This is a genomic window from Mesorhizobium sp. ANAO-SY3R2 (assembly GCF_042466635.1).
Lineage (GTDB): Bacteria > Pseudomonadota > Alphaproteobacteria > Rhizobiales > Rhizobiaceae > Aminobacter.
In genome coordinates this window covers 1,410,099-1,465,859 of record NZ_CP159955.1, presented here as the reverse complement: position 1 = coordinate 1,465,859, position 55,761 = coordinate 1,410,099, and the positions used below count along the sequence as shown (strand labels likewise).

The following is a 55,761-nucleotide window of genomic DNA, read 5'->3' as shown; positions in this document are numbered from 1 at the left end:
GGCGACCCGGCGCCTGATGACGCCCTCTTCCTCGAGCTTCTGGATACGGCGCCAGCACGGCGTGGTGGACAGCCCGACTTTCTTGGCGACATCGGCGACTGCCAGTGTCGCATCCTCCTGGAGGAGGCGAAGAATCTTCCGGTCAAGGCGGTCCATATGCGGGCTCCGTTAGAAAAGGTTCGCCATAATCCTGTTATTGGACCCATCATACAAGAAAGGAATTCTCCGAACACCCCGCATCGTCGGTATTGTTTTCCATTTCGCCTAGCGGAGACGACGCTGGATTTCTACCTTCAGAAAAGGCAGCAATTCCGTTTCAAACCAGGGATTCCGCTTGATCCAGCCCGTATTGCGCCACGATGGGTGCGGCAAGGGCAGGACATGCGGCGACGAGCAGCGGTCCCAAACGGCTCGCCAGTCGGCAACAGTTTCGGTCAGCGTGCCTGCTCGTGAAGGGCCCATATGCCATTGCTGGGCATATTGACCGACCGCCAGCACCAGATCGACCTGCGGCATCAGCGCCAACAGTCGCGCCCGCCAGGCCGGCGCGCATTCGCGCCGCGGCGGCAGGTCGCCGCCCTTGGCATCCTGCCCGGGAAAGCAAAACCCCATCGGCACGATGGCGAATTTCGCCGGGTCGTAGAAGGTCGCCGAAGATACCCCCAGCCAGTCACGCAGACGGTCACCTGAGGCATCGGTAAAGGGTGCGCCGCTCAGATGCACCTTGGTGCCGGGCGCCTGTCCGGCGATGAGTATCCGCGCCGTCGAAGAGGCCGTCACCACCGGGCGCGGCTCATGCGGGAGGGGCCTGCCTGCCGGATGTTCCACGCAGATGCGACAGGCCCTGATCTCCGCGACGAGCCGGTCCAGTTCCTCGGACATTCTCAGGCCCCGGCGCTCGGCCTGGCAGCAAGGGCGCGATACCAACGCAACACGTTGGAAAGCTCGTCGGCCACCGCAATCCGCGCCGGCTTCATGAAGTCGATGGCGATCAGGCCGGTAATGTCGGCGATGGAGAACTCGTCGCCCGCCGCGAATTCCCGCGATGCGAGTTCCTTGTCGAGCAATGCCAGGAACTCGACAGCCTTGGGCTTGTTGACCTCGCCCCACTCCGGCACCTGCGGCACCTCCCACTCCCTCATGGCGGGATGGATATGGCGGAAGGCGAAGGCCACCGGCTGGAACAGGTTGAACTCGATACGCCGCTGCCACATTTCGACGAGCGCCCTGCCCAGCGCCCCGCGGCCGAACAACGCCGGCTCAGGATGCAACTCCTCGAAATAGCGGCAGATGGCGACGGATTCGGTAATGATCGTACCGTCGTCGAGTTCGAGCACGGGCAGGCGCCGTAGCGGGTTGCGCGAAGCGACCTCGCCCGCCTTGTGTTCGAGCGCGCCCATATCGACCGGCACCATCGGCACCTCGATGCCCTTCTCGGCAAGGAATACCCGCACGCGTCGCGGATTGGGCGCACGGCCTCCGTCAAACAGCTTCAATTTCTGCTCCCCAGCTTGGTCTGATCATTCAAGTATAGGCCTCCAGCTACGACAACCGAAAGATTTCCCGCAGCCAATTGACTATGCTCCCGTAGACGCCGTGCTCGACCTCCAGCACATTGCCATGCGTCCGTCGCCATTCGCGCGGCCTGTCGAACTCGCCGGCCCAGATACCGAGCCGGTCGCGGCGCGCAACCGCCTCTTCCGCACCGTAGTCGCCATAAGCCACTGCCCAGCCGGTCTCGACCTGCGTCCGGTTGAGATCGATGCCGCCGGCGCTGCATTCACCAAGCAGGCGACCGTACCGGTCCCGCTCCCAGCCCGTGCATGTCACCTGTCGCCCGGCGACGAGCTTGGTCAGCGCCTCACGGGAGCGCCGGCCACAGGGATAGGCCTCGCCATCGTTGCGGCAGGTCTGCGAATATTCGGGCGCATCTATGCCACGCAGGCGGATGCGCTCGGTGCCAAGCGTGATGGAATCGCCATCGTTTATGACCGGCACACCTTCGGCCTGGCGTGTCTCGACCCGATCCAGCCGAGCCGAGACGACGAAGAGAAGCCCGAATATCGCCGCCGTCAGCCCATAGTCGGCAATCTTGCGCCAGCGGCTGCGCGGACGCCTGAAATACCGCTGCCGCGGCCTGCCTGGCCACGAACGGCTCATATGGCAAACAATCCCTTAATCATTCCAGCCTAGCGTGCAGTCACAAGACAAGTGCGCGCGAATCTCGAAACATAGAAATGCCGTTGCAACGCTCGAACACGGCGGACAAGATAATTGTGGACCGCAGGAAACGCCATCGCAACAGCGATGTGGCGCGTGCTGTGCGCAAGACCCGTGATCGCCTGGCGCAACAGCCGGGCGGAATTTCGTTCGATCGCGAACTGCTGAAGCTCCACGCCGGCTCCATTGTAACGAACTCGGCCACCATCCCGCTACTGGTCGTGATCTTCGCCGGCATTGGCATTTTGCTCGGCGCCGACGAGGCCATCCTGGCCTGGGCGCTCTTTACCGTGCTGGGCTATGTCGGCCTCGCCGTCCTCGCGCGCCGGGTCGCCGGGGCGGAGCCTCCCGACATGACGCCAGCGGCCATGCGCCGCAATTTCCTGGTCGGCCACTTCGTCACGGGCCTAGCCTGGGCATATCTTGCCGCAATGTCCTGCACCGGCTGTGAAGCGGGCCAACTCGCGATCACCAAAGCGGTTCTACTGCTCGTGGCAATGGCCGCTACAGCCATCGTCGCTTCGTCGCTGCGGGGCTTGCTGGTCACAACCTTCGCCGTGCCAGTCGCGACCTATACGGCATACGGTGCCGATCTCGGCCAGCCGGTCGGCATCATGTTGGTGGTGCTGCTGGCCGCCGCCCTGCCCTTCTTCGAGTATGTGGCGCGGTTCAAGAACCGCTCATCGCTGATGCTGATGTCATTTCGTTCGGAAATGGATGCGCTCATCGTCGAGCTGGAGACGGCCAAATCCATGTCCGACGAGGCGCGTCGTCGCGCCGAAGACGCCAATCTGGCCAAATCGCGCTTTCTGGCGACCATGAGCCATGAGTTGCGCACGCCGCTGAATGCCATTCTCGGCTTCTCCGAAGTGATGGCCGGTGAGGTGCTGGGCCCTCTCAATAGCCCGACCTATCGCGAATATGCCCGCGACATCCACGATTCCGGTCAGCACCTGCTCGATCTCATCAACGAGATCCTCGACCTGTCGCGCATCGAAGCCGGCCGCTACCAGCTCAACGAGGAACCGCAGGCTCTGCTGTCGATCGTCGAGGACTGCTGCCACATGATGGAGCTGAAGGCGCGCAACAAGGATCTGCGTATCGTCCAGGATTTCGAGCCGTCGCTTCCGCACCTGCTCGGCGACGAGCGCGCCATCCGCCAGGTCACGCTCAATCTCCTGTCCAACGCCATCAAGTTCTCGCCCACCGGAGGCGAAATCCGCGTGCGCGTGGGCTGGACCGCCGGTGGCGGGCAATACATCTCCGTCAAGGACAATGGGCCAGGCATTCCGCCCGAAGAGATACCCGTCGTCCTGTCGGCCTTCGGCCAGGGTGCGATCGCCATCAAGAGCGCCGAACAGGGCACCGGTCTCGGCCTGCCCATCGTGCAGGGCCTGCTTGCGCTGCACGGCGGCGAATTCGAACTGCGTTCGAAGCTGCGCGAAGGCACCGAGGCCCTCGCCATTTTCCCGTCAGTGCGCGTCCTCGACGGCCTGCCGACGCCGAAGGTGGCGGTCGGCAGCCGTTAGCGGCGCAAGGTTAGCGGACAGCTTCGGCCATGCCCGAACTGATCTGCGCTGCCGTCTTGACCAGGCCTGCGGCAAGCCCGGCCCCCACTGCTTCGCCATGACCGACGCCGAGGTCGAATAGCGGCCGCGCGCCAAGCCTTTCGAGAAGGCGAGCGTGGCCCGGCTCGTTCGAGATATGCGAGAACATGCAATGCTCGAGCGAGGTCTTGTCCATCGCATAGAGCACCGCGGCTGCCGCGCTGGTGGCGAAGCCGTCGAGCAGCACCGGGATCTTTTCCATTCGCGCAGCGAGGATCGCGCCGGCAATCGCGGCGAACTCGCGCCCACCGACGCGACGGAGCGCCTCGAGCGGATCCTTGATATGCGGCCCATGCAGCGCCAGCGCGCGGTCGACGACATCTGCCTTGCGCGCCTGCATCGCCGCATCCGCGCCGGAGCCCGGCCCGACCCAATCAGCCCCATTGCCGCCGAACAGCGCTGCACACAGGGCCGCCGCGACCGTGGTGTTGGCGACACCGAGATCTCCGATGCAGAACAGGTCGCTGCCGCCGGCAATGGCCTCCATGCCGAAGGCCATGGTTGCAGCACAGCCGCGCTCGTCGAGTGCCGGTTCGACGGTGATGTCGGCAGTCGGCAGATGCAGAGCGAGATCGAAGACCTTGAGCCCGAGGTCGCTGGCTACGCAGATCTGGTTGATCGCCGCCCCACCGGCAGCACAAAGCTCGACACGCTGTGCCGTCGCCTCCATGGAGCGCGGCGATACGCCACGGGCGGCGACACCATGGTTGCCGGCAAAGATCGCCACCAGCGGCTTGAGCACCTGCGGCGGCGCGCGCCCGGTCCAGCGCGCCAGCCAGGCGGCAATGTCCTCGATCCGCCCGAGCGAGCCCTGCGGCTTGTCGGCCTTGGCAAAGAGCGACCATACCTTGCCGGCCTGCGCCACATTCCCTTCGGGCAGGTGGGCGAAGAGGTTGCGGAAATCATCAAAGGGTTGAGCGCTGGTCATGGAAGTGGAGCCTGCCGTTCGAATTCGATGGCTGGGGCATAGCCCCCTCGCCGCACGAAGACAATCGCATGATGACGGTCAAGGTGACGCTGCCGAGGCCATGGCGTCGCGGGAAAGCGCTTGCAATGACGCGCGGGCTACATCATCTGTGATCCGCACAGGGTATACATCGACGGAATGCATGCCCGCCATGGACCACTTGATGACCAAGATAGAAACGCCCTGCATCCTGGTGTGCTCTCTAGATGACCGCACCGGTTATTGTTTCGGCTGTGGACGCACGCGCGACGAAGTCTGGGCCTGGTCCAAGATGACGCCCGAAACGCGCCGCGCCGTCATGGCCGAGCTACCCGCGCGCCTTGAAACCGTCGAGCGCAAGCCCCGCCGCGAGACCCGTCGGACGCGCATGGCGCGTGAACGCAGCGCTGTCTGAGGGCCGTACCGGACATGAATCGCCTCTACTGGATTGTCATCGCGCTACTCGGCGGCGGACTGCTCCTGCTCCTGTTCAACCATTCTTCGGGCGAAACCTTCGGAATGGGCAACGACCAATTCGGCAGCCTGATCTATCTAGGCGCACTGGCCCTGGTCATCGGCGCAAGCGTCCTTGGCCGCCGCGTGCCATGGAGCGACAGCCTGCGTAGCATCGCAATGTGGCTGCTGATCGCCCTGGTGCTCGTCGCCGGCTATCAGTTTCGCTACGAATTGCAGGATGTCGCGAGCCGCGTCACCGCCGGATTGGTACCCGGCAGCCCGCTGTCGGCGATGGATAGCGACGGCCGCGCCACGGTCACGCTCGACAAATTGTCCAATGGCCATTTCGGAGCGCGCTTGTCGATCAACGGCGCAACGATCGACGCGATGGTCGACACCGGTGCCACGACAACGGTTCTTACCCTGGCAGACGCGCGCAAGGCTGGTTTCGACCTCGACCAGTTGAGCTTTACGATCCCGGTATCGACTGCCAACGGCATCGCTCACGCCGCCCGCGTCACCGCCGGCACTGTCGAACTCGGCGCCATCGAGCGCAAGAACCTGCCCATGCTCGTGGCCGACCAGGGGTTGCGGCAGAGCCTGCTGGGGATGAACTTCATCGGCTCACTGTCGGGCTTCGACGTCCGCGGCGACCGGATGATTCTCCGCGATTAGGCCGCTTCGCTGTCGCGGATGAGTTCGACCGCGGCAAAGGCGCTGCGCAGCACCTCCGACCCGGCGCCCGGCTTGTTGGCGTCGGTCGAGAGGATTTGTCGATAACGGCGCGCGCCGGCCAGACCGTGGAACAGCCCGACCATATGGCGCGTGACATGGCCGAGGCGACCGCCTGAAGCGATGTGACGATCGGCATAGTCGGCCATCGTATCGATGAGCGCAGCGAAATCGAACGCCTCGGCCACCTCGTCGCGCAGCAGCGCATCTGCACCAGCAAGGATCGCCGGGGTATGATAGGCGGCGCGGCCAAGCATGACACCATCGACATGGGCGAGATGGGCGCGTGCTTCAGCAAGCGTCTGGATACCGCCATTTATGCCAATGAATCGATTTGGATATCTCGCCTTGAGCCGATAGACGCGATCATAATCGAGCGGCGGGATTTCGCGGTTTTCCTTGGGGCTCAAGCCTTCCAGCCATGCCTTGCGGGCATGGACCCACAGCGCGTCAGTGCCGGCGACGAAAACCTGGTCGGCGAGCGCGTCGAGCGCCGGCTCCGGATCCTGGTGGTCGACGCCGATCCGGCACTTCACCGTCACCGGTATCGTGACTGCCCCTTTCATTGCCGCGACGCATTCGGCGACCAATTCGGGCGTCTTCATCAGGCAGGCACCAAAGGTTCCCGACTGCACCCGGTCGGAAGGGCAACCGACATTGAGATTGATCTCGTCGTAGCCGAAACCCTCACCAATCCGCGCGGCTTCGGCGAGCTTGGCAGGGTCGGAACCGCCAAGTTGCAACGCCACCGGATGTTCGCTAGCGTCGAAGCCAAGCAGCCGCTCGCGCACGCCATGAATCGCCGCATCCGCCACCACCATCTCGGTGTAGAGGAGGGAATCGCCACTCAGCTGCCGGTGAAAATAGCGGCAGTGACGGTCGGTCCAGTCCATCATGGGGGCTACGGCGAGAATTTTCACGCCGTCGTCGTAGAGCTTCGTCATGGTCATTTCGGTGTGCGTGGGTCTGCGGTGGCCTTCAGATAAGCCCGCTCCCTAGCACAACAAGCCCAGCGAGGCCAAATCGGGCCTGCAGCGAACTGCTATTGTCGTTATTCGCCAGAACGGCCTCCGTGATCGCCCGAGCGACGCTACTCACGTTCCGGCTTCGGCCTCGGATCCGGCCGCGTCGCCACGTAGACAGCGCCGGCACCGACGAAAATCGCCGCCGCGATCGCAAACAATGCCCCTGGCCTTCCGAGCAGGAACAGCCCGTAGCCGATCGACATGCCAGCATAGGCCGCCAGCTTGGCCTTGCGCGGAATGGCGCCTTCTTCACGCCAGTCGCGCAGCGTCGGGCCGAACCGACGATGATTGAGCAACCACGCCTCCACCCGCGGCGACGAACGGCTGAAGCACCACGCGGCTGCAATCAGAAAGATCGTGGTCGGCATCAGCGGCAGGAAGGCGCCGATTATGCCGAGAACGAGCATGACCATCCCCAGCAGCAGGTAGCCGGCCCTTTTGGTGCCAAGAGTTGCCATGCCGGCTACGCGGCGAACTTGCCGTTTCATTTAATTCAAACCGATGGCGGCCGGCCGGCGGGCGCAGGCATCGCCACCGGCACCTCCCCTGGATGGCACGTCCCCCCTCACCGCCGCGCGATGATGCGGCCATCGACGTCCTTGATGTCGCGCAGGCCGCAGAAGGCCATGGTGATGTCGAGCTCATTGCGGATGATGTCGAGGCACTTGGTTACCCCGGCCTCGCCACCGGCGCCGAGCCCGTAAAGGAACGCACGGCCGATGAACACGCCCTTGGCGCCCAGTGCAAGCGCCTTGATGACGTCTTGGCCGGAGCGGATACCGCCATCCATCAGCACCTCGATGCGGTCGCCGACGGCATCGACGATTTCAGGCAGCGCCGAGATCGAGGAGACGGCGCCGTCGAGCTGGCGACCGCCATGGTTGGAGACGATCAACGCATCCGCACCGCTCGCCGCCGCCTTTTCCGCATCCTCAGGATCGAGAATGCCCTTGAGGATCAGCTTGCCGCCCCATTGGTCCTTGATCCACTTGACGTCGTCCCAGCTCAAGGCCGGGTCGAACTGTTCCGACGTCCAGGACGACAGCGAGCGCAGGTCGGTGACGCCCTTGGCATGGCCGGCGATGTTGCGGAAGGTACGACGGCTGGTGCCCAGCATGTTGAAGCACCAGCGCGGCTTGGTCGCCAGGTTGATGATGTTGGGGATCGTCATCCGCGGCGGCGTCGACAGGCCGTTGATGATGTCCTTGTGGCGCTGGCCGAGGATCTGCAGGTCGAGCGTCAGCACCAGTGCCGAACAATTGGCTGCCTTGGCGCGGCGGATCAGGTTCAAGACAAACTCGCGGTCGCGCATCACATAGAGCTGGAACCAGAACGGCTTGCTGGTGTGCTCGGCCACGTCCTCGATCGAGCAGATGCTCATGGTCGAAAGCGTGAACGGTACACCCGCCTTCTCGGCGGCGCGCGCAGCAAGGATTTCGCCGTCCGAGTGCTGCATGCCCGTCAGGCCGGTCGGTGCCAGTGCTACCGGCATCGACACCTTCTGGCCGATGATAGTGGTTTCGAGCGTGCGGTTGCGCATGTCGACGGCGACGCGCTGGCGCAGCTTGATCGGAACGAAGTCGCTCTCGTTCTCGCGATAGGTGCTCTCGGTCCAGGCGCCGGAATCGCAATAGTCGTAGAACATGCGCGGCACGCGCCGCTTGGCGATTGCGCGAAGATCGGCGATCGAGGTTATCGGACGCGCCATTCCAATATGCTCCAGTTGCTCGGCTGCGCCCCCTCGACGCTCGCCGCATGTAAGCCGCCTGGGCCGCGGCTGCCAAGAGGCCGGGGCGACGCAGCTTCGTCAGAACGAGCAAGGGGCCCGAAGGCCCCTCACGATTCTTCGAGAGCAAGCGCTCAGGCGTTAGCCGCAGCCACTGCGCGCTTGGCCATGACCACCACGAGATTGGCGCGATATTCGGCGGAAGCGTGGATGTCGCTCATCAGATTGTTCGACGGCACCGAAATGCCCTCGAGCGCCGAGGCTTCGAACTTCTTGGCGAGTGCCGCCTCGATCTCCTTGGAGCGGAACACGCCGTCGTCGCCCGCGCCTGTGACAGCCGCGCGCACGCCGTCCTTGCCCTTGGTCACGAACACGCCGGTCATGGCGTAACGCGACGCGGGATTCGGGAACTTTGCGTAGCCGGCCTTGGCGGGTGCAGTGAAGGTGACGGCGGTGACGACTTCGTCATCCTTGAGCGTGGTTTCGAACAGGCCCTTGAAGAACTTGTCTGCCGCAATCTCCCGCTTGTTGGTGACGATGGTCGCCCCCAACGCCAGCATCGCCGAAGGGTAGTCGGCGGCCGGATCGTTGTTGGCGATGGAGCCGCCGATCGTGCCCTTGTGGCGCACGGCCGGGTCGCCGATATGGCTGGCCAAGGCGCACAGAGCCGGGCAAACCTTCTTGAGCTTTTCGTCGTTTGCGACTTCGAAATGCGTCGTCGTCGCCCCGATGGTGACGGTCTTGCCACTGACCTTGATGCCCCTGAGTTCGGCGATATGCGTCAGGTCGACCACGTCGGAAGGCGCGGCAAGCCGCGTCTTCATGGCCGGGATCAGCGTCATGCCGCCGGACATGAACTTGCCATCGCCCGACTTGACCTTCTTGACAGCGTCCGCGACCGAGGTGGCGCGATGATAGTTGACGGAATACATGTGTCTTTCTCCCTTCGGGGAAAGAAGCGAGTAGGGAATAGCGAATAGCGAGTAGTTCTGCTTCCGCTGTCAATTTCTTCCCTATTCGCTACTCCCTATTCCCTATTCGCTTCTCTCAGTGTTTCGTGCCGGCGCGCAGTGCCGCCCAGACCTTCTGCGGCGTCGCTGGCATGGTCAGGTCCTCGTGGCCGAGCGCATCGGTGATGGCGTTCATGACAGCCGGCGGCGAACCGATGGCACCCGCCTCCCCGCACCCCTTGATGCCGAGCGGATTGCCCGGGCACGGCGTGTTCGAGGTCGAGACCTGGAACGACGGCAGATCGTCGGCGCGCGGCATGGTGTAGTCCATGTAGCTCGCCGTCAGTAGCTGTCCCCCGGCGTCATAGACGGCCCCTTCGAGCAAGGCCTGGCCCACGCCCTGCGCGATACCACCGTGGACCTGCCCCTCGACGATCATCGGATTGATGATGTTGCCGAAGTCGTCGGCTGCCACGAACTGCACGATGTCGGTAGTGCCCGTCTCGGGATCGATCTCGACCTCGCAGATGTAGCAACCGGCCGGGAAGGTGAAGTTCGACGGGTCGTAGAACGCCGTCTCCTTGAGACCCGGCTCCATGCCCGCCGGCAGGTTGTGCGCGGTGTAGGCTGCGAGCGCGACCTGGAACCACGGCACGTTCTTGTCGGTACCGGCGACCTTGAGCGCGCCGTTCTCGATGACGATGTCGCCCTCGTCGGCCTCGAGCAGATGGGCAGCGATCTTCTTGGCCTTGGCCTCGACCTTGTCGAGAGCCTTGACGACGGCCGACATGCCGACCGCACCGGAGCGCGAGCCATAGGTGCCCATGCCCATCTGCACCTTGTCAGTGTCGCCATGAACGATCGACACGCTGTCGAGCGGCACGCCGAAGCGCTGGTTGACGAGCTGGGCGAAGGTCGTCTCGTGGCCCTGACCATGGCTATGCGAGCCGGTCAGCACCTCGATGGTGCCGACCGCGTTGACGCGGACTTCGGCCGACTCCCACAGGCCGACACCCGCTCCAAGACTGCCGACCGCAGCCGACGGCGCGATGCCGCAGGCCTCGATGTAGCAGCTCATGCCGATGCCGCGCAGCTTGCCATTCTTGGCCGCCGCCGCCTTGCGCTTGGCAAAGCCGGCATAGTCGGCCTGCTTCATCGCCGCATCGAGCGACGCGCCATAGTCGCCCGCGTCGTAGCACATGATGACGGGGGTCTGGTGCGGGAAGGAGGTGACGAAGTTGGTTCGCCTCAGTTCCGCAGGCGCCACGCCGAGCTCGCGCGCGGCGATCTCCATCGTGCGCTCCAAGACATAGGTCGCCTCAGGCCGCCCTGCCCCGCGATAGGCGTCGACCGGCGCGGTGTTGGTGTAGACGGCCCGAACATTGCCGTAGATCGCCGGGATATTGTACTGGCCCGACAGCAGCGTCGCGTAGAGATAGGTCGGCGTCGCCGATGAAAACAGCGACATGTAGGCGCCGAGATTGGCGATGGTGTCGACCTTCAATCCAACGATCTTGTTGTCCTTGTCGAAGCCCATCTCGACTGTCGTGTGATGGTCGCGGCCGTGAGCGTCGGTCAGGAAGCTCTCGGTACGGTCGGCCACCCACTTGACCGGCACGCCGGTCTTCTTGGAGGCCCACAGGCAGACGATCTCTTCGGGGTAGATGTAGATCTTGGAGCCGAAGCCGCCGCCGACGTCGGGGGCGATCACGCGCAGCTTGTTCTCTGGCGCGACATTGTAGAACGCGCTCATCACCAGCCGCGCCACATGCGGGTTCTGGGAGGTCGTCCAGCAAGTGTAGTGATCCTCGGCCTTATCGTAGTGGCCAAGGGCGGCGCGCGGTTCCATCGCATTTGGAACCAGCCGGTTGTTGACGATGTTGACGCGCGTGACGTGAGCGGCGGACTTCAGCGCCGCGTCGGTTGCGGCGGCGTCGCCGATACCCCAGTCGAAGATCAGGTTGCCGTCCGCCTCGGGATGGATCTGCGGCGCGCCTTTGCCGAGCGCCTCCACAGCGTCCGAAACCGACTTGCGCTCCTTGTAGGTGATCTCGACCGCCTCGGCAGCGTCGCGCGCCTGTCCCTTGGTCTCGGCGACCACGATGACGACGGCGTCGCCGACATAGCGCACACGGTCGACCGCCAGCGGCGACCAGGCGCCCATCTTCATCGGCGAACCGTCCTTGGAGTGGATCATCCAGCCGCAAATGAGGTTGCCGATGCCGTCGGCCTTGAGCTGCTTGCCGGTCAGCACGCCGATAACGCCGGGCATCGCCTCGGCCGCCTTGGTGTCGATCTTCTTGATGTCGGCGTGAGCGTGTGGGCTACGCACGAACGCCGCATGTTTCATGCCGGGCACGACCATGTCGTCGACATAGCGCCCCGCGCCGGTGATGAACCTCTTGTCTTCCTTGCGCGCAACGCGCGCGCCAATGCCTTCCATTCCCATTGCAGTTCCTCCCGAACCTCAAAAAGCGAATAGCGAGTAGCGAACAGGGGAGACAGCGTTTGCTTTCGGGAGAATTCCCTACTCGCTATTCGCTACTCCCTATTCGCTCTATGCAGCCCTCTTCGCCTTCCCCTTGGATGCCTTGGCCATCGTCTTGGATGCGGCGAGGATCGCCTTGACGATATTGTGGTAGCCGGTGCAGCGGCAGATGTTGCCTTCCAGTTCCGCGCGGACCGTCGCCTCATCAAGGCCTTCGGGATGGCGGCGGATCATGTCGGTGGCGGTCATGATCATACCCGGCGTGCAGAAGCCGCACTGCAGGCCATGGTGCTCCTTGAATGCGGCCTGGACGGGATGCAGGTCCGCGCCATCAGCGAGGCCCTCGATCGTGGTCACGGTGGAGCCGGAGGCCTGTGCCGCAAGCATCGTGCAGGATTTCACCGCCTTGCCGTCGACATGGACGACGCAGGCGCCGCATTGCGATGTGTCGCATCCGACATGCGTTCCGGTCAGGCCCAAATGCTCTCGCAGGAAATGAACAAGAAGCGTGCGGTCCTCCACCACGCCGCTGACCTTTCGGCCGTTCACGACCAAAGTAACTTCCGACATGAAACCTCCCACTGTTGCCGCGACCGGCCAGGCAGACCCCGCACCCGTCAGGTAAGCAAATCCTATCCCTGCAAATTGCGGCTGCAAGCACCTTTTTGGACCCAGACACGCATTGCGTGCAGGCCAGCGCAGAAATATCGCCTCAAGGAGGGCTTGCCTGACAAGCAACGACTTGGCCAAAGCTGACACGCCTGGTCTGGCCCCTGATGAATGCAAGTGGAATGGCTACGCAGATCATGCGCGAGTCCTACCTCACATTCATGGGAAGCCAGGGTCCAGGCCCGAACCTTGGCCAGTCTCACAATTGCCCCACCGGCGGCATATGCCCCTGTCGCCGGCGCACCGCGCTTTCCATTCACCTGATCCGCAGCGGAACTCAGGTCGGCGGTGGCGCTGTGAAAATCGACGACAGGATCACCGGCAGCGTCTACGGCACCGGCGAGCCGCAATAGCGGCTCGATGGCTCAAGCCATCGCCTTCTTGCGCCGCTCGTAGAGCATGACCAAGGTCTCGGCGACGAGTGCTGCCTTGGCCTCGCCTTCGATCTCGATGGTGTTTTCGGCCTTGAGCAGGTACTGGCCTGGGCCTTTGTCCTCCATCGACATCAGCACGGTGCGCATGCGGACCCGCGCCCCCACCTTGACCGGCGAGATGAAGCGGACCTTGTCGAGCCCATAGTTGAAGGCGGCCTGGGTGTTCAGCGGGATCACACCCATTTCCTGGATCAGCGCACCGACCAGCGACAGTGTCAGGAAGCCGTGGGCGATGGTGGTGCGGAAAGGGCTCTGCCGGCGCGCCCGCTCGGGATCGACGTGGATCCACTGGCGATCGCCGGTGCAATCGGCAAAGCCGTCGATGCGGCTCTGATCGACGAGCACCCAGTCGGAAACGCCGATCTCCTGGCCAACGCTCCCGCGCAATTCCTCATAGGTCTCAATCGGCTTTTCCAGGCTCATGTTCCCCACCCCCTGCCATGCCTATTGCTTGGGGATCATGAACTCCGGCAGCTTGTCAACCTTTGCGGGTAGCCACGCGTTCTATTCAGCCGCCTGACGGTCGGAAAGATCGTCGGTCCTGTCGGGATCGCCCAGCGCGGTTTCGCACCCCAGGTCCGGGAACGCCACCGAGCGCTTGCCATGGAAATCGGTTCGCACGACGACCAGCCCCTGCTCCTCGAAATAGGTCAGCAGACGCCGTGCCCGGCGCGCGGAATGGCTGCCGTAAGCCTGAGCGATCGCCGCGTCGGAGGGGCACGGGGCGCCCTTCACCGCCGCCTGCGCGACGATCAGGAACACCGCCTGAAGGTCTTCCGGCAGGCTTGCCGACAGGCCGAGCGCCTGCTGCCAGGTATCGCTCGACGCGGTCTCGTCGTCGACGCCCGCGCGGGCCACGGCATAGCGGCGCCGAAACGTCGACAGCGGCGGCGGTTCGCCCTGCATGCGCTTGATCCGGCAGCGCACCAGAAAGTCCTGGTAGAGCACCGCATCGGTGCGGAAGGCCGCATCGGGATCATCGACCATCTCGCGCACGATCGTATCGATCAGTGCCTCGCGTTCGGCCTCGTCGAACAGCGGGAAGATCGGTTCGGCGACCGGGGCCGATGCCTCGGCGCGCACCTGCGAAAGCTGGGCGATGATGTCGGCGGTCGGGGTCGGCGGCGGCGGAGCCGGGCGGCGTACCGTCTGGCGCGCCTCGATAGGTTCCGGCGCGAAGATCAGGTCGCGCGTATCGTCACTGGCATCGGGCAGTGGCATCAGCTTGGGGCTGACCGAGCGAGCCGACGTCTCGACCGGCCCGATGGCGACGGGAAGCGGGCGACGCGACATCGCCGGTCCAAGTGCCACGAAGTTACCGCGCGCCAGATCGCGGAACATCTCGGCCTGGCGCCGCTCCATGCCGAGCAGGTCGGCGGCGCGCGCCATGTCGATGTCGAGGAAGGTACGACCCATCAGGAAGTTGGAGGCTTCCGCCGCCACGTTCTTGGCGAGCTTGGCCAGACGCTGGGTGGCGATGACGCCGGCCAGCCCGCGCTTGCGGCCTCGGCACATCAGGTTGGTCATGGCGCTGAGCGAAATCTTGCGCGCCTCGTCCGAAACCTCGCCGGCAACGGCGGGTGCAAACAGCTGCGCTTCGTCGACAACGACCAGCACCGGGTACCAGAAGTCGCGTTCGGCATCGAACATGCCGTTGAGAAAGGCCGCTGCGCCGCGCATCTGCTGCTCGACGTCGAGGCCCTCGAGATTGAGGACGACGGAGACGCGGTGCTGGCGGATACGCCCGGCAATGCGGGTAAGCTCCGCCTCGGTGCGCTGGGCATCGACCACCACATGGCCAAAGCGGTCGGCCAGCGTGACGAAGTCGCCCTCCGGGTCGATCACGCATTGCTGCACCCACGGTGCGCTCTGCTCGAGGAGGCGGCGCAGCAGGTGCGACTTTCCCGAGCCCGAATTGCCTTGAACCAGCAAACGGGTCGCAAGAAGTTCCTCGAGATCAAGCTGGGCTTTCGTCCCGCCGGACGCAGCCCCCATCTCGATACCTACCTTCATCCTCTTCCTCGATTGATATCTTAGGGGTGATCGGCGTCCCTTAGCACCCAATGGCCGGCAATGCGCGGCCAGTATCGCGAAACCCACAGGAGAGCTGAAATCCGCCGCCCCGCCAGTGGCTTGGCATTACCTTGGGTGCCGTCAGTTCGTCAGAAACAGCAACTCGGCGGAATAGAGCGCCAGCCCCGCAAGGCCGCCGATCAGCATGCCGTTGAATCGGATGTATTGCAGGTCGCGACCAATGTTGAGCTCGATCAGCCGGGTCAGTTGGCCGAGGTCCCAGCCTTTCACCTGATCGGCGATGAAGCCCGACACACCGCTCTTCTGGCTCTCCACAAAGGACGCGAGCGCAAGGACAAAACCCTCGTTCATCTCGGCCCTGACCTCCGGCTCGCTCGCCAGATTCTGGCCGATCTCGATGAAAAGGCTGGTGAGGTGCTTGCGGGTCAGCGAGTCCTGCGAAGCGACATCCTGCTCGATGAAACCACGCATGCTCGCCCAGACATCACGCGCCAGCCCGCGCAACTCAGGCCGGGCAAGGAAATTGCGCTTCAGTTGTTCGGCGCGTTGCGCGTAGTCGGGCGAATGCCGCAGCCTGTCGACAAAGCCATGGACGAAAGTGTCGAATTCGCCACGCAACGGATGGTCGGGATCGGCCCTGACCTCATCGAGCAGCGTCGCCGCCGAGGCGACAATGCGCTTGAGCAGATAAGCGTCGGCGCGGAACAGGTTGAAAACCGAGGGCAGCTCGTCCCTGATCTTTTCGCGCAGCATGGCCTGCGCCTGCTCGTCCTTCAGGAAATTGCCGACGATCTTGATGAACTCGTCGAGCAGGCGCTGATGCCGGCGATCGTCGGTAAAGGCGGACAGCAGCTCCGCCGCCAGCGGCGCGGCATCGACCCTGCCCAAGCGTTCGATCATCCGGCGGGTGGCGAAATCGCGCAGGCCCGAGCCTTCGAGTGCCTGAAGCATCTGCGGCACGAGCCTGCCGACGAAGCGTGACAACCCCTCCGCTCGGCTTCGATCCGACAGCCAGTCGGCGACGAGGGCCGCGAAATCCACTTCCCTAAGCTTCTGCCGTACCGGCTCGGGCGCGAGGAAATTGGCCTCGATAAACAGGCCGAGATTATCGGCGATTCGGTTCTGGTTCGATGGGATGATCGCAGTATGCGGAATGGGCAGGCCGAGCGGCCGCTTGAACAGCGCAACAACCGCATACCAGTCGGCGAGGCCGCCGATGGTGGCAGCCTCGGCAAAGGCGGCAACGAAACCGAGCCAAGGCCAGCGTCCCTGCAGGGACTTAGCTGTCGCAAAGATAGTGACGCACAGGACAAGCGCTGCCGTGGCGATGAACTTGGTCCGCCGCAGCGCCGCCAGTTTTTGGGCGTCGGCAGCGCTTGGAACCCCAAGCATGGCAGCCGGCAACGCCTGTATGTGCGGTGAGGTCATAGAACGCCGTCCCTGTTGGTCACAGGGACTATATCGGCGTGCAGGCGCAGCGCTTCAATTCGAATTGTCCGCTCAAGCGGCGATGGACGCGGCGTTGCTCACTTGTCCAAATTCCCCCGCCCAGGGAAACCCGAAGTCGGGATCGGCCGCTCCATCCGCATCGAGCTCAATGATGCCGTTTGCCTCGCCATGCTCGAAGCTGAGCCTGGCGTTGAAACGCCGGGCGAGTGCTCTCATGGCGGCATTGTTGGCGTGGGTGGTCACCTGCAGGCGGGCGTAAGCGAGCCCCCTCGCCTGCGCGATGACGCGCCGGAATAGGCGGCCGCCGATTCCGCGATGCTGGAGTTCGCGTTCAACGCTGAAGGCGATCTCTGCGGTGGGCTCATCCTCCTCCGGACGTTCATGGAGTTCGGCCGCCCCCAGAACCTTGTCGCCCTCGACATAACCGATCACCGTTACCCCCTCATGGAAGCAACGCTCGGCATAGGCCCTGAGAAAATCATCGTCAGCCAGGCCATTGAAACGGTCGCGCCTGCTCTGCTCGTCCAGCCTTGTCAGATGTTCGGCGAAACGAGGCAAATCCGAAGGCCGCAACTGGCGTATCGTGCCTACCAAAGGCCGTCTGGCCGGAGTGATCTTTTGCATGTCGCAGTCCTCATGGGTTCCTCCCCAGAGTCTTCGACTCCCGACATCAGCAATATTGTGCAATGCAGCAAAATTTTCAACCGTCCAGCCCGATCACGAATGCAAGGCTGGGCTGCGTCTAGGGGACGACGGCCCCCCAGATTGTTGACAGTGCTTGTCTGGAATTGTTCTAAGGTATAGGCCATATAACAAGCCTGCCCGCGCCACAGCGAGGAATCACATCCATGCGCCTCACACGCCAGACCAACTACGCCATGCGTATCCTGATGTATTGCGCGGCCAATGAAGGGCGGCTGAGCCGAGTGCCCGAAATCGCCGCCGCCTACACGGTGTCGGAGTTGTTCCTGTTCAAGATCCTGCAGCCGCTGGTCGAGGCCAAGCTGGTCGAGACGGTGCGCGGTCGCAACGGCGGTGTTCGGCTGGCGAAGCCCGCCGACCAGATCTCGCTGTTCGACGTGGTGCGCGTGACCGAAGAGTCTTTTGCCATGGCCGAGTGCTTCGAGACCGATGCTGCCGAGTGCCCGCTGGTCGACAGCTGCGGGCTCAACTCGGCGCTGCGCGAGGCGCTGAACGCGTTTTTCGAGGTTCTTGCCCGCTATTCGATCGCTGACCTGGTTGCCGCGCGCCCCAACATGCGCGACCTGCTCGGGATTGAGCTGCCGGAGACCCGGGCGCTGGTCGGCTAGTGCATGACCCCGAAAATCGGAATCGATTTTCGGAAAGGATCATGCACAAACTCAAGGTGCTACAGCGTCCTTTGCGCGTCCTAGAGGACGCGCGGCGCTGTAGTCATACGGCCGCCGTCTGCGGCAGCACGAACGGCACATTGGCCGCCGGCAAAGCGCCGACTCGAAGCCGGCAGCCGAACACTTTTTCGATCAGATCATCGTTCAGGACTTCATCGGGCGCGCCGGTCGCGGCCAGCCTGCCCTGGTGCATGACGCAGATCTGGTCGGCATACATGGCGGCGAGGTTGAGGTCGTGCAGGATGGCGACCACCCCGCCGCCGCGCCGGGCGAAATCGCAAGCGATGTTCATGATGATCAGCTGATGCTTGATATCGAGGCTGGACACCGGCTCGTCGAGGAACAGGTAGCGCGGCTGCCCGTCCAGCACTGGCGTCCAGACTTGGCAGAGAACACGAGCTAGCTGCACCCGCTGCTGCTCACCGCCCGAAAGTTCCTGGTAGTAGCGCCCGGCAAAGCCTTCGAGATCGACGCGCGCCAGCGCCCGTTCGGGCAGCCGTTCGCCTTCTCGGGTGGGCGCGCCCGATCTGCCGCCGGTCACGCCGAGCTTGACGATTTCGCGGACCGTGAACGGAAAGGACAGCGCGGTCGCCTGCGGCAGCACGGCGCGCATGCCGGCGGCCTCCCATGGCTTGAGCGTTGCGATATCCCGACCATTCAGGGAGACGCTGCCGGTGTAAGGCAACTCGCCTGTCAGCGCCCTGAGGAAGGTGGTCTTGCCCGAGCCGTTGGGCCCGACGATCGCCGCCAACTCGCCGGGGCGCACCGTAAAATCAACGTCGCCAACGATACGCTTGCGGCCGATCGACACCGAAACCTGGCGCGCTTCGATCATTTTTTGCTCTCTCAATTCACATTGGCCATCGTCAAAGATCGACGACGCCACGTTTGCGCAGCAGGATCCAGAGGAAGAACGGGCCGCCTACGGCCGCCGTGACGATGCCGATCGGCAGTTCGGCGGGAGCGACGATGGTGCGGCTGACGGCATCAGCCAGCAGCAGCAGGCAGCCACCCAGCAGCGCCGAGGCGGGCAGCAGGTAGCGGTTGTCGGGACCGATCGCCAGCCGCAGCAGATGCGGCACGACGATACCGACGAAGCCGATGCCGCCGCTGACCGCCACCGATGCCCCAATCGCCGCCGAGACGGCAACGATCGCCACATATTTCAGCTTCTGCACCGGCACGCCGAGATGGTTGGCGGTCGCCTCTCCCAGGGCTAGTGCGTTGAGCCCCTTCGCCAGGAATGGCGTTGCCGCAAGCGCGAGCACGATGATCGGCCCGGCCGCAGCGATCTTCACCCAGGTTGCGCCAGCTAGCGATCCGAGCTGCCAGAAGGTCAGGTCGCGCAATTGCCGATCGTCGGCCATGTAGACCAGGATTCCGGTCAAGGCGACCGCCATGGCGCCAAGTGCTATGCCTGCCAGCAGCATGGTGGCAATCGACGTCCGGCCCTGTCGCGTCGCGACGTTGTAGAGAATGAGGGTCGTGACCAGGCCGCCGCCAAAGGCTGACAGCGGCAGCGCATAGCTGCCGAGCAGGCTGGTGAACGGAGCGAGGAAAGTCGCCCCAAGCACGATCACCGATACCGCTCCGAGCCCAGCACCTGCCGAGACACCGACCAGCCCCGGATCGGCCAAGGGATTGCGAAACAGCCCCTGCATCACCGCGCCAGAGACAGCAAGCGCCGCCCCGACGAGGATACCGAGAATGACCCGCGGCAGGCGGATATCGAAGACGATGATCGCGTCCCGTGCCGACAGCGCCTCGCTGCCCGGCATTGCCCCGAATAGCCACGCCCCAAGAAGCCCCAGCGCCGATGCGTCGGAGGCCCCCCAGGTCAGGCTGACGAGGGCGGCTGCAGCAAGCGCTACGGCCAGCACGCCAATCACCAGTATTGCGCGCGCGGAACGGTCGCCGGTAACTTCTCGACCGCGCTCTCGCGCACCGGCCAGGCCGGTCATCGCCTCTTCAACCACCTGTCAGGCCTCACTTCTTGACCGCGTCGCCGTAGAAGGCGCTGGCCAGTTCCTTGACGGCAGCGGCGGTACGGGGGCCGAAGCCGAGCAGATAGGCGCCATCCATGCGGATGACCCGCTTGGCTTGCGCCGCCGGAGTGGGGGCGATGGCTGGATGGGCGTAGAGGTCGGCGTCATCAATCGCCAACCCGCCTTCGCGATCCATCATCAATATGACGTCGGGGCGGGCGGTGATCGCCGCTTCATCGGTCAGTTGCTTGTAGCCGGAGTAGCCTTCGACGGCGTTGATGCCGCCGGCGAGCGCAATGATGCCATTGGCGGCGGTATCGCTTCCCGCGGCGAGGATCTTGCCGCCCTGCAGGCTCAGAATGAACAGTACCCGCTTGCGTTCGGCCGGCGGAATGGCGCTCGTCAGTGCTTCGGCGTCGGTCAACTGCTTGTCGACCTCAGTTGCAAGTGCGTCCGCCTTGGCGTCGGCACCGAGTGCCTTGCCGACGATATGGATCTTGTCGAGGATGCCCTTGTGGCTGAAGCCGTCGGGCACGGTGACGAAGGGAACGCTTGCCTTCTTGAGTACGTCGATTGCTTCCTTGGGCCCGCTGCCTTCAAGCGCGAGGATGCCGGATGGATTGACCGACAGAACGCCCTCCGGCGACAGCGCACGCATGTAACCGACGTCAGGGAGACTGAGCGCGGCCTCCGGGAAGACGCTGGTGGAATCGCGCGCGACCAGCTTGCCTTCTTCACCGAGCGCATAGACAATCTCGGTGATCGAACCGCCAACCGAAGCGATGCGCGACTGGTCCTGGAACTGGGTTTCGCCGCCCTCCGCGAAACCTGCGGGAGCGCTCGACAGGACGACCGCCAGGCTCAGTGCGGTGGCCCGCACCAGCTTGTGGGTAAAATGCATAGTCCCTCTCCTCGTGCCGGTTACGCTGCGCTCTGCTGCGGAGCCACCGCGAGATTTTCGACCAGACTGCGCCAATCCTCGCGCTCGCCTTGGCCTTCCTTGCGCTTGCCGAAGAACTGGATGATCATTTCCCCGTTGGCGTCATAGGCCTCGACCGAGGTCACATGGCCGTCCTTGGTCGGCTTGCGCACGGCCCACAGTTCCACAACATGGTCGGCGCGCAGATGGAGATGAAAGGTCTCGTCCATCACATTGATCCACGGCCCCATCGGCTTGATGTCCTTCACCGGGCCGGAATGGATCTGGATGCAGCCGTGGTTGCCGACGAAGCACATGATCGGCTGGCCGCTTTGGGCGGCCTGGTGGAATAGCGCCGATAGCGCGTCCTTCTCCAGCGTCCAGGCATAGTCGTTTCCAACCATGCGCATCGCCTGCTGGCGGCCGAGCTTGAGCGAACGCAGCATGCCGAAGAACTCGTGCGTATCCGTCAGGTTGCTCCAGCGCTGGCGCAACTCGTCGACGCTCGCCCCTGCGTGTTCCTCGGCTTTCTCCGCGCTAGCCGCCACCGTAGGCACCGAAGGCGACTGATCCGCGCTGACCAACCGATCGACCAGTGCCTGGTAGGCAGCAACGTCGGACGTGGGCCGCAGATGGATCTTGTGGACGGCATTTCCGGCAGCATCGAAGAACTGAAGGCTGCGGCGAATGTCGTCGCCGTCGCGCTTTTCGACCGCAAAGCCGTGAGCCCAGTTGGACGGAAAGATGCGAAGGTCGATGTCCTCGCCCAGCACCATCGCGGCATGCTTGCCCGGCACGACCTTGTCGTAGACACCGATCTTCTCGTGCACCGCACTTTCGTTGCGGGTCAGTGCCATGACCTCGCCCAGAGCTTCCAGGCCGGCCAGCAGGTCGTTGACGCGCGGTTCGATGCGTACCACGCCTTCGCCGGCATGGGCCGCAACCAATTCTGCCTCGGAAATGCCGAGCTGGGCCGCCAGATCACGCTCGCGCATCTTGGGGTTTTCTGCTCGGGCCTGCCGGATTTCGTGCGGGGCGGGTTTTACGCGCTGGTCCATGTCCAAACTACCTACTTGTTGAGAATGAGCTTGCCCTGACGGGTAATCTTGAGGCGGTAGAGCGCACCGCCATGGTCGATGCCGATCTCGAAATCGCCGAGGAAAAGCGACTCGCTGGTCAGCGTCCTGACGGCCAGCGAGCCGGCCATCGGACGCACCCCAACCTGGCCTTCGGTCCTGCGGTATCCGTGCCGGAATTGGCCCGAACGGAAATGGCTCGGATTGTGCGAATTCATCTCATTCCACTCCTTCATCCGTTCGCCGCGCCGACCCAATCCGGCGTGGCCATCAGGTCAAATCAAATTGTTGACTCGATCAATCATGTTTACTAGTCAGTGCAATACCGGAGTGATCGAGTCAACATTTAAGACACGCCGCGCAGACGAAAAAATGCAAGCGAGCACCAGGCGAGCCAGCAAGGGACATTTGGAGTTGGGACATGGGGCTTGTGGCTCGAAACAAGACTGCTCTGCTGGGCGGTGCAGCGATAATGGTGCTGGTCGGATTGCAGGCCGCGAACGCGCAAGAAGCGCAGACGAATGAACAGGACAAGAATGGCCGCGTAACGCTGCTGCAGCGTCTGGTGATCGGGACCGGCCTGGACAAGGTCGCCATCGACACGCCGCAATCCGTCACTGTGATCGATCAGGAAGACATCGACCGTCGGCAGCCCGAGACCATCGGCGAGATCTTCCGCGACATACCGGGCATCAACATCACCGGTTCGGAAAGACTGCTCGGCCAGAGCTTCAACATCCGCGGCATCGGTGCGCCGGAAAACACCGGCGACGGCGGCCGCATCATCGTCAATGTCGACGGCGCGCAGAAATTCTACGAGCAGTACCGGCTCGGCTCCTTCTTTTCCGAACCGGAGCTGTACCAGCGCGCTGAAGTGCTGCGCGGCCCCGCCTCGTCCACGCTCTACGGTTCGGGTGCGCTCGGCGGCGTCATCAATTTCGAGACCAAGGACGCCTCCGACTTCATCGCCGAAGGCCAGAACGGCGCATTGCGGCTGAAAAGCTCGTGGAACAGCAACGGCAATGGCTATCTGCTGTCATCGGTGCTGGCCCAGCGCTGGGGCGAGAATGCCGAATTCCTGCTGACCGGCAACTCTCGCGCCTCCGACGTCTACACCTCCGGCAACGGCAACGAGATACTCGGCACGAACTTCAAGGCCTGGTCGGGCCTTGCCAAGGGCACTTTCAACGTCGGTGACGAGGGCACGCTGCGGCTGTCTTACCAACAGTGGGATTCCGACCTCGACGACCAGCAGCTGTCGCAGACCAGCGCCACTGCCTTCTTCGGCCTGATCGATCGCCATATCGTCGACCAGACGGCCATCGCTTCTTACGAAAACCCGTTCGCCGACAACGACATGCTCGACGTAAAACTGTCGGCATCCTACTCCAACACCCACAACGAGCAGCGCAACGCCGATATGCGGGCGGCCTGCGGCACGGGCAGCATGGCGGTTGTCTGCGATTCGAACTACGCCTACGAAACCTGGCAGTTCAACGCCCAGAACACGATGGAATGGGTCGGCGACAGCTGGACGAACCACTTCACATTTGGGTCGCAGACTGGCTACCAGACCCGCGTTGCCGAAGCCTTCTTCAACGATGGCACGCAGTTCCCCGTTGCGTTCCACCCCGAGGGCACCGACCTCAAGACCGGTGTTTTCGCGCAAAATGAGTTCGTCTGGGACGACCGCCTGACGATCATCCCCGGAATGCGGCTCGACTGGCACAAGCTGACGCCGGATTCGGCGCTCGATGCACCATCGAGCGATGACACCGCCTTCTCGCCCAAGATCGCCGCTCTCTACAAATTCAACGATACGTTCTCGGTGTTCGGCTCTGTCGCACATACCGAGCGTTTCCCGACCATCGACGAGGTGTTCTCGACGGCGAGCTCATCCTCGACCTTCCTGCCGAGCCTCGGCCTGAAGAAAGAGCAATCCAACAATTTCGAGGCCGGCTTCGCCCTGTCCGGATCCGACCTGCTGCAGGCTGGCGACGCCGGCCAGCTCAAGGTCACCAGCTTCTTCAACGCCGTAACGGACCTGATCGCTCTCAACCGGCCGTTCACCGCGGGCTTCAACAACAAGCCGGGCTTCATCAACATCGAAGAGGCCGAGATCTACGGCTTCGAGGTCGAGGCCGCCTACGACGCCGACTACGTTTTCGCCAACGCAGGCTATTCCTACGTCGTCGGCAAGAACAAGCAGACTGGTGCCTATCTGACGACGGTCGCGCCGCACGAACTGGCGCTGACGCTCGGTGGTAAAATGCCCGACCACGACGTCACTTTCGGTTGGAAGGCGCGTTTTGTTGCCGGACCGCAAGATCCCGCACGCGACCGGAACACTCCCCCTGTCGGCGATCCGAATTCGACGCGCTTCGCCACGGCCTTCGACGTTCACGACATCTTCCTGACCTGGAAGCCGCAGGATGGCCAACTCGCCGGCTGGGAGACCAACCTCGGCGTCGATAACTTGTTCGACCGCCAATACAAGGAGTTCCTGATGAATGACGATGCCAAGGGCCGGACGTTCAAGATCTCCCTCTCCAAAGAGCTTGGGTGGTAACCATGCGATTTGGCACGCTCGCCATGCACGTGCTGACCGCAGCGATGCTCTGCGCGACGATGGCTAACGCCGTCGCGCAGGATGCGGCGCCGTCGCCTGCCCTGGTGCTGGAACTCAACGCAGCGCAGCCCTCCGACAAGGGCTGCCGCTTCACCTTCGTGGTGACCAACAATCTCGGCGCCGAACTTTCCAAGGCGGCGATCGAGGTTGCCCTGTTCAACGAAGCAGGGGTTGTCGACCGCCTGACCGTGCTCGACTTCAAGGAGCTTCCAGCAGGCAAGACCAAGGTCACACGCTTCGACCTGCCCGGCACCGACTGCGCCAAGGTCAGCCGCGTGCTGATTAACAACGCCACGGATTGCGTCGGCCAGGGCGTTGAACCTTCGGCCTGCCTCAGGTCGCTGCAAACCCAGTCCAAATCCGGCATCGCGTTCGGGATCTGAGGAGCAATCTGTGGGACTCGAACCGGCCTTTGCCAAAAATACCGCAGCCTGGCCGCTGGCCGGCTTCGGTGCTTGGCCGACCGAGCCCGACGACCCGGAATTTGCCATCCCGCGCGGCGCGCTCAGGATTTGCGCCCGCGATACCGCCGATCGAACCTATCTGGTTGACCAGAGTCCGCTGGTGTCGGTTCGGGCGAGCGAACCGCTGGCGCCCGTGGCAACCCTGGTCAAGCTTCGCAGCCGCAAATGGCTGGCCGCCGTCATGGCTTCGTGTGCACTCCATGCGGCGGTCGCCATGTTCTTCATCATGCGTAGCAACGATGAACAGGTGCTGATCGAAGGCAGCGCCAATGCCGGCATCACACTGCTCGGCAACGCAGCCGAGGATCAATCCGCAGCTGTAGATCTCTCCGAATTCGACCCAAGCACCGTCACCAACGTCACGATGGTGACCATGCTCGACGCCAAACCAGTGGAAACGATCGAGGCTCAGGCGGTCGCGCAGCCGGAAACGATCGAGGCTGTCGAGGTAGTCGCCGTCGAAACGCCTGTCACCGAAACCATCCAGCCGATATCGGACCAGCCGATCCAGCCAGCCGTGACCAGCCCGCTTCCCGAAATCCTGGCCACCGATACGCTGGAACCGGTTGAAGACGACAACATCGTCCAGAAACCGGTCGAACTGACCAAAGCCGAACCCGTCGAAATCGAAAAGCCTGAGCCTTCGGCCGAAGCTGAGGCAATCGCCGCCGAGGTCGACCCAGCGCCCGAGCCGGTTAAAAAGCCGCTCGAAAAACCCATCAGGAAAGCAGAGGCAAAGCCCGCCAAGAAACCGGAGAACAAGGCAGAGCAGCCGAAGAAGGCAGACAAGGCGCCGGCAAGGCAAGAAAAGCCTGCAAGAACCGGCTCAGGCGGCAGCGGACAGGCCGACACGCGCAAGGGTGAGGCAGACGGGGCCGCCAACGGCACCACGACGACCAAAGGCAAGAACGGAAACAGCGCCACCGCCGGAAATGCCGCAGTATCCAACTATCCAGGAAAAGTTCTTGCCAAACTGCGGCGCGCCTTGCGGGGCATCTCGCGCGGCGTGCGGGCGAAAGCGCAAAACGACGTTCACGTCGGTTTCGTCGTCGACGCCGCGGGCGGGGTCGGCGGGGTGCGCGTGGTGCGAAGTTCAGGCTCACCCGAACTTGACCGCGCCGCGGTCGAAATGGTGCGCCGTGCCGCCCCCTTCCCGCCCATTCCGCCCGAGGCCGGCCGCTCAAGCTGGCAGTTCACACTGCCGCTGGGTGTCGCCGGCTGACCGTCAAACAATCGACCGGAAGCCCCCCATCCACTATCGCTAACCAACCAGTGTGGCAAAATCGCCGGCAATTGCGGCGATGTGATTGAAAGGAAAAGCCAATGTACATCGCAATGAACCGCTTCAAGGTGAAGAACGGTACGGAGGAAGCCTTCGAGGATGTGTGGAAGAAGCGCGACTCGACACTTAACCAGATGAAGGGTTTTCGCGAGTTTCACCTGCTGCGCGGCCCGGTCAACGAGGCCGAAGGCTATACGCTCTATGCCTCGCACGCCGTGTGGGACAGCTTTGACGATTTCAGCGCCTGGACCCGGTCGGAGAACTTCCGCAATGCGCACAAGAACGCCGGCTCCTCCAAGGCGTCCTATGTCGGCCACCCGCAGTTCGAGGGCTTTTCGGTCGTCGAAGGCGCCTGAGCTTCGCGCCCGAATAGTTAGCACGAACGCTTACACGCAGGGGCAGACCGAGGTCCGCCCCTACCTTGTTTTACTACGCCGAGGCCAGCAGGCTGGCGTTGCCGCCTGCCGCCGTGGTGTCGACGCAAACCGCCCGTTCATGCGCATAGGCGGCCGGGTAGATCACCTCGCTGACCAGCGGAATGATCGTGCCCTTGCGCTCGGACAGCGCCTTGCGAACGATCTTCATGGCTCCCTGCGAACCCGAATAGGCAACAACGTCGATTGCCAGTGCGCGGGCTTCCAGTGGATCGGCGCAGCCGTCGAGCGCTGCGATCGGCAGCCCCTTGCCAAGCAGTGCATGCACCGCAGCCGACGCACCGGGTGCAACCGCCAGAACCGAATTGCCGGCCGCTAACGCCTGGATCGCCTGGGCCAGCAGCGTCTCGGCATCAGGCCCAAGGCACAGCACGCGGCCACGCGGATTGAGCGACAGCGTGTTGGCCTCGCCCGTCGGCCCGGGCAGGTCGACCTGGCCGAAGTCGACACTCGCAGCGGCAGCGACGATCGCAGCGCCCTTGCCACGCAGATGCTTGCGCAGGATGGCGATACGATCGTGGCGGCTAGCCCAGTCTCCGGCATCGACCAGATTGTCGACCAGCTCGGTCGCCGTAACCTTGCGCGCCTCCAGCTGTTCCGTTCCGGCTTCGGCAGCCTTGCGGAAGCGGCGGAGGTAGTGCGGGCCGCCCGCCTTGGGACCTGTGCCCGAAAGCCCCTCGCCGCCGAAGGGCTGCGAGCCGACGACCGCACCGATCTGGTTGCGGTTGACGTAGATGTTGCCGGCGTGGATGCGGTCGACAAGGTGCTGGACACGGCCCTCGATGCGGGTGTGCAGGCCGAAGGTCAGGCCGTAGCCCTTGCGATTGATCGCCGAAATCACATCGTCCAGCTCATCGGATTCAAAGGTTGCGACATGCAGCACGGGTCCAAAGACCTCGCGTGCCATCTCCTCGATGCCTTTGACGCGGAAGACGTGCGGCGCGACGAACCGGCCGTCGGCGGGTGCGTCAAGCTTGGCGATCAGCTTGCCCTTGGCCTCCATGTCGGCGCAATAGTCGCGGATCGAGGCTTGCGCTTCCTCGTCGATGACGGGACCGACATCGGTCGAAAGCTGCCACGGATCACCGATACTCAGCGCTTCCATTGCGCCCTTCAGCATCTCGACCATCTTCTTTTCGACATCGGTCTGGACGTAGAGCACGCGCAGCGCCGAGCAGCGCTGGCCGGCACTCTGGAAGGATGAGGCCAGCACGTCGCGGATCGCCTGCTCGGGCAACGCCGTCGAATCAACGATCATCGCATTCAGCCCGCCGGTCTCGGCGATCAGCATGGCGTCGGGCGCAGCCGTCTCGGCCAGCTGCCTTTCGATCAGTTTTGCCACTTCGGTCGAGCCGGTGAAGCAGACACCGGCAATGCGCGGATCGGCCGTCAGCGGCGCGCCGACAGTGGGGCCGTCGCCCGGCAGAAGCTGGATCACGTCTTCAGGCACGCCGGCCTCGCGCATCAGTTCGACCGCACGCGCCGCAATCAGCGGCGTCTGCTCGGCCGGCTTGGCAATGACGGTGTTACCGGTGACGAGAGCTGCCGCGATCTGGCCGGTGAAGATGGCCAGCGGAAAGTTCCAGGGCGAGATGCATACGATCACGCCGCGCGCCTCGGTGCCGGCCTCGGCGCGTTCGGCCTCGGCCGCGTAGTAGCGCAGGAAGTCGACCGCCTCGCGCACCTCGGCGACGCCATCGGACAGCGACTTGCCGGCCTCGCGGGTGGCGAGGGCGAAGAACTCGGGAGCATGGGCCTCGTAGAGGTCGGCGGTGCGGCGCAGGACAGCGGCGCGTTCGGCAACCGGCCTCCTAGCCCAGGCCGCCTGCGCCTCGAGCGCGAAACCGACGGCCGCCGGAACCTGTGCGGCAGTCGCCTCGGTCACTGTGCCGACGATGTCGTCGGGCTTGGCCGGATTGACGATCTTGCGCGAAGTGCCCGTCGCACCAGCCCGCGTGACCGGCGTGGCGGTCCAGCGCTCGGCGCCCGCGAATTCTGCCCTGGCCTTGTCGAGGGCGGCCAGCGTCACGGTGTCGGTGATATCCCAGCCCTTGGCGTTCTGGCGGCCGGCGCCAAAGATCGCCGCAGGTGCCGGGATTGACGGGTTGGATGCCGGGCCCTGCATCTCCACGGTTTCCAGCGGGTCGCGAGCGATATCTTCCGGCGCCACGTCCTCGTCGGTCAACTGATGCACGAAGGACGAGTTGGCGCCGTTTTCGAGCAGGCGGCGAACCAGATAAGCGAGCAGGTCCGAATGCGCGCCAACAGGTGCGTAGATGCGGCAGCGCGTACCTTCGGCCTTGCGCACGGTCTCGTGCAGCGCTTCGCCCATGCCGTGCAGGCGCTGGAACTCGAAGGAGGTGCGGTCCTTGGCCATCGACAGGATCGCCGCGACCGTGTGCGCGTTGTGAGTGGCGAACTGCGGATAGATGCGATCGGTCATCGACAAAAGCTTGCGCGCGCAGGCCATGTAGGAAACGTCGGTGTTAGCCTTGCGGGTGAACACCGGATAGCCCGGCAAGCCGAGCGTCTGGGCGCGCTTGATCTCGGTATCCCAGTAAGCGCCCTTGACCAGGCGAACCATGATATTGCGGTCGAGCTTGTTGGCGAGTGCATAGAGCCAGTCGATGGCGAAGGCCGTGCGCGGGCCATAGGCCTGCACGACGACGCCAAAGCCGTTCCAGCCTTCAAGTTGCGGATCAGCCAGGACGCGTTCGATGACGTCGAGCGACAGGTCGAGGCGGTCGGCCTCCTCCGCGTCGATGTTGAGCCCCATCCGGGCCCGCTTTGCGGCCACGCACAGCGACAGCAGCCGCTCGGCCATGACCGGCAGCATCTCGTCCTTGTGGGAGACTTCGTAGCGCGGGTGCAGCGCCGACAGCTTGACCGAAATGCCGTGGTTGTAGCGGATGTCGGCGCCATTGGTGCCGCTGTCGAGCGACGCGATCGCCTCGGCATAAGCGCGGTGATAGCGCAGCGCATCGGCTTCGGTGCGCGCGGCCTCGCCCAGCATGTCGAAGGAATAGAGATAGCCCTTCTGGATCATCGAGCGGCCGCGCTTGACCGCTTCCTTGATCGTGCGGCCGAGCACGAACTGTTCGCCCATTTCGCGCATCGCAGCCGCCACCGCCGTGCGGATGACCGGCTCGCCCAAACGGCGCACCATGGCGCGCAGCGTGCGTTCGATCGAGCCCTCGCCTTCGTCGAGTACGCGGCCGGTCAGCATCAGCGCCCAGGTCGAGGCGTTGACAAAGATCGAGCTCGAACCGCCCGAATGCGACGACCAGTCGTGCGGCGCGATCTTGTCCTTGATCAGGTCGTCCATCGTCTCGGTGTCGGGCACGCGCAGCAGCGCCTCGGCCAGGCACATCAGCGCCACGCCTTCCTTGGTCGACAAGCCGTAGGCCGACAGGAAAACCTCCATCAGCCGCGGGTCGGTCGAGCCGCGCACGGCGCGCACCAGATCCGCGGCGCGGGCGGATATCGCCTTGCGCTCGTCAGCCGAAAGCGCAGCGGTTGCCGACAACCGCTTTACGGCTTCGGCTTCATCGGGAAGATAGTTGGCGCGGATTTGCTGGCGTATGGCGTCGAGGGGCATGGCGTTCCTGTCGAGCAAATTGAACTGCGCCCGGCGGAAACTTGCGGCCGAGCCTTTCGCCGAAAGTTAACACATGGCTCGAACTCCGGCCGGTCCAAATAGTTCGACATCGCAGGTCAAAACGCCTACGTTCACCACGAAGTCATTGTCATTTGAGCCGCAGATCCCATGGCAGAAGACCAATTGGACCGCATAGACCGGAACATCATGTTCGCGCTGACGCGTGACGGTCGCCTGTCGATGTCCGAGCTTGCCACAAAAGTCGGACTTTCCAAGACCCCAGTGCAAGCGCGCGTGAAGCGGCTCGAAAAGGATGGCTTCATCAAGGGCTATCAGGCGATCATCGACAGCGAGCGCATGGGCGAAGGCCACGTCGCCTTTGTCCAGGTCAAGCTTTCGGATACGCGCTCGGCGGCACTCGACGATTTCAACCGTGCGGTTCAGGGCGTGCGCGAGATCGAGCAGTGCCACATGATGGCGGCGAGCTTCGATTATCTGCTCAAGGTTCGCACCAAGGACATCGCCGCCTACCGGCGCGTGCTCGGCGAGCGCATCTCCGCCCTGCCCCACGTCGCCCAGACTTCGACCTTCGTGGCGATGGAGACGGTCAAGGACCGCTGAGCTCAGTCCGACAAGGTCTTCAGGAAGGCCACCAGCGCGGCGCGCTCGCGATCGGAGAGCGAAATCGGATGGACTTCGGACTCGCCCTCGATGCTGGCCGGCGCCTTGGCATAATGGCCGACGACATCCTCAAGCGTCGCGAACTGCCCAGCATGCATGTAGGGCGGACGGTCGGCCACACCGCGTAGCGATGGCGTTTTATAGGCGCGCACCAGCTCCGGCGACGACTTCTGCATGTAACGCAGCTCGCCACAGGCCTCGTCGCTGCCGTCGCGAAAGCGCCCGAAGCAGTTGAACGGATCGGTCAGAACTTCATCCACGACTGCGATGCGCCCGCGATCCAGAGGCAGCGTTTCGACCGGCGGTACGCCGGTATTGTGAAAATGGCTGTCGGTGAAGCGCGGGCCGGTGTGGCAGGTCGAGCAATTGGCCTTGCCGATGAACAGTTTCAGGCCGAGTTTCTCCTCATCCGAGAGCATGGCATCGTCCGAAGGCGAAGCGCCTGTTACGACGGTCTTCGCGAACCGGTCGAAGCGCGTCTCGCCATGAGTGATCGACCGTTCAAAAGCGGCCAGTGCCTTGCCGATGTCGGAGAATATCAGGTCTATGTCTTGCCGCTGCTCGTCGGTCATGGCCGCCCAGGCGGACTGCTCCGCCGGTGTGCCAACTGGTCCAGCGTTCGCAGGCAGGCCAGACAGGTCAGGCAACGGGCGGAAGATGCGCTCGTAGCGCTCGCCGAAACGGCGCTTGAGATAGTGGGCATAAGCGGTTCGTGTGCCCGCATGCTCGAGTGGGTTTTCGAGCGGAACCAGCGCCTGCGCCCACAGGCTGTCACGCCGGCCATCCCAGAAAAGGAATGGATCGCGCGCCACCCCGGCCAGCGGCATGGTCCGCCTGTTCGTCTGGCCGACGCCTACGCCTCGCGGCAGATCGTCCTGGAACTGCCGATCGATCTTGTGGCAGGTGCCGCAGGCGACATTGCCATCACCGCTCAACCCTGTATCGAAGAACAGCGTTGCCCCGAGCGCGGCGGCACCCGGATCGTCGGCGAAGCGATTAGTCGGATCGGCAGGCAGCGGCGCAAGTGCGGAAAGCGACATCGCGGCGATGGTGCGCCTTTCGGCATCGCTAAAGTCCGCGTCGCTGCAGCCTGCCAGCGTGGCGGCCAGCGCGGTCGCCGCAATCAGCCGTCTGGGCAGACCGCGCGCCATGGCCTCAGAGCACCAGGTTGAACGTGGCTTCGTCAGTTCCCGCGGCAGCCTCGATCGCCAACTTCAGTTGCCACCAACCGCCCATGGAGAACTTCACACCCTCGATGCGATAACGCCCGTCGCCGAGATAGGCCGTCGCCTGCGGGCTGGTCGGCAAGCCATGCGCGTGCTCGGGCATGCCGCCGCCGATGGTGATCGTGGCATCTTCAACCGGTGCACCCTGCCGCGTCTTGACCGTCACCACCCAGGAATGCAGTTCGCCTTGCCTGATGTCGCCAGCCTCAGGAGCAATCTCCACCGAGAATACGCCTTTGGCCGAGTTCTTCGAGCGCGCAAGGTCCGGCCCCGGTGCTGCCGGCGCGGTCAGGTAAACGATAGCGAGGAAACCAACCGCCAGCGCCACCAGCCCGATCCCCCCGACAACCATGCGCCACGTTGAAGTCAATTCGCTATCTCCCCGCTCCTGCCAACGACTGCGCCCCGTCTTGCCTTGCCAGGCATCAGATTCGCCAGCCAGAACCATGGCGCAGCGGCGCTCCAAACTCCACCAAGGAAAACCCGCAGCCGTCATTCACCAGAAGGCAAAAAGCTTCTGAAACAACACTTTACCTGCATCTCCGGACTCAATGTCTCAGCGCAAGAAACTGGCAAACGCCTCTTCCTAAAAGGAAAGCGCGCGACACCTTCCAAGATGTCGCGCGCTTTCGAATACCCGAAAGGACTAAATTCAGAGACCCAGCCCGCCGATGCAGACATATTTGGTGTCGAGATAGTCCTCGATGCCCTGATGCCCGCCTTCGCGACCGAGGCCGGATTCCTTGACGCCACCGAATGGCGCCTCGGGCGTGGTGATCAGGCCTTCATTGACGCCGACCATGCCGTATTTCAGCCCTTCCATGACACGGAAGGCGCGGCCGAGATTGCCGGTATAGAAGTAGCAGGCCAGGCCGAACTCGGTGTCATTGGCCAACTTGATGACCTCCGCTTCCGTCTCGAACTTGAAGACCGGCGCGACTGGCCCGAAGATTTCTTCCTTCATGAACTTCATCGCGGGTGTAGCATCGGCGATCACGGTCGGCTCGAAGAACGAGCCGCCGAGCGCGTGGCGCTTGCCACCGGCAACGACCTTGCCGCCCTTGGCGGTGGCGTCGGAGATGAACTCCTCGACCTTCTCGACTGCCTTTTCGTCGATCAGCGGGCCCTGCTGCACGCCTTCATCGAGGCCGGAGCCGACCTTGAGCTTGCTGGAAGCTGCGGCAAACTTCTCGACGAACTTGTCGTAAATTCCCGCCTGAACGAAGAAACGGTTGGTGCAGACGCAGGTCTGGCCCGAATTGCGGTATTTCGCAGTGATCGAGCCTTCGACCGCCCGATCGATGTCGGCATCATCGAAGACGATGAACGGCGCATTGCCGCCCAGTTCCATAGACACCTTCTTGACCGTGGAGGCTGACTTTTCAATGAGCAGCTTGCCGATCTCGGTCGAGCCGGTGAAGGTGATCTTCTTGACCAGCGGGTTGGCGCAGATCTCGTCGCCGATCTCGCCGGCCGAACCGGTCAGAACGTTGACCACGCCCTTCGGGAAGCCGACTTCCTCGCACAGCGCGCCCCAGGCAAGGCCGGAATACGGGGTCTGCGAGGCCGGCTTGACGACTGCCGTGCAGCCGGCGGCGAGTGCCGGCCCGAGCTTGCGCGACAGCATCGAGGACGGGAAGTTCCAAGGCGTGATCGCGGCGATGACGCCGACCGGTTCCTTGGTGACGAGGATGCGGCGGTCGGCCCAGGGCGACGGCACGACATCGCCATAGGCACGACGGGCTTCCTCGGCGAACCAGAGCACGTAGGCGGCCGACGAACCGATCTCGCCCTTGGCCTCGGTCAGCGACTTGCCCTGCTCGATGGTCAAAAGCTCGGCCAGCACATCCTGGTTGTCCATGATGGCGTCGTGCAGCTTGCGCAGCAGCTTCGAGCGCTCGAGCGCCGAGGTCTTGCGATAGGTCTTGAACGCCTCGTTGGCGGCCTCGATGGCGCGCCGCGTCTCGGCTGCACCCGACCTCGGCACGGTGCCGATCTTGAGGCCCGTCGCGGGGTTGATGACGTCGATGGTCTTGCCGGAATCGGCCTGCACCCACTCGCCGTTGATGAGATTGGCCTGCCGCATGAAATGGCTGGTTTTCTGAAGCATGGCTTCGCCTCCTTTTAGGGCGTCGGATGGACGCAGACTTGAACTTGACGACCGTCCCGGACGCGTCAGTGCGTACAGCTCCCACTGCGGACTAGTCGATCCAGACTAGTAGCTCGCGGCAAGGCCGCCGATCAACCTCATTATGGCACAAATACTTTGGGCCAGCGCTGTCCAAAACCCGGCGTTGCAGCGTCAGCCGGAAGGCCGCGGCGATGGCGGTTCCGGATGTCGCGTTGGCCATGTGATATGAGGCCAGCGCCCCATTGGCACCGGGTACGCCAGCCGACGATGCCGCGTCTTGAACACGTCGCCTTGCCTTTCAATCGGCTTTGACATCCCTATATCCGCAACGCCGGCCAGGATCCTTCATGCTCAGAATTGCTATTGCCATCTTCCTTTTGTCTTTTGCGTTGCCTGCCCAGGCTACCGAGGCCGGTTGGGCGTTGCTGCGCAATGGCGGCCATGTCGTGCTGCTGCGCAACGCCATGACCACCGGCACCGTCGAGCCGCCAAACTTCGACATCGAAAAATGCGCTACCCAGCTCAACCTGTCCGAGCGCGGCCGCCAGCAGGCGCGCAAGATCGGCGCGCTGTTCGCCGCCCGCGCCGCGCCTGTAGAGAAAGTTCTGGCCAGCCGCTATTGCCGGACGTTGGAGACGGCGCGTCTGGCATTTGACGACCAGAAGGTCGAGCCTATGCCGGCGCTCGATAAACCAACCGAAGCGACCGCCGAAGCCGATGTCGCCGCCGTCATGGACATCATCCGCAGCTACTCGGGCTCAGACAACATCGTGCTCGTCACCCACCTCGAAAACATACAGGCACTGACCGGAACGTCGGCGCGCGAAGGCGAAGCCTTGATCGTCGGCCTGCAAGGAGACAAGCTGCATGTGCTTGGCCGTATCGTCTTTTAGCCGCATGCCAGTCCTGCATTCCGCAGGGTACGGGGCCAGGCGTCGCGGCCAAAGCGCAGGATTTGGCCTTTTCCTGTCCGGAAAAACCGATTAGACAGCCCACAAAACCATAGTGCAGAATCTGCTTCGGGTTCATGACCGCCTCATCAAAGGAAAAGCCGTGTCCACGACATTCGACAAAGTCGCCAAGATCATAGCCGAGACCAGCGAGATCGATATCGACACCATCACGCCCGAGAGCCACACCATCGACGATCTCGGCATCGACAGCCTCGACTTCCTCGACATCGTCTTTGCGATCGACAAGGAATTCGGCATCAAGGTGCCGCTCGAAAAGTGGACGCAGGAAGTCAATGACGGCAAGGCCTCGACCGACGAGTACTTCGTCATGAAGAACCTCTGCGCCAAGATCGACGCGCTCGTCGCCGCCAAGACCGCCTGAGCACGCCGAAGCTGTCCATGGCCAATCGCGACGTCGTCATCACTGGCATCGGCCTCGTCTCCTCGCTTGGGGAAGGCGGCGCTGCCCATTGGGACAAGCTGACCGCACCGGACACCAAGCCGGTGATCGATGCGGGACGCTTCCCGCCCTACTCCATCCATCCCTTGCCGGAGATCGACTGGGGCCTGCAGATCGCCAAGCGCGGTGACCAGCGCCAGATGGAAACCTGGCAGCGGCTGGGCACCTACACGGCCGGCATGGCGCTGGACGATGCGGGCATCAAGGGCAATGACGAACTGAGCGCGACCATGGACATGGTGGTTGCTGCTGGTGGCGGCGAACGCGACGAGGCCGTCGATGCCGGCGTTCTGGCTGCTTCCGAAAACCGCGCCGACCACGACATGCTTCTCAATGAGAAGCTGACCACCGAACTCAGGCCTACGCTGTTTTTGGCTCAGCTTTCCAACCTGCTCGCCGGCAACATCTCGATCGTCCACAAGGTCACCGGCTCCTCGCGCACCTTCATGGGCGAGGAAGGCGCTGGCGTGTCGGCCATCGAGACGGCGGCTGCACGCATCAGATCGGGCCAGTCGACCCATGTGCTGGTCGGCGGCGCCTTCCAGACAGAGCATTCCGACATGCTGCTCGGCTACGAACTGGCCGGCTACCTGCATCGCGGTCCGTGGAAGCCCGTGTGGCAGCGCCAGGGCTCGGAAGGCGGCGGCGTCGTCAGCGGCTCGGGCGGCGCGTTCCTCGTGCTTGAATCCCGCGAACATGCGGAAGGCCGCGGGCAGAAGATCTACGCCGAGCTGGGACCAGTGGTTTCTGGACGCGCCAAGCGCCGCAATGGCGGACTTACGTCGGGCATCGCCGAACTGCTGGCCAAGACCCAGTTGCCTGACGGCGAGTTGCTGACGATCTCCGGCGCCTCCGGTGCGCATGCCGCGACCGCCGCCGAAAAGGCTGCGTTCGACGCCAATACCGCAATCGCCGCACGCGCCCTCTCCTCGCTGACCGGGCACATGAAGGAAGCGCAGTTCCCGTTCGCCGTGGCGCTTGCCGCCCTCGCCGTCGAACGTGGCACCGGCTATCCGGCGTTCGAGCCAGGCGAAAAGACTTTTGCAGGCAAGCCGACAAATGTGCTGGCAACTGCAGTCGGCTATCACCAATTCGAAGGCATGGCGCTCGTCTCCGCGCCGCGCTGAAGGGTGTCAGGACAGAACATGGCCAATCTGAAGGATCACCTCGGCAGACCCGTCGTCGCCGTCACCGGCATCGGCGTCGTCACCTCGCTCGGCGTCGGCAAGGCCGATAACTGGGCGGCGCTGACATCAGGAAAATCCGGGATCCACCCGATCACCCGGTTTCCGGTCGACCACCTCAACACCCGCATTTCGGGAATGGTCGATTTCCTGCCTTCGAGCACCAAGGGTGCCAGCGCGCTGACCTATGAGTTGGCCGAGACCGCTGCGAAGGAAGCAATCGAGGAAGCCGGATTTGCTTCTGCCGATTTCGATGGACCGCTGTTCCTCGCCTCCCCGCCGGTCGAACTCGACTGGCGCGACCGCTTTGCGCTCTACGCCGGCGACAACGAAGGCTCGGCCTCGGAGCGTCTGCTCAAGGTGGCGCGTGGCCTGAACTCGCTCGACATGTTCGACAGCTCGCAGTTCGGATCGATCGCCGATCGCCTAGCCGACCGTTTTGGCACGCGCGGCCTACCTATCACCACCTCGACCGCCTGCGCATCGGGCGCCACCGCCATCCAGCTCGGCGTCGAGGCCATCCGGCGCGGCGAATGCGACCGCGCGCTGTCGATCGGCGCAGATGGGTCCGCGACCGCCGAGGCGCTGATCCGCTTCTCGCTGCTCTCCGCCCTTTCGACCAACAACGACGTACCGGAAAAGGCGTCCAAGCCCTTCTCCAAGGACCGCGACGGCTTCGTGCTTGCCGAAGGCTCGGCGGCTCTGGTTCTCGAATCGCTCGAGAGCGCGCTGGCGCGTGGCGCCGAGATTCTCGGAATCCTGCGCGGCTGCGGCGAAAAGTCCGACGACTTCCACCGCACCCGCTCGAAGCCCGACGGCTCGCCGGCCATCGGCGCGGTCAAGGCGGCCCTTGCGGACGCTGGCCTCGGCGAGGACGAGATCGACTACGTCAACGCCCACGGTACGTCGACACCTGAAAACGACAAGATGGAACACCTGTCGCTGTCGACCATATTCGGCGAGCGTATCCGCAAGATTCCGGTGTCATCGAACAAGTCGATGATCGGCCACACGCTGTCGGCCGCCGGCGCCATCGAGGCCGCCTTCTCGCTGATGACCATGCGCGAGGGCGTCATTCCGCCGACCATCAACTACGACAATCCCGATCCTTCGATCGAGCTCGACGTGGTGCCGAATGTGATGCGGAAGGCCGAGGTTCGCACCGTGCTTTCCAACTCCTTCGGCTTCGGCGGCCAGAACACCTGCCTTGTCATGGCGCGGGAACCGGTCTAAGCGACCGTTTCAACGTTCCAGTGCATGACCCTGAAAATCGGAAGTGGTTTTCAGAAAGAATCATGCACCGTCTAAAGGTGCTACAGCGTCCTTTGCGGATCGAAAGGGACGCGCGGCGCTGTAGAAACAAGGATTTAGCGACACCATGCGCGCATTGCAGCTCGTCGACGACCGCCGGCTCGAACAGGTCGATATCGCCCCTCCGCCGCCTCCCGGCCTTGGCGAAGTGACCCTGAACATCAAGGCCGTGGCGCTCAACCATATCGACGTCTGGGGCTGGCGCGGCATGGCCTTCGCCAAGCGCAAGATGCCGCTGGTCATCGGTGCGGAAGCCTCCGGCGAAGTCGCCGAAGTCGGCCCCGGTGTCACCGGATTGGCGCCCGGGCAGCTCGTTTCAATCTATGGCGCGCGCACCTGCGGGCTGTGCCGCCCCTGTCGCGAAGGCCGCGACAATCTCTGCGAGCACGTCTCCGGCGTGCATGGCTTCCACCTCGATGGCTTCGCGCAGGAAAAGATCAACCTGCCGGCGCGCCTTTTGGTGCCTGCCCCGCTTGGCGTCGACGCCATCGGCGCTGCGGTCGCACCAGTGACTTTCGGCACGGTCGAGCACATGCTGTTCGACAATGCCAAGCTTGAGCCGGGCGAGACCATCCTTGTCCATGCCGGCGGTTCCGGCATTGGTTCGGCCGCGATCCAGCTTGCCAAGAAGATGGGCTGCACCGTCATCACCACCGTCGGCTCAAACGACAAGATCGAGAAGGCCAAGGCACTCGGTGCCGATCATGTCATCAACTACCGCGAAGACCGGTTTGAGGGCGTGGTGCGCAAGCTGACCAAGAAGAAGGGCGTCGACGTCGTCTTCGAGCATGTCGGCAAGGATACCTGGGCAGGTTCGATGTTCAGCCTCAAGCGTGGCGGCCGCCTCGTCACCTGTGGCTCGACTTCGGGCGTTTCGACCGAAATCAACCTGATGATGCTGTTCCAGCAGCAACTCAAGCTGTTCGGCTCCTTCGGCTGCCGCATGGAAAACATGGCCAACGCCATGCAGAAGATGGCAGCGGGCCTGGTCAGGCCGGTGATCGACACCGAGGTCGATTTCGGCTCCATCGACACGGCGCTCAAGCGCATGGAAGGCCGCGACGTGTTCGGCAAGATCATCCTTCGCATCGACTGAGGATCGTCAGGCGTTGCCCCGGAAGAAAGCCAGCAAGATTCCCAACCCCACGGTCATGCGGATCATGGGGCGGCTTCGCATGTTCAACTATTGGCTGGTTGCACAGATTGCGCTGGTGGCGCTCAAGCTGCTGAGACTCTTGCCGGTCGACAAGGCGCTGAATTTCGCAGACCGCGCGGCTCGCACGCTTGGTCCGTGGTTCGGCCGCCATCGCGTGGCGCTGGACAACCTGCGCAACGCCTATCCGGAAAAGAGCGACGCCGAGATCGAATCCATCGCCCTGGACATGTGGGGCAACATGGGCCGGCTCGGGGCGGAGTACATCTTCCTCGGGCAGATTTTCGACTACGATCCCCACGCCACGACGCCCGGCCGCATCGAAGTGTCCGGCATCGAGCACTTCATCAAGATTGCCAGCGAGGACAAGCCGCACATCGTCTTTACCGGCCATCTCGGCAATTTCGAACTGTTGCCGATCGCCGCCGCCACCTTCGGCATGAAGATCACCTCGCTGTTCCGCCCACCGAACAACCCCTATCTCGCCGAATACATCTTTTCGGCGCGCAGCGACAATATGGGCGACCTGCTCGCCTCCCAGCGCGGCGCTTCCTTCGCGCTGGCTGGCATCCTCGACCGGGGCGGCAATATCGGCGTGCTGGTCGACCAGAAATTCAGCCGCGGCCTCAGGACGAAATTCTTTGACCGCGACTGCGAGACCAATCCGGTGCTCGCCATGCTCGCCCGCCACTATGACTGCGATGTCTATCCGGCGCATTGCATAAGACTGCCAGGCAACCGCTATCGGCTCACTGTCGAGGACAAGCTGGTCCTGCCCCGCCGCGCCGACGGTTCGGTTGACGTGCAGGCGACGACACAGCGGCTCAACGACACCGTCGAGCGTTGGATCCGCGAGGATCCGGGCCAATGGATGTGGTTCCACAAGCGCTGGATCCTCTCCAACGGCAAGCGCCGCAAGCCGCACGCAGCGACGGCACCGACAGCCCCCGACGTTTGAACGATCAGCCGCCGTAGTAGTTCATGACGGCGTGGCGCGCTTCGGCGAAGAAAAGCCAGCGTTCGACGACCAGGCCCAACGCGTAAAAGAACACTGCGAGCCCGGCAGCCACGACCGCCACGCCCCCGACTCCCGCCACGATTGCCGCAATCATCAGCAGCACCGGCAAGGCGCCCCCTGCCACTAGCGCCAACTTAGACAGCTTGAGGGCATGCTTGCGGGCGACCTTGAAGCCCATTTCGCGCGTCAGGTAGTTTTCGTTGACATGTGGGCGCTCGAACAGCCGCACGCGGCCGATATTGCCTAGCCCCGTGGCGCTCTCCGGCGTCGACAGCGGCACCAGCGAGCGCAGCCGGTTCCACCAAATTGTCTTGGCGCCCCAAGCAGCGACCACCGCAACGAGCGCGAGCGCGGCACACAAGCCCCCGGGGCCGCCCGACGCGAATGCCGCCACAGTCGCGAGCAGCAGTCCACCGGCTGCGGCAAACAACAGGTAGCAAATCGGCGTAAGCCCCGTATTCCATCCCTGCACCGCCCGCAGCGAAGCGTAGATCATCGCCGTGCAGTAGACCGTCACGACGCATAGGGCCGCCCCGACGAGCCCGACCAGCGGAACATGGCGCCCCTCGACCACCGACAGCCATGCGGAGATCGTCAGTGGCACGAAGGTGAGGAGCGCCATCACGCCCTCGCGCGACAACCAGCTCGAGCGCCACTGCGACAGGGCGCGCCAGGCACGCTGGGGATTGCCGAGATGCAGCGTCGACGACAGCAGCCCTCCGGCGATCATCAGGAGTGCTGCGACATGGGCGATCTTGGTGGCCATGGCGGCCGGCTCCAGAAGGCCGAGACCGAGCACGGCGGCGAGGCCGTAGCCGAGGCCGGAAAGCGTGGTGAAGATGATGATGGAAGGTGCAGGATGCATTTTTCAGATTCGGTCCAGCATGCCGTCGAGCCAGGCAAAGAAGCCTTTGGCTCCGTCGGTGTTTTCGGCAAGCACTGCAGAGCTGGCGCTTGAGGCGAGCGGCTTGCGCGGGCGTGGCGGAAGATATTTGTTGGTCGGGCGCGTGCCCTGCTCAGGCATCAGGTCGAAGCCACCACGCTCGGCCACCATGCGTGAGACATCCGAATTCGGATCTGCAAGATCGCCATAGTGCCGGGCGTTGGCCGGACAGGTCCGCACGCAGGAGGGCACGCGGTCGACCTCCTTGAGCGTCTCGTTATAGACCCGGTCGATACATAGCGTGCATTTCTTCATCACGCCGGCCGCCAGATCCATCTCACGTGCACCATAGGCGCAGGACCAGGCGCACAAACCGCAGCCGATGCACTTGCTTTCGTCGACCAGAACGATGCCGTCCTCGGCGCGCTTGTAGGAGGCGCCGGTCGGGCAGACGGTGACGCAAGGCGCGTCCTCGCAATGCAGGCAGGATTTGGGGAAATGCACGATGCGCGCTTCGCCCGCCTCGCCGATCACCTGCCCGCCCTCGGGCACGACCTCGAAGGTATGGATGCGGTTGAGGAAGGTGCCGGAGACGTCAGCGCCGTAGGGTTCCTGGTCCGAAAGCGCGGAGCCATAGCCGCCGGTGTTCCATTCCTTGCAACTGATGACGCAGGCATGGCAGCCGACACACACGTCGAGATCGATGACCAGCCCAAGTTTTTTGGGCGTGGGAAGTGACGGCAGGCTGGTCATTTCGCCCACTCCTGCCCGTAGCGCAGTTCTTGCGGATGGGGTTCGCCAGGAGGCTGCGCCAACGCGGAGAATTGCGGCTCGCTTGCTTCGGCACGCTCGGCCTTTTCGATGCGCACGCGAAGATCGTACCACGCAGCCTGGCCGGTGATCGGATCGGAGTTCGACCAGCGCATTCCGTCGCCCTTGGGCGGCAGAAGTTCGTGGATCAGGTGATTCATCAGGAAGCCTTTCTTGGCTTCCGGAGCATCGTTGTCGAGCGCCCAGGCGCCCTTGCGCTTGCCGATCGCGTTCCAGGTCCAGATGGTGCTCGAATTGACCGCCTCCATGCGGGCAATCTCGACCTTGATGCGGCCGCGATGCGAGATCACCCAGACCCAGTCGCCATCGACCAACCCGATCTCATCGCAGATCGGACCCGGCACATAGAGCGGGTTCCTGGTATGGATCTGCCTGAGCCAGGCATTCATCGAGCCCCAGGAATGGTACATCGCCGCCGGCCGCTGGGTAATGGCGTGATAGGGGTACTCTTCGCGGCTGACGGCCGCTTCCTCGAACGGGCGATACCAGACCGGAAGAGGATCGAAGGTCGCGAGGATACGCTCGCGATGCGTCTCAGGCGCCACCGGCTCGCGCAGGCCCTCGGCCGACAGGCGGAACTTCTGCAGCGTCTCCTGGTAGAGCTGGAAGGTCACCGGCTTGGGCTCGTCGAAGAAGCCCATGCGCACGGCAAAATCCTGATAGGCCTTGTTGGCGTGCTTGAAGAACTGCGCCTCGAGCGGGATATGCGCCGAGAAGAACGAGCCGTTCTCGATGTAGCGGTTGAGTTGGTCCGGGTTGATCGCCCCTCGCCCGGTGCGGTCGCCGTCGCTGCCCCTAAAACCTGCCAGCGGCCCGATACCCGGCCGGCGCTCATGGCGAACGATATAGTCGGCATAGTCCTTGTAGAGCGCATGGCCGTGATTGTCGGCGAAACCGGGCAGCCTGAGCCGCGCGCCGAGATCGAGCAGCACCGTCTGGAAGCCGCGCACGTCGCGGTCGGGCTCGACCACCGGCCAGCGGATTGCATCCTGCACCGCGTCGGGCTCGGAGATCGGGCGGTCGAGCAGCGAGATGCAGTCGTGGCGCTCGAGATAGGTCGTGTCAGGCAGCACCAGGTCGGCATAGGCGACCATCTCGGAGGAGTAGGCATCCGAATAGATAATCTTGGGGATGCGGTACTCGCCGGTCGCCGGGTCCTTGTCCTCGAGCATTTTGATGACGCCCGCAGTGTTCATCGACGAGTTCCAGGCCATGTTGGCCATGTAGAGGAACATCACGTCGATCGGATAGGGATCGCCGGCATGCGCATTGGCGATGACCATGTGCATCAGTCCGTGCGCCGAGATCGGCGCATCCCAGGAAAACGCCTTGTCGATGCGCATCGGCCGGCCTTCGGCATCGACCAGAAGGTCTTCCGGCCCGCGTGGAAAGCCAAGATGCGGCCCCGAAAGCGGCTTGTTGGAGCCGAAATGCTCGGCCTTGCCATGCGGCGTCGGATGCGCTTCGACCGGCTTGGGATAGGGCGGCTCGAAGCGGAAGGCACCGGGGCAGTCTACCGCCCCGATCAGCACCTGCAGCATGTGCAGCGCGCGCGCCGTCTGGAAGCCGTTCGAATGGGCCGAAAGCCCGCGCATGGCATGGAAGGAGACCGGCCGACCGACAAACGCTTCGTGACGCTCGCCGTTCATGTCGGTCCATGGCTGGTCGATGCTGATCGCTTCATCGAAGGCGACGCGTGCGATCTCAGCAGCCAGCCCGCGAATGACATCAGCGGAAACGCCAGTCCCTTGTGCGACCACCTCCGGTGCATATTGGGGATCGAGATACTTTTCGGCCAGAAGCTGGAACGCCGGCACCGCAAAGCGGCCATCAGGCAGTTCGACGCGGCCGGAAAGCGCCGCCCGCGCGCCCTTGGTGCCGAGCGGAACGACATGTTCGGTCACCGTCTCGAAGATCTGGACCCTGCCCTCACCGTCGCGTGCGAACAGCCCATGCTCGGCCGTGCCCGGCGCATCGATCACCAGCCAGGGCGCGTTCGAGTAGCGGACGATGTAGTCGACATCGATTTTCCGCGCCTTGAGCAATTCATGCACGACCGACAGGATCAGAAGCCCATCCGTGCCGGGGCGGATGCCGATCCAGTTGTCGGCAACGGCCGAGTAACCAGTGCGCACCGGATTGACCGAAACGAAGCGGGCGCCGCGCTGCTTGAGCTTGGAAATGCCGATCTTGATCGGGTTGGAATCGTGATCCTCGGCCACGCCGAACATGACGAACAGTTTGGTCCGATCCCAATCGGGCGCGCCAAACTCCCAGAACGCACCGCCGATGGTCATGATGCCACCGGCGGCCATGTTGACCGAACAGAAGCCCCCATGCGCGGCATAGTTGGGCGTGCCGAACTGCTGCGCCCAGAAGCCGGTCAGCGACTGCGACTGGTCGCGCCCGGTGAAGAACGCCAGCTTCTTGGGATCGTTCTGGCGCACCTCGCCCAACCAGTTGGTCGCCAGCGATAGCGCCTCGTCCCAGGAGATCTCCTTGAACTGGCCTGAACCGCGCGGACCGGTCCTGAGCAGCGGCGCCTTGAGCCGCGCCGGTGCGTAGTGCTGCATGATGCCGGCGGAGCCCTTCGCACACAGGACGCCGCGATTGACCGGGTGGTCGCGGTTGCCCTCGATGTAACGGATCTTTCCGTCCTTGAGATGCACCTCGATGCCGCAGCGGCAGGCGCACATGTAGCATGTGGTCTTGCGGACCTCGTCGGAGACAGGCTCCGAAAGTGCGACGCGTGGTTCTGACGTCATCAATGAACTCCCCCGCAGGAGTCCTACCGGGGCATTTCATGAAAGGAAATGCCCAAGAACCGCAGTCTACGGCAAATTTTGTCTCTGCCCGAAGAGCAGTTTAGTCTGATTGCCCAAAGATGTGGCGGAAATGAAAAGGCCAGGGAGCCCCCACCCCCTGGCCTTTCCCATGCCTGTCACCCCGACTGAAATCAGCGAACGATCTAGTTGGTGCGCGCTATTTCCATAGCCGCGCGGCGACTAACTAATATTAGCGCCGACTTCTATGATCGAGAATATCGATCCGGCGTGATTTTGCCCAATCCGTGTTTTTGCAAATGAACTGATACAATTCAGCAACAGAATCCTACCAGATGCCGAGAACGATTTGTGTATTTCCGTGTCTTCGGCAGTTAAGAGGTCAGAAAATCGGCGGCACTTCCACTCGGTCTAGTTCGTCACAACGATCCGCGTGTTGCGCGCACCCACTTCCTGAACCAGCGAATAGAACCGCGCTGCATTGCCGACCCGCAGTCGCACGCAGCCATGCGATGCCGGGCGGCCCAACTGCCTCACTGCCCCGGTGCCGTGGATCGCATATCCGCCATTGTAGAAAACTGAATATGGCATCGGCGAGTCATCGTACTTGGAGGAATACCACATCCGCTCCAGCCGCTTCGGGCGCCAGGAGCCACGCGGCGTGACGTAACCGCGCCGCGCGGTCGACACGGGCCAGTGGTAGATCACCTCTCCATCCATGCTGACGGTCATCAACTGCGTCGACAAGTCGATCCTCGCCACGAGTATGTCCGCAAATGCCTGCGCCGGGATTCCGGCAGACGCCAAGGCTGCGGCCATGAAGAGCGCCTTGCACATTGGTCACACTCCTCCAAACGGCAGTTTTCATTTCGGCATCAAGTGAATCATGAAGAACAGTAAGTCCGGGAGATCTAGCGCGAGCGAGGAGGCCAGCCAGCGGCGACACCTGTAGTAGCGGCAATTTGATGTCTCCGGCTTTCCGAGCGCCGTGGCGTGCCCAGGCTGGCCCAAGGGCCGATTGGCCCGGGTGCTCGACACGGCTCAGCGGATGCGCAAGACTGGCCGTCGATTTGGACAGAAGAGACACGTGTCGACCGCATGTATGACAAGCTTTTCGAGACCATCGACGACCGCCGCGACGAACTGGCCGCGCTGACCGCCGAACTGATCCGCTTTCCGACCATCAACCCGCCCGGCGATGCTTACGGCCCCTGCGCCGAGTTCATCGGCAAGCGCCTGGCCAGGCGCGGCTTCGGCGTCGAATATATCAGGGCCGAGGGCACGCCCGGCGACACCGACCGTTTCCCGCGCATCAATGTGGTAGCCCGCTTCGATGGCCGCTCCCCCGGCCAGACTGTCCACTTCAATTCCCATATCGACGTCGTCGAGGCCGGCGAAGGCTGGTCGGTCGATCCGTTCGCCGGCGTCATCCGCGACGGGCGTGTCTACGGGCGCGGCGCCTGCGACATGAAGGGCGGCCTCGCCGCGTCGATCATCGCCGCCGAAGCCTTCATGGACGTGAACCCGGATTTTCCGGGCGCCATCGAAATTTCCGGCACGGTCGATGAGGAATCCGGTGGCTTTGGCGGCGTCGCCTATCTCGCCGGCAAGGGCTATTTCTCGAAACCAAAGGTCGACCACGTCATCATCCCCGAACCGCTCAACAAGGACCGCATCTGCCTTGGCCATCGCGGCGTCTGGTGGGCGGAAATCGAGACCAAGGGCGAGATCGCGCATGGCTCGATGCCGTTCCTCGGCGATTGCGCCGTGCGTCACATGGGCGCTGTGCTGGAAGCCTTCGAGCGTGAACTCTTTCCCGTCCTTGACCAAAAGACGACGCGGATGCCCGTCGTGCCCGAGGGCGCGCGACGATCGACCATGAACATAAACTCCCTACATGGCGGCCAGACCGATGACTTCCGCCCCGGCCTGCCCTCGCCCAACGTGCCCGATTCCTGCCGCCTCACCATCGACCGCCGCTTCCTGCTGGAAGAAGACATCGCCGACGTGAAGGGCGAAGTGACCGGCATCCTCGACCGCCTCAAGCGCGAGCGAAAGAAGTTCGACTACGAGATCCGCGACATCATGGAGGTGCAGCCGCTGATGACCGAGCGTGACGCGCCGGTGGTCTCGGCGATCGCCAGGGGAATTCGTGAGATTTTCGACAAGGAACCGGAATATGTGATCTCGCCGGGCACCTACGACCAGAAACATGTCGCCCGTATCGGCCATTTGTACGATTGCATCGCCTATGGTCCAGGTATCCTCGACCTCGCCCACCGGCCCGATGAGTGGGTTGGAATCGACGACATGGTGCAATCGGCAAAGGTGATGGCAGTCGGCCTCGACATATTGCTGCGCGGCCAGTATCGCGGCTGAGCGACCAAGCAACACCAATCGAAACGCCAACAAAATGCACATCCGCAGCATCGCTGCAATTACGACAAACTTGATTTACTTGGCCGGGAAAACGCGCTTCTATCCGACCCGTCCAAGTCGAAGCTGAGAGAGCACAACATGAAGCAGTGGAAAACCATTCTGGCGGCCGCAGCGATCGCGCTGGCTTCCAGCACCGCCGCAATGGCCGCACGCACCGACCTGGTGCTTGGCATGCCGCTGGAGCCGCCTCACCTCGATCCGACCGCCAGCGCTGCTGCTGCCATCGACGAAGTGCTCTATGCGAATGTCTTCGAAGGCCTGACCCGCATCGGCTCGCGTGGCGAAGTTCTGCCCGACCTCGCCGAAAGCTGGACCATTTCCGACGACGGCAAGATCTATACGTTCAAGCTGCGCTCGGGCGTGAAATTCCACGACGGCACTGATTTCAACGCCGACGATGTCAAGTTCTCGCTCGACCGCGCCCGCGGTGAAAACTCGGTGAACGCCCAGAAGGGTCTCTTTGCAGCTATCGACACCGTCGATGTCGTTGACCCGACCACAGTCAAGGTGACGCTCAAGAACCCGCTCGGCTCCTTCCTCCACAATCTCGGCTGGGGCGACGCAGTGATCGTGGGGCCGGAGACGGCCGAGACCAACAAGGAAAAGCCGATCGGCACCGGTCCTTTCAAGTTCCAGAACTGGGCCAAGGGCTCAGCCATCACACTGGTCAAGGCAGACGGCTACTGGGGTGATCCGATCGCGCTGACCAAGGCCGAGTTCCGCATCATTCCGGATGCCGCGGCCGCCATCCCTGCCCTGCTTTCGGGTGACGTGCAGGCGCTGCCCAACTTCTCGCTCGGTGACGCGCTGGCCCAGGTCAAGGCCGATCCGCGCTTCAAGGTGGTCATCGGCACGACCGAGGGCGAGACCGTGCTGTCGACCAACAACAAGCGTCCGCCCTTCGATAACCTCAAGGTGCGCCAGGCCATCGCCCATGCGCTCGATCGCAAGGCCATCATCGACGGCGCCACTGCCGGCCTCGGCACGCCGATCGGCTCGCATTTCGCACCCCACAATCCGGCCTATGTCGACCTGACCGGCACCTATCCGCACGACCTCGCCAAGGCCAAGGAACTGCTCAAGGAAGCGGGCTATCCGGAAGGCTTCAAGGCGACGCTCAAGCTGCCGCCGGTGGGCTATGCGCGCCAGGGCGGTGAGATCATCGCCTCGCAGTTGCGCGAGATCGGCATCGACTTGCAGATCATCCCGGTCGAATGGGCCGACTGGCTGAAGCAGGTGTTCAAGGAAAAGGACTATGACCTGTCCATCGTCTCGCACACCGAGCCCAACGACATCGATATCTACGCGCGCAAGGACTACTACTTCAACTACGACAACCCGGCCTTCAACAAGGTCATCGATGAACTGAACCTGACGTCGGACGAGGCCAAGCGCATCGAACTCTACAAACAGGCGCAGAAGATCCTGGCCGACGACGCCGTCAACGGCTTCCTGTTCGAGCTGCCGAAGGTCGGCATCTGGGACGCCAAGATCGAGGGGCTCTGGGAGAATTCACCCATCCAGGCCAACGACCTGACCAAGGTGAAGTGGGCAGATTGACAAAAGTCCTGTGAACAGACACCGCTCCGCAATCCTTGCGAGCTTTCGGAGCGGTGTTTTCTCGGGCAGTTTGAGCCAATGACCGCATACCTGCTCAAGCGCCTTGTGATCGGAGTTGCGACCCTTGTCGTCGCCTCGGTCGTGGTGTTCCTGATGCTTGAGGTGGTCCCTGGTGATCCGGCCCGGCTGATGCTCGGCATGAACGCCAGCGATGCCCAGGTCGAGTTGCTGCGCGAGCAGATGGGCCTGAACCAGCCATTGCTCATCCGCTACCTCGATTGGGCGCGCGGGCTGCTGTCGCTCGATTTCGGCAAATCCTACACCTATTCGGTGCCGGTGCTCGACCTGATCGAAGAGCGCATGGTCGTATCGTTGCCGCTGGCGATCATCGCTCTCACGCTGTCGACGCTGATCGCCATTCCGGTCGGCGTTTTCGCCGCCGCGCGCCGCGGCAAGGCGGCCGACACGATTGCCATGGCAACGGCACAGGTCGGCGTCGCGATGCCGAACTTCTGGTTCGCGCTGCTACTGGTCTACATCTTCGCCGTCTGGCTCAGGTTGGTGCCGGCCGGCGGCTTTCCCGGTTGGAGCGCTGGCACCTGGCCGGCGCTCAAGGCTCTGATCCTGCCGGCATTCGCACTTGCCCTGCCACAGGCCGCGATCCTGTCGCGTGTCACACGCGCCGCGCTGGTCGAGGTTTTGGGCGAGGACTATATCCGCACGGCGCGAGCCAAGGGCATGCCGATGCGCGCGGTTCTGTGGCGCCATGCGCTGCGCAACGCCATGATCCCGGTGCTGACCATCATGGGCCTGCAGTTCGCCTTCCTGCTCGCCGGCACCATCATCATCGAAAACGTCTTCTATCTGCCCGGCCTCGGCCGGCTGGTGTTCCAGGCGATCACCCAGCGCGACCTGATCGTGGTGCAAAGCGTGGTCATGCTGCTGGTCGCCACCGTAGTGGTCGTCAACCTGCTGGTCGACCTCTCCTATGCCTTGGTCGACCCCCGCCTGAGGTCGCGACGATGAGCGAGGCAATCCCGCAAGAGCCGGAGAATTTCGCCGAATTCATCGGCCGCGCGATGACGAACCGTTCTTTCGTCATCGGCCTTCTCATCACCCTCCTGATCGCCGCCATGGCGCTCGTCTCGTTCTTCTGGACGCCCTATGACGTCACCAAGCTGATCGTTGCCGACCGGATGCAGCCGCCGTCATGGGCGCACTGGTTCGGCACCGACCATTTCGGTCGCGACGTGCTGTCGATGATCATGCTCGGCGCGCGCAACTCGATCGCCGTAGCCCTCGTGGCTGTAGGTATCGGCATGGGCATCGGCATCCCGCTCGGCTGCTGGGCTGCCGCCCGCGGTGGTTGGATCGACGAAGCGCTGATGCGCTTCAACGACCTCGTCTTCGCCTTCCCGGCCTTGCTGTCGGCAGTGATGATCACCGCCGTCTTTGGCCCCGGCGCGATCAATGCGATCATCGCCATCGGCATCTTCAACATTCCGGTCTTCGCCCGCGTCGCCCGTGCCGGCGCACTGTCCATCTGGCCGCGCGAATACATTCTCGCCGCCCGCGCCGCCGGCAAGGGCCCGGCCCGTATCACCATCGAACACATCCTGCCCAATATTGCCAACCTGCTGCTCGTCCAGGGTACGATACAATTCGCGCTCGGCATCCTGGCCGAAGCGGGCCTGTCCTATGTCGGGCTCGGCGCCCAGCCGCCGATGCCAAGCTGGGGGCGGATGCTGTTCGACGCGCAGACGCTGATGATGGTGGCCCCATGGCTGGCGCTGTTCCCCGGGTGCGCGATCCTGCTCACCGTGCTCGGGCTCAACCTGCTCGGCGATGGCATCTCCGACGTGTTCGATCCACGTGCGCGGCGCCGGCCATGACCTTGCTCTCCATCGAAAAGCTGTCGCTGAAGATCGGCCGCCTGTCGATCCTGAAGGACATCGACCTATCCATAGCACCAGGCGAGGTCATGGGGCTGGTCGGCGAATCCGGCTCCGGCAAGTCGATGACGGCACTTGCCATCATGCGCCTTGCGCCGCTTTCGGCAAAAGCCAGCGGCCGGATCAGCTTCGATGGCGTGGACATCCTCGGTGCTTCCGAACAAATGATGTGCGCGCTGCGCGGCGATGACATTGGCATGGTGTTCCAGGAGCCGATGACGGCGTTGAACCCGGTCAAGACGATCGGCGAACAGGTCGCCGAAGGCATCAGGTGGCACACCAGGGCCAGCCGCGCCGAGGCAGAGGAGCGCACGAGAAAGATCCTCGACCGCGTAGGTCTGCCGGCGCAGCAGTTTCCGCTGTCGCGCTATCCGCACGAACTTTCCGGCGGCCAGCGCCAGCGCGTGGCGATTGCGATTGCCTGCGCCCTGAAACCCAAGCTGCTGATTGCGGACGAACCGACGACCGCGCTCGACGTGGTGCTGCAGGCCCAGATCCTGGACCTGCTCAAGGAACTGGTCAGCGAAAACAGGATGAGCCTGCTGTTCATTTCGCATGACCTCGCCGTGGTCACCGAGATGTCGGACCGGGTCACCATCCTGCGCGATGGCGCGGTCATGGAAACGGGCGAAACCGCGCAGACGCTGTCGGTGGCCAGCCATCCCTATACGCGCCAGCTCGCGCTTGCCTCGATGCACGTGCCGGCGCGGGCAAAACCTCACATCGATGAGCAGGCCGGCAACCTGCTCGAACTGGCCGACGTCACGCGCGACTATCCCGGCCGGCGAAAGTCTCTGTTCTCGCGGCCGGAGCCGGTTCGGGCTGTGGACAGCGTGTCGCTGACCATGAAGCCGGGCGCATCCGTCGCACTCGTCGGCCGCTCCGGTTGCGGCAAATCCACCCTCGCCCGCATGATCCTGGCGCTGGACAAGCCAACCTCCGGGGTCATCAAATTCCGCGGCATGGATATCGCCGGTCGCAGCGAAGCCGAACTGCGGCGGGCGCGGCGGAACATGCAGGTCGTCTTCCAGGATCCCTATGGCTCATTCGACCCGCGCCATACCGTGGAACGGCTGGTTGCCGAGCCGCTGTACCTGATGGAACACCGGCCGGAACGCCAGGAGCGACGCGACATGGTCGCCCGCGCCTTGCACGAGGTCGGCCTCAGCCGCGCCGACATGGAGAAATATCCCCACGAGTTCTCCGGCGGCCAGCGCCAGCGCCTGTCGATTGCCCGGGCCATCATCACCCGGCCCAAGCTGGTGGTTGCCGACGAGCCGGTCTCGGCGCTCGACGTGTCGATCCGCGCCCAGATCCTCGACCTTTTCGCCGAACTCAACCTGCGGCTTGGCATTGCCTATTTCTTCATCACCCACGACCTGACCGTGGCGCGCGCCATCACCGACGACGTGCTGGTCATGCATGAGGGGCGGATTGTCGAACGTGGCAAGACTGCCGAAGTGCTCAACCGCCCGTCATCCGAGGCCGCACAGGCACTGGTATCTGCCGCGCCCGATTTGCACCGGGCGATTGCGCGGAGGCTGCAGGAACAGGGGTGAGTGGCCGTGTCAGCTCGTCGACTTCACCACGTCGACGGGGCTGATGCCCAACAGATCGAGCGTGCGGCGCAGCAGCTTGACCTCGTTTTCCGCCAGATGGGTGTCTGCCTTGGCGATGTCGGCCATATGCCGGGCCAGGAGCTTGCGCCTCTCGACATCGAGATCCTGGAACATGGCGATGGCCTGCGACCCATTGGTCTCGTAGCCGATGTCGTTGAGATATTCGACGACGGCGTCGATGCTCTCCTCGCCGATGCCGAAGGCCTGATTGCAGATCCGACGGAATGCCGCCATCTCGCTTTCACTGGCCACGCCATCCGCCAGGATCATGCGGAAAAGCAGAAGAAGTTCGGCCGATAGTACCGGATCGTCGGCAACCTTGCGCACGCCGGCATCCCCTTCGAAGAAGGTGCGAATCTGGGTCAGCAATCCTGTCGCCATGCGAATCCCTTCCGTCGAGGCAGCTACTGTTTCCGCTATAGAACAAAGTGACGTTAAAGACACTCGGCTCGACAGGTAAGCGGACTATGGTCTGGCGATGCTATTGCGCAAGCGGGTTCGCTGTGGTCGAACGCGCTCAAGCCCTCAAGCGCAAGGCACTCGCGCCGATGTTCGACATTGCCACGGAAACCATCCTGTTCCTGACCGTTGCGGCGTTCATCGCCGGCTTCATCGATTCCATCGCCGGCGGCGGCGGGCTGATCACCATCCCGGCACTGCTGCTGGCCGGGTTTCCGCCGGTCGAAGCGCTCGGCACCAACAAGCTCCAGGGGCTGTTCGGCTCGGGCTCGGCGACCATCAGCTACGCAGCCAAAGGCCACGTCGACCTGCGCAAGCAACTGCCCTTTGCTGCCCTGTCCTTCATCGGATCGGTACTCGGCGCGCTGCTCGCCACCATACTGCCCGGCGACATATTGGGGATGTTCCTACCCTTCCTGCTCGTCGCCATCGCGCTCTACTTTGCCTTCAAGCCCAACATGAACGATATCGACCGCACTGAGCGCATGGCGCCGTTTGTGCTCGGCATGACCATCGTTCCCGCAATCGGCTTCTACGATGGCGTGTTTGGGCCCGGCGCCGGCTCGTTCTTCATGCTCGCCTTTGTCGCCCTTGCCGGCTACGGCGTGCTCAAGGCAACCGCGCATACCAAGCTGCTGAACTTCGCCTCCAATCTCGGCGCGTTCGGAGTCTTCGCGCTGGTCGGCGCTATAGCCTGGAAGATCGGCATCGTGATGGGCATCGCCCAGTTCCTCGGCGCGAGGCTGGGCGCTCATCTGGCGATGCGCAACGGCGCGCGGCTGATCAAGCCGCTACTGGTCTGCACCTGCGTGGCGCTCGCCATCAAGCTCCTGATGGATCCGGCCAACCCGCTACGCGCAATGATGGGTTTCTGACCTCAGTTCACCGCGCAGCCGCAAAGATCGCGTCGCAGTCGAGATGCCTTTCGAGATGTTCGGCGATCTCGTCAAGGGCACGTTCGACTTCGGCCCGGTAGTCGATGCCACCGCCCCTGATGCCCAGACCTTCGAGGAAACGTCCGCGAAACCCATCGGCGCCGAACAGCCCGTGCAGATAGGTGCCGAACACCTTGCCATCGGCTGAAGTGGCGCCATCATCGACGCCGTTGATCACGGCTGTGGGGCGGCTACAGTCCGGTCCGATGGTCCGCCCGAGATGAATCTCGTAACCCGACAGCGGCTCGTCAAAACGGACCGATCGCGCCTCGACGTTGCGCACCGTTTTCTCCGGTTCCATCACGGTCTCGACGTCGAGCAGCCCAAGCCCTTCGGCCTCCGTCACGCTGCCTTCGATGCCATGTGGGTCGCGCACGACGCGGCCGAGCATCTGGTAGCCACCGCAGATACCGACCACGTGGCCGCCACGCCGGCGATGCGCATCGAGGTCGCGGTCCCAGCCATTTTGGCGAAACAGCATGAGGTCGCTGATGGTCGATTTGGAGCCGGGGATGACAACAAGGCCGGCATCTTCAGGCAGGCGCTGGCCCGGCGGTACAAAGACCACCTCGACCTGCGGCTCGGCTCGCAGAGGGTCGAGGTCGTCGAAATTGGCGATGCGGCCGAGCATCGGCACGGCGACCTTGAGTGCCCGCTTCTCGCCGGTTGCGAGCCGCTCGAGGACGACCGAATCTTCCGATGGCAGCAAGGCCGCGGCCTTCAGCCACGGCACCACGCCAAAGCTGCGCCAACCGGTGAACCGTTCGATCGCAGCAATTCCCTCGTCGAACAGGCTGGCATCGCCGCGGAACTTGTTGATGAGATAGCCGACGATCATCCGCCGGTCTTCCTCGGGCAGGATCAGATGCGTGCCGGCAACCGACGCGATGACGCCACCGCGGTCAATGTCGCCGACCAGGATGACCGGCACGTCGGCGCGGGTGGCAAAGCCCATATTGGCGATGTCGCGCGGCCGCAGGTTGATCTCGGCCGGCGAACCTGCACCCTCGACGATGATGAGATCGGCGCCCTCTTCCAGCTTCTCCCAGGAATCGAGTACTGCGCCCATCAATTTCGGCTTCAGTTCCTGATAGTCCCGCGCCCTGGCATGCCCGAAAACCTTGCCCTGCACGACCACCTGACTGCCGATGTCGCTCTGCGGCTTGAGCAGCACGGGGTTCATGTGGATCGACGGCTTTACCCCGCAGGCTATCGCCTGCAGCCATTGCGCCCGTCCGATCTCGCCGCCGCCAGCTTCGCCCGGCATGTCGGCGACGGCGGCATTGTTCGACATGTTCTGCGGCTTGAACGGCCGGACCGAAAGACCACGGTTGCGAGCCGCGCGGCAAAGCCCGGCAACCAAAACCGTCTTGCCGACATCAGAGCCCGTGCCCTGGAGCATGATCGCCTTGGCCATGGCTCAGCGTGCTCCCCAGCAACGCAGCTTCAGCGGCCCATCAAATTTTGTCGTCACGTCGTATCTCGCCCATGATAATGCGCACAGCCGCTCTGTGTAGAACGTCGGGTTGCGCGGCGGCATCATTGGTCTAGATTGATCTTCGCGCATAGCCAAAAACGTCAGGGAGGCCGACATGGACGCCGCAATCGAAGCGAGTGCCGTTCAATTCGAGCTCAACGAAGACCAACTGGCCATCCGCGACATGGCAGGCAGCTTTGCCGCCGAACGCAT

53 protein-coding genes (2 of these 53 running past the window's edge) are annotated in these 55,761 nt (G+C 63.5%); 23 read left to right on the top strand and 30 right to left on the bottom strand.

Features of this window, described 5'->3' with window-relative positions; genetic code table 11:
* From ABSY17_RS11820 to ABSY17_RS11805, 4 genes are all read right to left on the bottom strand, one after another.
* Nucleotides 1-156: the beginning of an Lrp/AsnC family transcriptional regulator gene (locus ABSY17_RS11820; RefSeq protein ID WP_378950582.1), read on the bottom strand. The gene continues 336 nt to the left of window position 1, outside the view; 156 of the gene's 492 nt are visible here — the first part of the coding sequence; its start codon is at nt 154-156; its stop codon lies off the left edge, out of view.
* Nucleotides 157-264: 108 nt separating this feature from the next.
* Nucleotides 265-882: a uracil-DNA glycosylase family protein gene (locus tag ABSY17_RS11815; RefSeq protein ID WP_378950579.1), complete on the bottom strand. Its 618-nt coding sequence runs from the start codon at nt 880-882 to the stop codon at nt 265-267.
* A gap of 2 nt (nt 883-884) precedes the next feature.
* Nucleotides 885-1,496, bottom strand: a complete 612-nt coding sequence (locus tag ABSY17_RS11810; protein ID WP_378950576.1) for a glutathione S-transferase — start codon at nt 1,494-1,496, stop codon at nt 885-887.
* Between the two features lie 46 nt (nt 1,497-1,542).
* Nucleotides 1,543-2,160, bottom strand: a complete 618-nt coding sequence (locus ABSY17_RS11805; RefSeq protein WP_378950573.1) for a thermonuclease family protein — start codon at nt 2,158-2,160, stop codon at nt 1,543-1,545.
* A gap of 77 nt (nt 2,161-2,237) precedes the next feature.
* On the opposite strand from ABSY17_RS11805, the gene ABSY17_RS11800 reads away from it, so the two are divergent.
* On the top strand, nt 2,238-3,749 hold the full coding sequence (locus ABSY17_RS11800; RefSeq protein WP_378950570.1) for a sensor histidine kinase: 1,512 nt from the start codon (nt 2,238-2,240) through the stop codon (nt 3,747-3,749).
* 10 nt (nt 3,750-3,759) lie between these two features.
* Here the strand turns inward: ABSY17_RS11800 and ABSY17_RS11795 are convergent, their stop codons facing one another.
* Nucleotides 3,760-4,755, bottom strand: a complete 996-nt coding sequence (locus ABSY17_RS11795) for a nicotinate-nucleotide--dimethylbenzimidazole phosphoribosyltransferase (RefSeq protein WP_378950568.1) — start codon at nt 4,753-4,755, stop codon at nt 3,760-3,762.
* Nucleotides 4,756-4,957: 202 nt separating this feature from the next.
* On the opposite strand from ABSY17_RS11795, the gene ABSY17_RS11790 reads away from it, so the two are divergent.
* Together ABSY17_RS11790 and ABSY17_RS11785 are read left to right on the top strand one after the other, a co-directional pair.
* Nucleotides 4,958-5,188 carry a DUF1289 domain-containing protein gene (locus ABSY17_RS11790; protein ID WP_378950565.1) on the top strand — a complete coding sequence of 77 codons (231 nt, stop codon included), beginning with the start codon at nt 4,958-4,960 and terminating at the stop codon, nt 5,186-5,188.
* Nucleotides 5,189-5,202: 14 nt separating this feature from the next.
* Nucleotides 5,203-5,904, top strand: coding sequence for a TIGR02281 family clan AA aspartic protease (locus ABSY17_RS11785; protein WP_378950562.1), 702 nt, complete (start codon nt 5,203-5,205; stop codon nt 5,902-5,904).
* Here ABSY17_RS11785 and dusA read toward each other — a convergent pair.
* The 6 genes from dusA to ABSY17_RS11755 all read right to left on the bottom strand — a co-directional run bounded on the left by dusA (nt 5,901) and on the right by ABSY17_RS11755 (nt 12,720).
* Entirely contained in the window at nt 5,901-6,905 is a 1,005-nt protein-coding gene (gene dusA / locus ABSY17_RS11780) for a tRNA dihydrouridine(20/20a) synthase DusA (protein ID WP_378952616.1), read from the bottom strand. The genes ABSY17_RS11785 and dusA overlap by 4 nt on opposite strands.
* 146 nt (nt 6,906-7,051) lie before the next feature.
* A complete protein-coding gene (locus tag ABSY17_RS11775; RefSeq protein WP_378950559.1) occupies nt 7,052-7,474 on the bottom strand; it encodes a YbaN family protein in 423 nt (140 codons plus the stop codon).
* A gap of 77 nt (nt 7,475-7,551) precedes the next feature.
* Nucleotides 7,552-8,694, bottom strand: a complete 1,143-nt coding sequence (locus ABSY17_RS11770; protein WP_378950556.1) for an L-lactate dehydrogenase — start codon at nt 8,692-8,694, stop codon at nt 7,552-7,554.
* 152 nt (nt 8,695-8,846) lie between these two features.
* On the bottom strand, nt 8,847-9,644 hold the full coding sequence (locus ABSY17_RS11765) for an FAD binding domain-containing protein (RefSeq protein WP_378950553.1): 798 nt from the start codon (nt 9,642-9,644) through the stop codon (nt 8,847-8,849).
* Nucleotides 9,645-9,759: 115 nt separating this feature from the next.
* Nucleotides 9,760-12,111: a xanthine dehydrogenase family protein molybdopterin-binding subunit gene (locus ABSY17_RS11760; RefSeq protein WP_378950550.1), complete on the bottom strand. Its 2,352-nt coding sequence runs from the start codon at nt 12,109-12,111 to the stop codon at nt 9,760-9,762.
* A gap of 108 nt (nt 12,112-12,219) precedes the next feature.
* On the bottom strand, nt 12,220-12,720 hold the full coding sequence (locus ABSY17_RS11755; protein WP_378950547.1) for a (2Fe-2S)-binding protein: 501 nt from the start codon (nt 12,718-12,720) through the stop codon (nt 12,220-12,222).
* Between the two features lie 221 nt (nt 12,721-12,941).
* Between ABSY17_RS11755 and ABSY17_RS11750 the strand changes: the two genes are divergently transcribed.
* Entirely contained in the window at nt 12,942-13,172 is a 231-nt protein-coding gene (locus ABSY17_RS11750; RefSeq protein ID WP_378950544.1) for a hypothetical protein, read from the top strand.
* Between the two features lie 12 nt (nt 13,173-13,184).
* On the opposite strand, the gene ABSY17_RS11745 is transcribed toward ABSY17_RS11750, so the two are convergent.
* The 4 genes from ABSY17_RS11745 to ABSY17_RS11730 form a co-directional block, all read right to left on the bottom strand.
* The gene (locus tag ABSY17_RS11745) at nt 13,185-13,676 is read right to left on the bottom strand and encodes a MaoC family dehydratase (RefSeq protein ID WP_378950541.1); all 492 of its coding nucleotides are present in this window, start codon (nt 13,674-13,676) and stop codon (nt 13,185-13,187) included.
* A gap of 81 nt (nt 13,677-13,757) precedes the next feature.
* Nucleotides 13,758-15,266 (bottom strand): helicase HerA domain-containing protein, encoded by a 1,509-nt coding sequence (locus ABSY17_RS11740; protein WP_378950538.1) that lies wholly within the window; start codon nt 15,264-15,266, stop codon nt 13,758-13,760.
* Nucleotides 15,267-15,407: 141 nt separating this feature from the next.
* A complete protein-coding gene (locus tag ABSY17_RS11735; RefSeq protein WP_378950535.1) occupies nt 15,408-16,715 on the bottom strand; it encodes a DUF445 domain-containing protein in 1,308 nt (435 codons plus the stop codon).
* Nucleotides 16,716-16,787: 72 nt separating this feature from the next.
* Nucleotides 16,788-17,360 (bottom strand): GNAT family N-acetyltransferase, encoded by a 573-nt coding sequence (locus ABSY17_RS11730; RefSeq protein WP_378950532.1) that lies wholly within the window; start codon nt 17,358-17,360, stop codon nt 16,788-16,790.
* A gap of 224 nt (nt 17,361-17,584) precedes the next feature.
* Here ABSY17_RS11730 and rirA point away from each other — a divergent pair, with 224 nt between their 5' ends.
* Nucleotides 17,585-18,046: an iron-responsive transcriptional regulator RirA gene (gene rirA / locus ABSY17_RS11725; protein WP_378950530.1), complete on the top strand. Its 462-nt coding sequence runs from the start codon at nt 17,585-17,587 to the stop codon at nt 18,044-18,046.
* Between the two features lie 103 nt (nt 18,047-18,149).
* On the opposite strand, the gene ABSY17_RS11720 is transcribed toward rirA, so the two are convergent.
* The 5 genes from ABSY17_RS11720 to hemP are packed head-to-tail and all read right to left on the bottom strand — an operon-like array spanning nt 18,150 to nt 22,304.
* On the bottom strand, nt 18,150-18,941 hold the full coding sequence (locus tag ABSY17_RS11720; protein ID WP_378950527.1) for a heme ABC transporter ATP-binding protein: 792 nt from the start codon (nt 18,939-18,941) through the stop codon (nt 18,150-18,152).
* A gap of 31 nt (nt 18,942-18,972) precedes the next feature.
* On the bottom strand, nt 18,973-20,067 hold the full coding sequence (locus ABSY17_RS11715) for a FecCD family ABC transporter permease (RefSeq protein ID WP_378950524.1): 1,095 nt from the start codon (nt 20,065-20,067) through the stop codon (nt 18,973-18,975).
* 25 nt (nt 20,068-20,092) lie between these two features.
* Nucleotides 20,093-20,992, bottom strand: coding sequence for a hemin ABC transporter substrate-binding protein (locus tag ABSY17_RS11710; protein ID WP_378950521.1), 900 nt, complete (start codon nt 20,990-20,992; stop codon nt 20,093-20,095).
* Between the two features lie 20 nt (nt 20,993-21,012).
* A complete protein-coding gene (locus tag ABSY17_RS11705) occupies nt 21,013-22,068 on the bottom strand; it encodes a hemin-degrading factor (RefSeq protein WP_378950518.1) in 1,056 nt (351 codons plus the stop codon).
* Nucleotides 22,069-22,079: 11 nt separating this feature from the next.
* Nucleotides 22,080-22,304: a hemin uptake protein HemP gene (gene hemP, locus ABSY17_RS11700; protein WP_378950515.1), complete on the bottom strand. Its 225-nt coding sequence runs from the start codon at nt 22,302-22,304 to the stop codon at nt 22,080-22,082.
* A 203-nt stretch (nt 22,305-22,507) separates the two neighbouring features.
* On the opposite strand from hemP, the gene ABSY17_RS11695 reads away from it, so the two are divergent.
* The 4 genes from ABSY17_RS11695 to ABSY17_RS11680 all read left to right on the top strand — a co-directional run bounded on the left by ABSY17_RS11695 (nt 22,508) and on the right by ABSY17_RS11680 (nt 26,817).
* Nucleotides 22,508-24,655: a TonB-dependent receptor domain-containing protein gene (locus tag ABSY17_RS11695; protein ID WP_378950513.1), complete on the top strand. Its 2,148-nt coding sequence runs from the start codon at nt 22,508-22,510 to the stop codon at nt 24,653-24,655.
* Nucleotides 24,656-24,699: 44 nt separating this feature from the next.
* On the top strand, nt 24,700-25,098 hold the full coding sequence (locus tag ABSY17_RS11690; protein ID WP_378952613.1) for a hypothetical protein: 399 nt from the start codon (nt 24,700-24,702) through the stop codon (nt 25,096-25,098).
* A 10-nt stretch (nt 25,099-25,108) separates the two neighbouring features.
* The gene (locus ABSY17_RS11685) at nt 25,109-26,401 is read left to right on the top strand and encodes a TonB family protein (protein WP_378950510.1); all 1,293 of its coding nucleotides are present in this window, start codon (nt 25,109-25,111) and stop codon (nt 26,399-26,401) included.
* A 101-nt stretch (nt 26,402-26,502) separates the two neighbouring features.
* Complete coding sequence (locus ABSY17_RS11680; RefSeq protein ID WP_378950507.1) at nt 26,503-26,817, top strand: antibiotic biosynthesis monooxygenase family protein; 315 nt, start codon at nt 26,503-26,505, stop codon at nt 26,815-26,817.
* Nucleotides 26,818-26,890: 73 nt separating this feature from the next.
* On the opposite strand, the gene putA is transcribed toward ABSY17_RS11680, so the two are convergent.
* On the bottom strand, nt 26,891-30,493 hold the full coding sequence (gene putA, locus ABSY17_RS11675; RefSeq protein ID WP_378950504.1) for a bifunctional proline dehydrogenase/L-glutamate gamma-semialdehyde dehydrogenase PutA: 3,603 nt from the start codon (nt 30,491-30,493) through the stop codon (nt 26,891-26,893).
* 168 nt (nt 30,494-30,661) lie between these two features.
* On the opposite strand from putA, the gene ABSY17_RS11670 reads away from it, so the two are divergent.
* Nucleotides 30,662-31,114 carry an Lrp/AsnC ligand binding domain-containing protein gene (locus ABSY17_RS11670; protein ID WP_378950501.1) on the top strand — a complete coding sequence of 151 codons (453 nt, stop codon included), beginning with the start codon at nt 30,662-30,664 and terminating at the stop codon, nt 31,112-31,114.
* A 2-nt stretch (nt 31,115-31,116) separates the two neighbouring features.
* On the opposite strand, the gene ABSY17_RS11665 is transcribed toward ABSY17_RS11670, so the two are convergent.
* From ABSY17_RS11665 to ABSY17_RS11655, 3 genes are all read right to left on the bottom strand, one after another.
* Complete coding sequence (locus tag ABSY17_RS11665; RefSeq protein WP_378950498.1) at nt 31,117-32,325, bottom strand: cytochrome-c peroxidase; 1,209 nt, start codon at nt 32,323-32,325, stop codon at nt 31,117-31,119.
* Nucleotides 32,326-32,329: 4 nt separating this feature from the next.
* Complete coding sequence (locus ABSY17_RS11660) at nt 32,330-32,770, bottom strand: FixH family protein (protein WP_378950495.1); 441 nt, start codon at nt 32,768-32,770, stop codon at nt 32,330-32,332.
* Nucleotides 32,771-33,052: 282 nt separating this feature from the next.
* Complete coding sequence (locus ABSY17_RS11655) at nt 33,053-34,510, bottom strand: NAD-dependent succinate-semialdehyde dehydrogenase (protein WP_378950492.1); 1,458 nt, start codon at nt 34,508-34,510, stop codon at nt 33,053-33,055.
* Between the two features lie 368 nt (nt 34,511-34,878).
* On the opposite strand from ABSY17_RS11655, the gene ABSY17_RS11650 reads away from it, so the two are divergent.
* The 6 genes from ABSY17_RS11650 (at nt 34,879) to ABSY17_RS11625 (ending at nt 40,550) form a co-directional block, all read left to right on the top strand.
* Nucleotides 34,879-35,424 carry a histidine phosphatase family protein gene (locus ABSY17_RS11650; protein ID WP_378950489.1) on the top strand — a complete coding sequence of 182 codons (546 nt, stop codon included), beginning with the start codon at nt 34,879-34,881 and terminating at the stop codon, nt 35,422-35,424.
* 160 nt (nt 35,425-35,584) lie between these two features.
* Complete coding sequence (locus ABSY17_RS11645) at nt 35,585-35,866, top strand: acyl carrier protein (RefSeq protein WP_378950486.1); 282 nt, start codon at nt 35,585-35,587, stop codon at nt 35,864-35,866.
* A gap of 17 nt (nt 35,867-35,883) precedes the next feature.
* Nucleotides 35,884-37,071, top strand: coding sequence for a beta-ketoacyl-ACP synthase (locus tag ABSY17_RS11640; protein WP_378950483.1), 1,188 nt, complete (start codon nt 35,884-35,886; stop codon nt 37,069-37,071).
* A gap of 18 nt (nt 37,072-37,089) precedes the next feature.
* The gene (locus ABSY17_RS11635; protein WP_378950480.1) at nt 37,090-38,361 is read left to right on the top strand and encodes a beta-ketoacyl-ACP synthase; all 1,272 of its coding nucleotides are present in this window, start codon (nt 37,090-37,092) and stop codon (nt 38,359-38,361) included.
* 145 nt (nt 38,362-38,506) lie between these two features.
* Complete coding sequence (locus tag ABSY17_RS11630; RefSeq protein ID WP_378950477.1) at nt 38,507-39,535, top strand: zinc-binding dehydrogenase; 1,029 nt, start codon at nt 38,507-38,509, stop codon at nt 39,533-39,535.
* 55 nt (nt 39,536-39,590) lie between these two features.
* Nucleotides 39,591-40,550 carry a lipid A biosynthesis lauroyl acyltransferase gene (locus tag ABSY17_RS11625; protein ID WP_378952610.1) on the top strand — a complete coding sequence of 320 codons (960 nt, stop codon included), beginning with the start codon at nt 39,591-39,593 and terminating at the stop codon, nt 40,548-40,550.
* Between the two features lie 4 nt (nt 40,551-40,554).
* Here the strand turns inward: ABSY17_RS11625 and ABSY17_RS11620 are convergent, their stop codons facing one another.
* The 4 genes from ABSY17_RS11620 to ABSY17_RS11605 all read right to left on the bottom strand — a co-directional run bounded on the left by ABSY17_RS11620 (nt 40,555) and on the right by ABSY17_RS11605 (nt 45,944).
* Entirely contained in the window at nt 40,555-41,475 is a 921-nt protein-coding gene (locus ABSY17_RS11620; RefSeq protein WP_378950474.1) for a dimethyl sulfoxide reductase anchor subunit family protein, read from the bottom strand.
* A 3-nt stretch (nt 41,476-41,478) separates the two neighbouring features.
* Nucleotides 41,479-42,246, bottom strand: a complete 768-nt coding sequence (locus ABSY17_RS11615; protein WP_378950471.1) for a 4Fe-4S dicluster domain-containing protein — start codon at nt 42,244-42,246, stop codon at nt 41,479-41,481.
* A complete protein-coding gene (locus ABSY17_RS11610) occupies nt 42,243-45,089 on the bottom strand; it encodes a molybdopterin oxidoreductase family protein (RefSeq protein WP_378950468.1) in 2,847 nt (948 codons plus the stop codon). The genes ABSY17_RS11615 and ABSY17_RS11610 overlap by 4 nt, the downstream gene beginning before the upstream one ends.
* Before the next feature lie 429 nt (nt 45,090-45,518).
* Nucleotides 45,519-45,944 carry a L,D-transpeptidase gene (locus ABSY17_RS11605; RefSeq protein WP_378950465.1) on the bottom strand — a complete coding sequence of 142 codons (426 nt, stop codon included), beginning with the start codon at nt 45,942-45,944 and terminating at the stop codon, nt 45,519-45,521.
* Between the two features lie 261 nt (nt 45,945-46,205).
* On the opposite strand from ABSY17_RS11605, the gene ABSY17_RS11600 reads away from it, so the two are divergent.
* The 5 genes from ABSY17_RS11600 to ABSY17_RS11580 all read left to right on the top strand — a co-directional run bounded on the left by ABSY17_RS11600 (nt 46,206) and on the right by ABSY17_RS11580 (nt 52,617).
* Nucleotides 46,206-47,486 (top strand): acetylornithine deacetylase/succinyl-diaminopimelate desuccinylase family protein, encoded by a 1,281-nt coding sequence (locus ABSY17_RS11600; RefSeq protein ID WP_378950462.1) that lies wholly within the window; start codon nt 46,206-46,208, stop codon nt 47,484-47,486.
* A gap of 138 nt (nt 47,487-47,624) precedes the next feature.
* On the top strand, nt 47,625-49,106 hold the full coding sequence (locus tag ABSY17_RS11595) for an ABC transporter substrate-binding protein (RefSeq protein ID WP_378950459.1): 1,482 nt from the start codon (nt 47,625-47,627) through the stop codon (nt 49,104-49,106).
* A gap of 78 nt (nt 49,107-49,184) precedes the next feature.
* The gene (locus ABSY17_RS11590; RefSeq protein ID WP_378950457.1) at nt 49,185-50,132 is read left to right on the top strand and encodes an ABC transporter permease; all 948 of its coding nucleotides are present in this window, start codon (nt 49,185-49,187) and stop codon (nt 50,130-50,132) included.
* Entirely contained in the window at nt 50,129-50,998 is an 870-nt protein-coding gene (locus ABSY17_RS11585) for an ABC transporter permease (RefSeq protein ID WP_378950454.1), read from the top strand. Before ABSY17_RS11590 ends, ABSY17_RS11585 begins: the two co-directional genes overlap by 4 nt.
* The gene (locus ABSY17_RS11580; RefSeq protein ID WP_378950451.1) at nt 50,995-52,617 is read left to right on the top strand and encodes an ABC transporter ATP-binding protein; all 1,623 of its coding nucleotides are present in this window, start codon (nt 50,995-50,997) and stop codon (nt 52,615-52,617) included. The genes ABSY17_RS11585 and ABSY17_RS11580 overlap by 4 nt, the downstream gene beginning before the upstream one ends.
* Before the next feature lie 9 nt (nt 52,618-52,626).
* On the opposite strand, the gene ABSY17_RS11575 is transcribed toward ABSY17_RS11580, so the two are convergent.
* Nucleotides 52,627-53,058 (bottom strand): TerB family tellurite resistance protein, encoded by a 432-nt coding sequence (locus ABSY17_RS11575; protein WP_378950448.1) that lies wholly within the window; start codon nt 53,056-53,058, stop codon nt 52,627-52,629.
* A gap of 167 nt (nt 53,059-53,225) precedes the next feature.
* Here ABSY17_RS11575 and ABSY17_RS11570 point away from each other — a divergent pair, with 167 nt between their 5' ends.
* Nucleotides 53,226-54,011: a TSUP family transporter gene (locus ABSY17_RS11570; protein ID WP_378952607.1), complete on the top strand. Its 786-nt coding sequence runs from the start codon at nt 53,226-53,228 to the stop codon at nt 54,009-54,011.
* Nucleotides 54,012-54,018: 7 nt separating this feature from the next.
* Here the strand turns inward: ABSY17_RS11570 and ABSY17_RS11565 are convergent, their stop codons facing one another.
* Nucleotides 54,019-55,488, bottom strand: a complete 1,470-nt coding sequence (locus tag ABSY17_RS11565) for a cobyric acid synthase (RefSeq protein WP_378950445.1) — start codon at nt 55,486-55,488, stop codon at nt 54,019-54,021.
* A 175-nt stretch (nt 55,489-55,663) separates the two neighbouring features.
* Here ABSY17_RS11565 and ABSY17_RS11560 point away from each other — a divergent pair, with 175 nt between their 5' ends.
* On the top strand, nt 55,664-55,761 hold the 5' portion of the coding sequence (locus tag ABSY17_RS11560; protein ID WP_378950442.1) for an isobutyryl-CoA dehydrogenase. Its footprint extends 1,069 nt past the window's final position; the window shows 98 of its 1,167 coding nt (coding positions 1-98); its start codon is at nt 55,664-55,666; its stop codon lies off the right edge, out of view.

What these genes read in the sequence shown, in the direction of transcription:
- ABSY17_RS11635 (WP_378950480.1), top strand. Translation starts at nt 37,090, where the DNA reads ATGGCCAATCTGAAGGATCACCTCGGCAGACCCGTCGTCGCCGTCACC.
- ABSY17_RS11815 (WP_378950579.1), bottom strand. Translation starts at nt 882, where the DNA reads ATGTCCGAGGAACTGGACCGGCTCGTCGCGGAGATCAGGGCCTGTCGC.
- ABSY17_RS11690 (WP_378952613.1), top strand. Translation starts at nt 24,700, where the DNA reads ATGCTCTGCGCGACGATGGCTAACGCCGTCGCGCAGGATGCGGCGCCG.
- ABSY17_RS11795 (WP_378950568.1), bottom strand. Translation starts at nt 4,755, where the DNA reads ATGACCAGCGCTCAACCCTTTGATGATTTCCGCAACCTCTTCGCCCAC.
- ABSY17_RS11785 (WP_378950562.1), top strand. Translation starts at nt 5,203, where the DNA reads ATGAATCGCCTCTACTGGATTGTCATCGCGCTACTCGGCGGCGGACTG.
- ABSY17_RS11730 (WP_378950532.1), bottom strand. Translation starts at nt 17,360, where the DNA reads ATGCAAAAGATCACTCCGGCCAGACGGCCTTTGGTAGGCACGATACGC.
- ABSY17_RS11775 (WP_378950559.1), bottom strand. Translation starts at nt 7,474, where the DNA reads ATGAAACGGCAAGTTCGCCGCGTAGCCGGCATGGCAACTCTTGGCACC.
- ABSY17_RS11805 (WP_378950573.1), bottom strand. Translation starts at nt 2,160, where the DNA reads ATGAGCCGTTCGTGGCCAGGCAGGCCGCGGCAGCGGTATTTCAGGCGT.
- ABSY17_RS11800 (WP_378950570.1), top strand. Translation starts at nt 2,238, where the DNA reads ATGCCGTTGCAACGCTCGAACACGGCGGACAAGATAATTGTGGACCGC.
- ABSY17_RS11710 (WP_378950521.1), bottom strand. Translation starts at nt 20,992, where the DNA reads ATGCATTTTACCCACAAGCTGGTGCGGGCCACCGCACTGAGCCTGGCG.
- ABSY17_RS11565 (WP_378950445.1), bottom strand. Translation starts at nt 55,488, where the DNA reads ATGGCCAAGGCGATCATGCTCCAGGGCACGGGCTCTGATGTCGGCAAG.
- ABSY17_RS11790 (WP_378950565.1), top strand. Translation starts at nt 4,958, where the DNA reads ATGACCAAGATAGAAACGCCCTGCATCCTGGTGTGCTCTCTAGATGAC.
- ABSY17_RS11655 (WP_378950492.1), bottom strand. Translation starts at nt 34,510, where the DNA reads ATGCTTCAGAAAACCAGCCATTTCATGCGGCAGGCCAATCTCATCAAC.
- ABSY17_RS11765 (WP_378950553.1), bottom strand. Translation starts at nt 9,644, where the DNA reads ATGTATTCCGTCAACTATCATCGCGCCACCTCGGTCGCGGACGCTGTC.
- ABSY17_RS11670 (WP_378950501.1), top strand. Translation starts at nt 30,662, where the DNA reads ATGGCAGAAGACCAATTGGACCGCATAGACCGGAACATCATGTTCGCG.
- ABSY17_RS11605 (WP_378950465.1), bottom strand. Translation starts at nt 45,944, where the DNA reads ATGTGCAAGGCGCTCTTCATGGCCGCAGCCTTGGCGTCTGCCGGAATC.
- ABSY17_RS11745 (WP_378950541.1), bottom strand. Translation starts at nt 13,676, where the DNA reads ATGAGCCTGGAAAAGCCGATTGAGACCTATGAGGAATTGCGCGGGAGC.
- ABSY17_RS11715 (WP_378950524.1), bottom strand. Translation starts at nt 20,067, where the DNA reads ATGACCGGCCTGGCCGGTGCGCGAGAGCGCGGTCGAGAAGTTACCGGC.
- ABSY17_RS11640 (WP_378950483.1), top strand. Translation starts at nt 35,884, where the DNA reads ATGGCCAATCGCGACGTCGTCATCACTGGCATCGGCCTCGTCTCCTCG.
- ABSY17_RS11620 (WP_378950474.1), bottom strand. Translation starts at nt 41,475, where the DNA reads ATGCATCCTGCACCTTCCATCATCATCTTCACCACGCTTTCCGGCCTC.
- ABSY17_RS11585 (WP_378950454.1), top strand. Translation starts at nt 50,129, where the DNA reads ATGAGCGAGGCAATCCCGCAAGAGCCGGAGAATTTCGCCGAATTCATC.
- ABSY17_RS11595 (WP_378950459.1), top strand. Translation starts at nt 47,625, where the DNA reads ATGAAGCAGTGGAAAACCATTCTGGCGGCCGCAGCGATCGCGCTGGCT.
- ABSY17_RS11610 (WP_378950468.1), bottom strand. Translation starts at nt 45,089, where the DNA reads ATGACGTCAGAACCACGCGTCGCACTTTCGGAGCCTGTCTCCGACGAG.
- ABSY17_RS11630 (WP_378950477.1), top strand. Translation starts at nt 38,507, where the DNA reads ATGCGCGCATTGCAGCTCGTCGACGACCGCCGGCTCGAACAGGTCGAT.
- ABSY17_RS11760 (WP_378950550.1), bottom strand. Translation starts at nt 12,111, where the DNA reads ATGGGAATGGAAGGCATTGGCGCGCGCGTTGCGCGCAAGGAAGACAAG.
- ABSY17_RS11650 (WP_378950489.1), top strand. Translation starts at nt 34,879, where the DNA reads ATGCTCAGAATTGCTATTGCCATCTTCCTTTTGTCTTTTGCGTTGCCT.
- ABSY17_RS11705 (WP_378950518.1), bottom strand. Translation starts at nt 22,068, where the DNA reads ATGGACCAGCGCGTAAAACCCGCCCCGCACGAAATCCGGCAGGCCCGA.
- ABSY17_RS11570 (WP_378952607.1), top strand. Translation starts at nt 53,226, where the DNA reads ATGTTCGACATTGCCACGGAAACCATCCTGTTCCTGACCGTTGCGGCG.
- ABSY17_RS11590 (WP_378950457.1), top strand. Translation starts at nt 49,185, where the DNA reads ATGACCGCATACCTGCTCAAGCGCCTTGTGATCGGAGTTGCGACCCTT.
- ABSY17_RS11750 (WP_378950544.1), top strand. Translation starts at nt 12,942, where the DNA reads ATGGCTACGCAGATCATGCGCGAGTCCTACCTCACATTCATGGGAAGC.
- ABSY17_RS11735 (WP_378950535.1), bottom strand. Translation starts at nt 16,715, where the DNA reads ATGACCTCACCGCACATACAGGCGTTGCCGGCTGCCATGCTTGGGGTT.
- ABSY17_RS11575 (WP_378950448.1), bottom strand. Translation starts at nt 53,058, where the DNA reads ATGGCGACAGGATTGCTGACCCAGATTCGCACCTTCTTCGAAGGGGAT.
- ABSY17_RS11615 (WP_378950471.1), bottom strand. Translation starts at nt 42,246, where the DNA reads ATGACCAGCCTGCCGTCACTTCCCACGCCCAAAAAACTTGGGCTGGTC.
- ABSY17_RS11770 (WP_378950556.1), bottom strand. Translation starts at nt 8,694, where the DNA reads ATGGCGCGTCCGATAACCTCGATCGCCGATCTTCGCGCAATCGCCAAG.
- ABSY17_RS11580 (WP_378950451.1), top strand. Translation starts at nt 50,995, where the DNA reads ATGACCTTGCTCTCCATCGAAAAGCTGTCGCTGAAGATCGGCCGCCTG.
- ABSY17_RS11720 (WP_378950527.1), bottom strand. Translation starts at nt 18,941, where the DNA reads ATGATCGAAGCGCGCCAGGTTTCGGTGTCGATCGGCCGCAAGCGTATC.
- ABSY17_RS11680 (WP_378950507.1), top strand. Translation starts at nt 26,503, where the DNA reads ATGTACATCGCAATGAACCGCTTCAAGGTGAAGAACGGTACGGAGGAA.
- ABSY17_RS11625 (WP_378952610.1), top strand. Translation starts at nt 39,591, where the DNA reads ATGCGGATCATGGGGCGGCTTCGCATGTTCAACTATTGGCTGGTTGCA.
- putA (WP_378950504.1), bottom strand. Translation starts at nt 30,493, where the DNA reads ATGCCCCTCGACGCCATACGCCAGCAAATCCGCGCCAACTATCTTCCC.
- ABSY17_RS11600 (WP_378950462.1), top strand. Translation starts at nt 46,206, where the DNA reads ATGTATGACAAGCTTTTCGAGACCATCGACGACCGCCGCGACGAACTG.
- ABSY17_RS11740 (WP_378950538.1), bottom strand. Translation starts at nt 15,266, where the DNA reads ATGAAGGTAGGTATCGAGATGGGGGCTGCGTCCGGCGGGACGAAAGCC.
- hemP (WP_378950515.1), bottom strand. Translation starts at nt 22,304, where the DNA reads ATGAATTCGCACAATCCGAGCCATTTCCGTTCGGGCCAATTCCGGCAC.
- rirA (WP_378950530.1), top strand. Translation starts at nt 17,585, where the DNA reads ATGCGCCTCACACGCCAGACCAACTACGCCATGCGTATCCTGATGTAT.
- ABSY17_RS11755 (WP_378950547.1), bottom strand. Translation starts at nt 12,720, where the DNA reads ATGTCGGAAGTTACTTTGGTCGTGAACGGCCGAAAGGTCAGCGGCGTG.
- ABSY17_RS11695 (WP_378950513.1), top strand. Translation starts at nt 22,508, where the DNA reads ATGGGGCTTGTGGCTCGAAACAAGACTGCTCTGCTGGGCGGTGCAGCG.
- dusA (WP_378952616.1), bottom strand. Translation starts at nt 6,905, where the DNA reads ATGACGAAGCTCTACGACGACGGCGTGAAAATTCTCGCCGTAGCCCCC.
- ABSY17_RS11665 (WP_378950498.1), bottom strand. Translation starts at nt 32,325, where the DNA reads ATGGCGCGCGGTCTGCCCAGACGGCTGATTGCGGCGACCGCGCTGGCC.